The 57,671-nt window shown below is 45.7% G+C and carries 54 protein-coding genes (1 of these 54 running past the window's edge); 37 read left to right on the forward strand and 17 right to left on the reverse strand.

The features are described 5' to 3' along the window. The first annotated feature begins 249 nt into the window (after window positions 1–249). The 5 genes from EX191_RS15330 to EX191_RS15350 all read left to right on the forward strand — a co-directional run bounded on the left by EX191_RS15330 (window position 250) and on the right by EX191_RS15350 (window position 3,565). Window positions 250–801, forward strand: coding sequence for a BON domain-containing protein (locus EX191_RS15330; protein WP_047009372.1), 552 nt, complete (start codon window positions 250–252; stop codon window positions 799–801). Window positions 802–846: 45 nt separating this feature from the next. Next, window positions 847–1,023: a DUF1328 family protein gene (locus EX191_RS15335; protein ID WP_012841233.1), complete on the forward strand. Its 177-nt coding sequence runs from the start codon at window positions 847–849 to the stop codon at window positions 1,021–1,023. An 8-nt stretch (window positions 1,024–1,031) separates the two neighbouring features. After that, window positions 1,032–1,229: a hypothetical protein gene (locus EX191_RS15340; protein WP_048624594.1), complete on the forward strand. Its 198-nt coding sequence runs from the start codon at window positions 1,032–1,034 to the stop codon at window positions 1,227–1,229. 103 nt (window positions 1,230–1,332) lie between these two features. Beyond that, on the forward strand, window positions 1,333–1,764 hold the full coding sequence (locus EX191_RS15345) for a hemerythrin domain-containing protein (RefSeq protein WP_193448006.1): 432 nt from the start codon (window positions 1,333–1,335) through the stop codon (window positions 1,762–1,764). A 142-nt stretch (window positions 1,765–1,906) separates the two neighbouring features. Beyond that, window positions 1,907–3,565 carry a diacylglycerol kinase family protein gene (locus tag EX191_RS15350; RefSeq protein WP_047009375.1) on the forward strand — a complete coding sequence of 553 codons (1,659 nt, stop codon included), beginning with the start codon at window positions 1,907–1,909 and terminating at the stop codon, window positions 3,563–3,565. 205 nt (window positions 3,566–3,770) lie between these two features. Here EX191_RS15350 and EX191_RS15355 read toward each other — a convergent pair whose 3' ends face one another. Beyond that, a complete protein-coding gene (locus tag EX191_RS15355) occupies window positions 3,771–4,169 on the reverse strand; it encodes a hypothetical protein (protein ID WP_005379193.1) in 399 nt (132 codons plus the stop codon). 155 nt (window positions 4,170–4,324) lie between these two features. After that, window positions 4,325–4,762, reverse strand: coding sequence for a DUF2383 domain-containing protein (locus EX191_RS15360; protein ID WP_005394423.1), 438 nt, complete (start codon window positions 4,760–4,762; stop codon window positions 4,325–4,327). A 363-nt stretch (window positions 4,763–5,125) separates the two neighbouring features. Between EX191_RS15360 and EX191_RS15365 the strand changes: the two genes are divergently transcribed. From EX191_RS15365 to EX191_RS15380, 4 genes are all read left to right on the forward strand, one after another. Continuing rightward, window positions 5,126–5,374 (forward strand): hypothetical protein, encoded by a 249-nt coding sequence (locus EX191_RS15365; RefSeq protein WP_193448007.1) that lies wholly within the window; start codon window positions 5,126–5,128, stop codon window positions 5,372–5,374. Between the two features lie 46 nt (window positions 5,375–5,420). After that, window positions 5,421–5,933, forward strand: coding sequence for a hypothetical protein (locus tag EX191_RS15370; protein WP_193448008.1), 513 nt, complete (start codon window positions 5,421–5,423; stop codon window positions 5,931–5,933). Next, entirely contained in the window at window positions 5,878–6,249 is a 372-nt protein-coding gene (locus tag EX191_RS15375) for a hypothetical protein (RefSeq protein WP_243238742.1), read from the forward strand. Before EX191_RS15370 ends, EX191_RS15375 begins: the two co-directional genes overlap by 56 nt. 67 nt (window positions 6,250–6,316) lie before the next feature. Beyond that, window positions 6,317–7,387 (forward strand): AI-2E family transporter, encoded by a 1,071-nt coding sequence (locus tag EX191_RS15380; RefSeq protein ID WP_005394430.1) that lies wholly within the window; start codon window positions 6,317–6,319, stop codon window positions 7,385–7,387. Window positions 7,388–7,405: 18 nt separating this feature from the next. On the opposite strand, the gene EX191_RS15385 is transcribed toward EX191_RS15380, so the two are convergent. Together EX191_RS15385 and EX191_RS15390 are read right to left on the reverse strand one after the other, a co-directional pair. Then, window positions 7,406–9,853 (reverse strand): EAL domain-containing protein, encoded by a 2,448-nt coding sequence (locus EX191_RS15385; protein WP_193448009.1) that lies wholly within the window; start codon window positions 9,851–9,853, stop codon window positions 7,406–7,408. 191 nt (window positions 9,854–10,044) lie between these two features. Next, window positions 10,045–10,953, reverse strand: coding sequence for a DMT family transporter (locus EX191_RS15390; RefSeq protein WP_006741770.1), 909 nt, complete (start codon window positions 10,951–10,953; stop codon window positions 10,045–10,047). Window positions 10,954–11,121: 168 nt separating this feature from the next. On the opposite strand from EX191_RS15390, the gene rmuC reads away from it, so the two are divergent. The 7 genes from rmuC to tatC all read left to right on the forward strand — a co-directional run bounded on the left by rmuC (window position 11,122) and on the right by tatC (window position 17,311). Continuing rightward, a complete protein-coding gene (gene rmuC, locus EX191_RS15395) occupies window positions 11,122–12,654 on the forward strand; it encodes a DNA recombination protein RmuC (protein WP_005394435.1) in 1,533 nt (510 codons plus the stop codon). A 78-nt stretch (window positions 12,655–12,732) separates the two neighbouring features. Continuing rightward, window positions 12,733–13,512 carry a bifunctional demethylmenaquinone methyltransferase/2-methoxy-6-polyprenyl-1,4-benzoquinol methylase UbiE gene (gene ubiE / locus EX191_RS15400; RefSeq protein ID WP_005394436.1) on the forward strand — a complete coding sequence of 260 codons (780 nt, stop codon included), beginning with the start codon at window positions 12,733–12,735 and terminating at the stop codon, window positions 13,510–13,512. Window positions 13,513–13,523: 11 nt separating this feature from the next. After that, entirely contained in the window at window positions 13,524–14,159 is a 636-nt protein-coding gene (locus EX191_RS15405; protein WP_005394440.1) for a ubiquinone biosynthesis accessory factor UbiJ, read from the forward strand. Beyond that, window positions 14,156–15,790: a ubiquinone biosynthesis regulatory protein kinase UbiB gene (ubiB, locus tag EX191_RS15410; RefSeq protein WP_006741774.1), complete on the forward strand. Its 1,635-nt coding sequence runs from the start codon at window positions 14,156–14,158 to the stop codon at window positions 15,788–15,790. Before EX191_RS15405 ends, ubiB begins: the two co-directional genes overlap by 4 nt. Before the next feature lie 52 nt (window positions 15,791–15,842). After that, complete coding sequence (gene tatA, locus EX191_RS15415) at window positions 15,843–16,088, forward strand: Sec-independent protein translocase subunit TatA (protein ID WP_005382958.1); 246 nt, start codon at window positions 15,843–15,845, stop codon at window positions 16,086–16,088. Between the two features lie 3 nt (window positions 16,089–16,091). Further along, window positions 16,092–16,490, forward strand: coding sequence for a Sec-independent protein translocase protein TatB (gene tatB, locus EX191_RS15420; RefSeq protein WP_005382959.1), 399 nt, complete (start codon window positions 16,092–16,094; stop codon window positions 16,488–16,490). Window positions 16,491–16,558: 68 nt separating this feature from the next. Next, window positions 16,559–17,311, forward strand: a complete 753-nt coding sequence (gene tatC / locus EX191_RS15425) for a twin-arginine translocase subunit TatC (RefSeq protein WP_005394442.1) — start codon at window positions 16,559–16,561, stop codon at window positions 17,309–17,311. Window positions 17,312–17,771: 460 nt separating this feature from the next. Here tatC and EX191_RS15430 read toward each other — a convergent pair whose 3' ends face one another. Continuing rightward, window positions 17,772–18,533: a TatD family hydrolase gene (locus EX191_RS15430; RefSeq protein ID WP_046874158.1), complete on the reverse strand. Its 762-nt coding sequence runs from the start codon at window positions 18,531–18,533 to the stop codon at window positions 17,772–17,774. A 184-nt stretch (window positions 18,534–18,717) separates the two neighbouring features. On the opposite strand from EX191_RS15430, the gene hemB reads away from it, so the two are divergent. The 4 genes from hemB to spfP all read left to right on the forward strand — a co-directional run bounded on the left by hemB (window position 18,718) and on the right by spfP (window position 23,989). Continuing rightward, window positions 18,718–19,779 (forward strand): porphobilinogen synthase, encoded by a 1,062-nt coding sequence (gene hemB, locus EX191_RS15435; protein WP_031777176.1) that lies wholly within the window; start codon window positions 18,718–18,720, stop codon window positions 19,777–19,779. Window positions 19,780–19,906: 127 nt separating this feature from the next. After that, a complete protein-coding gene (locus EX191_RS15440; protein ID WP_193448010.1) occupies window positions 19,907–20,341 on the forward strand; it encodes a GNAT family N-acetyltransferase in 435 nt (144 codons plus the stop codon). A 620-nt stretch (window positions 20,342–20,961) separates the two neighbouring features. After that, entirely contained in the window at window positions 20,962–23,748 is a 2,787-nt protein-coding gene (gene polA, locus EX191_RS15445) for a DNA polymerase I (RefSeq protein WP_193448011.1), read from the forward strand. Between the two features lie 193 nt (window positions 23,749–23,941). Then, window positions 23,942–23,989: a small protein SpfP gene (gene spfP / locus EX191_RS23185; protein WP_438356636.1), complete on the forward strand. Its 48-nt coding sequence runs from the start codon at window positions 23,942–23,944 to the stop codon at window positions 23,987–23,989. Between the two features lie 507 nt (window positions 23,990–24,496). Here spfP and yihA read toward each other — a convergent pair. Then, window positions 24,497–25,156 carry a ribosome biogenesis GTP-binding protein YihA/YsxC gene (yihA, locus tag EX191_RS15450; RefSeq protein WP_005394452.1) on the reverse strand — a complete coding sequence of 220 codons (660 nt, stop codon included), beginning with the start codon at window positions 25,154–25,156 and terminating at the stop codon, window positions 24,497–24,499. Between the two features lie 159 nt (window positions 25,157–25,315). Between yihA and EX191_RS15455 the strand changes: the two genes are divergently transcribed. The 5 genes from EX191_RS15455 to hemN all read left to right on the forward strand — a co-directional run bounded on the left by EX191_RS15455 (window position 25,316) and on the right by hemN (window position 30,025). Next, window positions 25,316–25,933: a c-type cytochrome gene (locus EX191_RS15455; protein ID WP_005379248.1), complete on the forward strand. Its 618-nt coding sequence runs from the start codon at window positions 25,316–25,318 to the stop codon at window positions 25,931–25,933. An 839-nt stretch (window positions 25,934–26,772) separates the two neighbouring features. Then, on the forward strand, window positions 26,773–27,411 hold the full coding sequence (locus tag EX191_RS15460) for a class I SAM-dependent methyltransferase (RefSeq protein ID WP_193448012.1): 639 nt from the start codon (window positions 26,773–26,775) through the stop codon (window positions 27,409–27,411). Continuing rightward, the gene (gene yihI, locus EX191_RS15465) at window positions 27,411–27,953 is read left to right on the forward strand and encodes a Der GTPase-activating protein YihI (protein ID WP_005394455.1); all 543 of its coding nucleotides are present in this window, start codon (window positions 27,411–27,413) and stop codon (window positions 27,951–27,953) included. Before EX191_RS15460 ends, yihI begins: the two co-directional genes overlap by 1 nt. Before the next feature lie 7 nt (window positions 27,954–27,960). Continuing rightward, window positions 27,961–28,449 (forward strand): DUF2489 domain-containing protein, encoded by a 489-nt coding sequence (locus tag EX191_RS15470; RefSeq protein WP_193448013.1) that lies wholly within the window; start codon window positions 27,961–27,963, stop codon window positions 28,447–28,449. Between the two features lie 184 nt (window positions 28,450–28,633). Further along, entirely contained in the window at window positions 28,634–30,025 is a 1,392-nt protein-coding gene (hemN, locus tag EX191_RS15475; protein ID WP_048624602.1) for an oxygen-independent coproporphyrinogen III oxidase, read from the forward strand. 69 nt (window positions 30,026–30,094) lie between these two features. Here hemN and add read toward each other — a convergent pair whose 3' ends face one another. From add to glnA, 6 genes are all read right to left on the reverse strand, one after another. Beyond that, window positions 30,095–31,099 (reverse strand): adenosine deaminase, encoded by a 1,005-nt coding sequence (add, locus tag EX191_RS15480; RefSeq protein ID WP_193448014.1) that lies wholly within the window; start codon window positions 31,097–31,099, stop codon window positions 30,095–30,097. A gap of 147 nt (window positions 31,100–31,246) precedes the next feature. Beyond that, entirely contained in the window at window positions 31,247–33,793 is a 2,547-nt protein-coding gene (gene gepA / locus EX191_RS15485; RefSeq protein ID WP_005395037.1) for a phosphodiesterase GepA, read from the reverse strand. 102 nt (window positions 33,794–33,895) lie between these two features. Beyond that, complete coding sequence (gene glnG / locus EX191_RS15490; protein ID WP_046874154.1) at window positions 33,896–35,299, reverse strand: nitrogen regulation protein NR(I); 1,404 nt, start codon at window positions 35,297–35,299, stop codon at window positions 33,896–33,898. A gap of 57 nt (window positions 35,300–35,356) precedes the next feature. Next, a complete protein-coding gene (gene glnL / locus EX191_RS15495) occupies window positions 35,357–36,403 on the reverse strand; it encodes a nitrogen regulation protein NR(II) (RefSeq protein ID WP_012841226.1) in 1,047 nt (348 codons plus the stop codon). A gap of 132 nt (window positions 36,404–36,535) precedes the next feature. Next, window positions 36,536–37,117, reverse strand: coding sequence for a DUF4124 domain-containing protein (locus EX191_RS15500; protein WP_193448015.1), 582 nt, complete (start codon window positions 37,115–37,117; stop codon window positions 36,536–36,538). Window positions 37,118–37,313: 196 nt separating this feature from the next. After that, on the reverse strand, window positions 37,314–38,723 hold the full coding sequence (gene glnA, locus EX191_RS15505; RefSeq protein ID WP_005395023.1) for a glutamate--ammonia ligase: 1,410 nt from the start codon (window positions 38,721–38,723) through the stop codon (window positions 37,314–37,316). 530 nt (window positions 38,724–39,253) lie between these two features. Here glnA and typA point away from each other — a divergent pair. Then, on the forward strand, window positions 39,254–41,083 hold the full coding sequence (gene typA, locus EX191_RS15510; RefSeq protein ID WP_046874152.1) for a translational GTPase TypA: 1,830 nt from the start codon (window positions 39,254–39,256) through the stop codon (window positions 41,081–41,083). 80 nt (window positions 41,084–41,163) lie between these two features. Continuing rightward, on the forward strand, window positions 41,164–41,706 hold the full coding sequence (locus EX191_RS15515; protein WP_164666592.1) for an AAA family ATPase: 543 nt from the start codon (window positions 41,164–41,166) through the stop codon (window positions 41,704–41,706). 31 nt (window positions 41,707–41,737) lie between these two features. On the opposite strand, the gene EX191_RS15520 is transcribed toward EX191_RS15515, so the two are convergent. Then, entirely contained in the window at window positions 41,738–42,379 is a 642-nt protein-coding gene (locus tag EX191_RS15520) for a DUF2959 domain-containing protein (RefSeq protein WP_006741783.1), read from the reverse strand. A gap of 34 nt (window positions 42,380–42,413) precedes the next feature. On the opposite strand from EX191_RS15520, the gene EX191_RS15525 reads away from it, so the two are divergent. From EX191_RS15525 to EX191_RS15535, 3 genes are all read left to right on the forward strand, one after another. Further along, a complete protein-coding gene (locus tag EX191_RS15525; protein ID WP_005379281.1) occupies window positions 42,414–43,358 on the forward strand; it encodes a virulence factor BrkB family protein in 945 nt (314 codons plus the stop codon). Continuing rightward, window positions 43,330–43,764 (forward strand): D-aminoacyl-tRNA deacylase, encoded by a 435-nt coding sequence (dtd, locus tag EX191_RS15530; protein ID WP_012841223.1) that lies wholly within the window; start codon window positions 43,330–43,332, stop codon window positions 43,762–43,764. The genes EX191_RS15525 and dtd overlap by 29 nt, the downstream gene beginning before the upstream one ends. A gap of 106 nt (window positions 43,765–43,870) precedes the next feature. Then, entirely contained in the window at window positions 43,871–44,788 is a 918-nt protein-coding gene (locus tag EX191_RS15535) for a bifunctional GNAT family N-acetyltransferase/hotdog fold thioesterase (RefSeq protein WP_005395003.1), read from the forward strand. Between the two features lie 13 nt (window positions 44,789–44,801). Here the strand turns inward: EX191_RS15535 and EX191_RS15540 are convergent, their stop codons facing one another. The 4 genes from EX191_RS15540 to hslR all read right to left on the reverse strand — a co-directional run bounded on the left by EX191_RS15540 (window position 44,802) and on the right by hslR (window position 50,348). Further along, the gene (locus EX191_RS15540) at window positions 44,802–46,895 is read right to left on the reverse strand and encodes an AsmA family protein (RefSeq protein WP_164666591.1); all 2,094 of its coding nucleotides are present in this window, start codon (window positions 46,893–46,895) and stop codon (window positions 44,802–44,804) included. Window positions 46,896–47,088: 193 nt separating this feature from the next. Then, window positions 47,089–48,717: a phosphoenolpyruvate carboxykinase (ATP) gene (gene pckA, locus EX191_RS15545; protein ID WP_005395000.1), complete on the reverse strand. Its 1,629-nt coding sequence runs from the start codon at window positions 48,715–48,717 to the stop codon at window positions 47,089–47,091. A 337-nt stretch (window positions 48,718–49,054) separates the two neighbouring features. Further along, window positions 49,055–49,930: an Hsp33 family molecular chaperone HslO gene (hslO, locus tag EX191_RS15550; protein WP_046874147.1), complete on the reverse strand. Its 876-nt coding sequence runs from the start codon at window positions 49,928–49,930 to the stop codon at window positions 49,055–49,057. 31 nt (window positions 49,931–49,961) lie between these two features. Further along, window positions 49,962–50,348: a ribosome-associated heat shock protein Hsp15 gene (hslR, locus tag EX191_RS15555; protein ID WP_031780440.1), complete on the reverse strand. Its 387-nt coding sequence runs from the start codon at window positions 50,346–50,348 to the stop codon at window positions 49,962–49,964. Between the two features lie 253 nt (window positions 50,349–50,601). Between hslR and gspC the strand changes: the two genes are divergently transcribed. The 7 genes in view from gspC to gspI are tightly spaced (at most 59 nt apart) and all read left to right on the forward strand, a layout consistent with a single transcriptional unit that may run on beyond the window. Next, on the forward strand, window positions 50,602–51,525 hold the full coding sequence (gspC, locus tag EX191_RS15560; protein WP_006741787.1) for a type II secretion system protein GspC: 924 nt from the start codon (window positions 50,602–50,604) through the stop codon (window positions 51,523–51,525). Between the two features lie 36 nt (window positions 51,526–51,561). Beyond that, entirely contained in the window at window positions 51,562–53,580 is a 2,019-nt protein-coding gene (gene gspD / locus EX191_RS15565) for a type II secretion system secretin GspD (protein WP_005394995.1), read from the forward strand. Beyond that, entirely contained in the window at window positions 53,580–55,082 is a 1,503-nt protein-coding gene (gene gspE / locus EX191_RS15570) for a type II secretion system ATPase GspE (protein WP_005394994.1), read from the forward strand. Before gspD ends, gspE begins: the two co-directional genes overlap by 1 nt. Continuing rightward, window positions 55,082–56,299 carry a type II secretion system inner membrane protein GspF gene (gene gspF, locus EX191_RS15575; protein WP_005394987.1) on the forward strand — a complete coding sequence of 406 codons (1,218 nt, stop codon included), beginning with the start codon at window positions 55,082–55,084 and terminating at the stop codon, window positions 56,297–56,299. The genes gspE and gspF overlap by 1 nt, the downstream gene beginning before the upstream one ends. Window positions 56,300–56,358: 59 nt before the next feature. Then, window positions 56,359–56,802 (forward strand): type II secretion system major pseudopilin GspG, encoded by a 444-nt coding sequence (gene gspG / locus EX191_RS15580; protein WP_005394985.1) that lies wholly within the window; start codon window positions 56,359–56,361, stop codon window positions 56,800–56,802. A gap of 30 nt (window positions 56,803–56,832) precedes the next feature. Further along, entirely contained in the window at window positions 56,833–57,435 is a 603-nt protein-coding gene (locus tag EX191_RS15585) for a GspH/FimT family pseudopilin (protein ID WP_193448016.1), read from the forward strand. Beyond that, window positions 57,416–57,671, forward strand: the 5' portion of a protein-coding gene (gene gspI / locus EX191_RS15590; RefSeq protein ID WP_031780439.1) for a type II secretion system minor pseudopilin GspI. It continues 140 nt past the right edge of the window; 256 of the gene's 396 nt are visible here — the first part of the coding sequence; its start codon is at window positions 57,416–57,418; its stop codon lies beyond the right edge, outside the window. Before EX191_RS15585 ends, gspI begins: the two co-directional genes overlap by 20 nt.

Below are 57,671 nucleotides of genomic sequence, written 5' to 3' on the forward strand. Positions count from 1 at the left end.
GCAGTGTCGCGTTCTGTGTCCTCATGTCAACGGTGCTACTCATTTCCGGTACATAATCACGTAGTCATTAGTGTTTTTTTGTTTTTTTATTTTTTTTTTTTTAATGATACGGACACCCCCGAGATCTACACAAGGCTATTCGTCGGCAGCGTCAGATGTGTATAAGAGACAGCTTTAAAAATAACAAGTTACAAACTTGGCACATGGTTTGCTCCTATGGGAATACAACGTCAATAAAGGAGAATTACCATGAATAACATCGCAGCTAAAATTGTACTTACGTCAGTTCTTGCTACTTCATCTACAGCAGTCTTAGCGAGTGATAAATGGGAAAAAGAATCCATGGACGCTTGGCTAGATGGTAAAGCCGAAACGACGCTGCTGCTAAACAGTAACCTTAACTCTTTTGATATCAACACCGATGTTGAAAATCAGGTAGTTACCCTTTCTGGTTCGGTAAACAATGACCTTGAAAAATCGCTTGCCGAAGAGCTTGTAACAGGTCTTGATGGTGTGAAAGAAGTAAATAACGAATTGTCAGTGGTGAATGAAGGTAAGAAAGAAACCGATTCAGAGGCATTAGCCACACTGACCGACTCTAAAATCACGACTATAGTTAAAACGCGCCTACTGATGGATACCAATGTAAGTGGTACGGACATTGATGTAACGACGGAACGTAAAACGGTAACGTTGGCAGGTAAGGTTAATTCAGATGCGGAGCATGATCTTGCACTTTCAATTGCAAATAATACCAATGATGTAAATAAGGTGATTGATAAGCTAGAAGTGGTTCAATAATAACGAGCCGAGTGACCTAACCCAATTTTATTAGGAGGTAACACTATGGTTCGTTGGATGTTTATTTTTCTGGCTTTGGCACTGGTTTCTGCACTACTAGGTTTTACTGGTATTGCAGGGGCGGCGGCCTCTATCGCGCAAGTGATATTTTACCTATTCCTATTGTCATTAATTGTATCAATAGTGATTGTTCTGCTAGGAAGAAAAAACGTAAATAGATAGGAGATTTCATGCGACTTACGTCATTAATTTACCGTATCGCCGCAGTATTTGGTTTGGTGTTCGCACTGGCTGCTTGTAGTGAAGAAGGGCCAATGGAACAGGCAGGCAAGAAGATAGATGAAGCCGCCGAAGAAACTCAAAATGCGATTGAAGATGAGTGTGAAAATATTAAAGAGAACTTGAACGCAGAAGACCAAGATTGTTAGTCGAGTCAGGTCAGCTTTTTGTTCACAGCAATGTAAGAGAAGGGCGGTCAATCACCGCCCTTCCTTTTATCCCAAGTGTTTACAATCAGATGAGGAGTCAAAGATGAAAAACATATTTGATGTACTAAAAGAGAGTCATGAAAAGCAGCGCCTTTTACTCGATGCTCTGATGGAAACGTCTGGAGATTCCCCTGCACGCGAAGAGTTTTATCACAATCTTAAGGATGAACTCGAACAGCACGCCGCCGCAGAAGAGCGCTTTTTCTACGCGCCTTTAATCGAGAGCGATAAAACCATCGATCTTACTCGTCATGGCATCGCAGAGCACCACGAGATTGATAAAGTGATTGCACAGCTTGATGCAACCGACATGAGCTCGCCAGGATGGCTCAACCTCATGAAAACTTTGCGTCACAAAGTATTGCACCACCTCGAAGAAGAAGAGCATCGTTTTTTCCAATTGGCCGGTAAGGTGATGACCGATCAGCAGAAAATGAAACTAGCGGATAGCTACGTCGAAGAAATGGCTAGTTAGGTGGAGTATTGGTCCTTTTCGTGCCATTTCGGCACGGGAAGGGGCCCAATCAAAGCGTTTACCAAGCTAATTAGCCTAAACTAAAACCAGCTTATTCTCACTTTCACTAAAAAAGCGCACTCGCTGAAGGCAAGGAGAGCGAATGTTTATCATCAAATATTATATTCTTGGCGCTCTGATCAGTTTATTGGCCGCTATTTATATTCCCCAAATCATGGTTAGCCTGTTGTTCTTGTGGGTATCTCTTTCTTTAGCATTAGTCAGCGTAGCCTACGTTTTCGACATTCCCTCCATTTTTAGAAAAAACCAAGACGGCAAGATTGTCAGATGGATCCGCTGGGCATTCATCCCCTTCTTGCTGGGTGCTAGAGCGTATAATGCATGGGAAAGACGGCGCGATACCGTGCCTCCTATCCAAAAAGTCAGCGATAATTTATACCTCTCCCGTCGGCTATTTCAGAGTGACTTAGATTTTCTCGAATCCAATGACATCTCTTGTATTGTCGATGTCACCGCAGAATTTGCTGGGCTTGAAAGTGCGATGACCGACAAGCAGTTTCATTACCTTTCGATTCCGGTACTTGACCACAAAGCCCCAACGTTGGAACGCTTGCGTCATGCGATTAACTGGATTGATACGCAAATCTCGTGCTCACGAGCTGTGGTTGTGCATTGTGCGTTAGGGCGCGGTCGTTCGGTGTTTGTTGTTGCGGCGTATCTACTGAGCAAAGATCCGTCGCTGACGGTTGAATCTGTGATGAAAAAAATCAATGACGTGCGCAGTACCGCGAGATTGAATAAATTGCAGATCAAAACGTTACGAGCGATAAGTGAAAAAGGCGTACTGGGTCTGGATCAATCCACTTGGATGGTGGTTAACCCTGTTGCAGGTGGCGGCAAATGGGAGGAAAACGAACAGCACTTGATTCGTGAGCTAACCAAAAAATATCGTTTGAGTATTCATCAAACGACGACAGACCTCAGCGCCGAGCAGCTAACACAACAGGCAAAAGAAAGTGGGGCTAAGCAAATTATCGTAGCGGGTGGCGATGGCACAGTGACGGAAGTGGCGAGCCAGCTGGTAGGTACTGATATCAAACTCGGTATTGTTCCGCTCGGAACCGCCAATGCGTTATGTCATGTGCTCTATGGAGTTGGCGCAAAATTCTCACCAGTCGAAAAAGCGTGTGAAGCATTGCTAGCAGGTCACTGTCAACGTATTGATACGGCGGAGTGTAATCAGAGGCTTATATTGTTAGTCCTAGGTATTGGCCTAGAGCAGAAAATGATCGAGCATGCGCAGCGAGAAGAGAAAAACACCTTTGGACAATTGGCCTACTTAACGGGCTTTTTTAACGCGGTGGTGGCGGAAGAGATGCAGACGTTGACTGTTGCGATGGATGCGCCATTTGAAGATGAAAACCGCGAAAATGGATCACAAACGCTAGAAGTTCATAGCTTTGTCGTTGCGAACATCGCTCCTTTTAGTACGTTGCTCGCGCAAGGTGGTGGTGCTCCGCAGCCTGACGATGGCAAGCTGCATATCACGTATTTAGATAACACCGAATCTTTAGGTGGACGCCTCATCGCATTGTCTGATCTGACATTAACCAGCGTAGGTGCGCAGGAGGAATCGACTCATTTTCAATACGCGACGGCTCAGAATGTCACTATTTCTGCGAACAAACCGATTGAGTATGTGATTGATGGTGAGCTTTATTCTGATGAGCAATTAGCGATCAAGCTTCGTCCAAAATCGTTGAACGTATTTGTCCCAAGCGGGAGAAGTAAATCGGCTTAGCTTTAAAACAGATAAGCGGTGGATAACGCGCTATTTGCCTAGTGCCCTATAGCGTGCCTTTGTTTACCGGTTTAGTCGTAGTTTTGAGGGAACCAATAAGGTCGCTGCGTAGGTGCAGCGGCTTTTTTTATATCGGTATTTTTTGTATCTGAGAGAGCGTCTATTTATCGTTCTCGAAGTGAAAGGAAGAAGGGGGTGAGTATGACTACTCACCCTGGGGTAAGTGCTTTTCAATTTCATCGTTTTCGACTTGTAAAGCAGCTAACCAGTAAGAAACAAGCGCCGTTAAGTTAGTGTCGTCAATGGCTCTGAGTAACGCTTTTAAATCATCTAACAACAACTTGTTCATGAAATGCATTTCTTTGTAATTACCTAATTCGGCAACGCCGTATTCGGTGGCATTTTCTGCAATGAATTGTTCACCATCTTGGTCGAAGAACAACTTCGCCATCTTTTTGATCATCACTTTTTCTATTTTAACGAATCGATACGCCGCTCTTGCGAGTGTCATATGCGATTGCGGATTAACGAGAGGCAAACACGTTTGGCGATGGTGTGTCATTTTTACGAGTAGCTCCCTTACTCGATTATTATCCAATGTCATACTGACCTCTTTATTTATGACTACCGTGTTGATTACTCGGTTTAGTGTTTTCTAGTTTTGGTTGTATTGAGGTGCCGGTGGTCTTATCAGAAATGGCCAAAACGAGTTGGCCATTTTCTCTGCCAGCGATTGATTGCAAAGGCGACCACTAAGGATCAGCTGATAAGGCTGATGCTGCTGAGCTTTTCTTTACAGCTTTTGATATCACTGCGAACTTTCAGTAGAACCGAATTATCCGCTTGCTCTGGGTGGCTAGTAATTAGGTTTTCGATCTCTTTGAGCACCTTGCTTTCAACACCTTCGAGCTGTTCCAAATACATGGACTCTTTGTCAGAAGACACCTCCTTCATCACATCGCTGTACACCTCACGCGCTTTAATGGTGTAGGAAACCGGAGTGTCGTCGGCAGAGTCTTCCTGGTTATTTGCCAATGTGTAGGGAGTAAGCTCAAGCACCGCTCGCTCACGTACTCTAAGCAGTTCTACCAACACATTATTCAAAGAAGTGTTGTCAATGTTCTCAATGGCCTTGTTGTAAATGTCATTTCCGCTCTCGATAAGCTCAATGATTGAGGCGATATTTTCATTTTTCATATCTCACTCCTGATTTGGTTGGTGATGGGAGTGTTTGTACGTATGGGGAACAAACACAGATGTTTCATCTTTAGTTGCAGGTTGTATGCCAATGAATGTTATTTTTCTATTAATCAATTGGTTATGAGTTTATTGCGCAAGAATTGGAGGGTTGCAGACGTGGTGCTAAGAAAAAATTACAAGAATGTTGGGGAAGTCTGGAAAGAATTACACGTACAGATAAGGGTTTGTCGTGAAACAAAATAAAAATCAAATAAAAACAAATGGTTATAATTTTGGCACGGATATGGCTTTGTTGTGAGTAAGTGAGTTCAAAAGTTGTTTCACTTGATTTACTACTCAACTCATCAACGGAGGCTAGTTATGGCTACAACAAAAGAAAGCACAGTAAAACCTCAAGAGCAGTTAGAAGAAGCATATCACTTGGCGGAGCAAGCCACGACGGAAGCCGTCGGCGCAATGAAAGACCAAGCTAAAGAGAAATTTGATGTGGGCGCGGAATACGTTCAGCAGGCGACCAAGTCGGCAGAGAACGTTATCAAGGAGCGTCCATTGCTGAGCATTGGTTGTGCCTTCCTTGCGGGTTGGGCGGTTTCGAAGCTGATCAAATAATCACGGTCCAACGGATTAAGCCACATAACAGAAGGCGAGGGTTCCAATGAATAACTCCGGACAAGTCACCAACCAGCAACCAGGCTCGGCCGCAGCAGACAGCGGTCGAGCCCCAAGTGGGGCCGAAGAGCAGGATATCCAACAAACCATCAATGGTTTGAGCAGTATTCTTTCACAACTGGACCAATTGACTCAATCGCTGAAAGCGTGGTCGGGTTCAACGTTGGATTTGTTCCTCTTGGAGGTGAAAGTTAATGCGTCCGCAGCGCGACAGATTTTGCTGTGCACCATTGTTTTTACCTTATTGTCGGTATTGTTCGTGTTCAGTTTGTGCCTTGCCTCTGGTGTGGTGGCTTATCAGCTGACCGCTAACGTGTATGTTGCAATGGGCGTATTTATTGCGTCCTTAGGTTTAGCATTACTGTCTTTAGCTTGGTGGCAGAAGCGTTTAGTTGGTTTCCTTGGATTCAAAAATACGACAGAACAGTTGCAGGAGGGGTGGGATGCGCTCGCTACAAAAGCTCAATCGAGCCATGCGAATCAAGCGGATGGAAGGTAAAGCGTCTTTAGAGCAATGCTGCTTATCGATGGAAATGTTCACGTTTACCACTAAGAAGTTTGTGAAAGAAAATCCTTGGACGACGCTAGGTATTAGTGCTGTCGTTGCTGTTACCGCTGCCAAAGCGGGTCGATTGTCTCGACTGACTTCCTCTATCTCTTCCATGGGGCTATTGGCGAGTAGTGTCTCCGAACTAACGGATTCGCTTGCCAAGCCAGTTAGGGCCGCGTCTTCTAACCAGTCGGGCGTAGAACAAGGTCAAAATGTAGAACCACAAGCAAGCAATACTGCTTCGACAGAAGAGACCGCGACATAAGCAGAAGTCGAGCAACCCCAATAACGGCTTTCGCCGATAATCATTCCTACCGACCTTGAGCCTTTTTATGACAGCGAAATTGAACATCCCTGCCAACACCGCGATTGGTGCAACCCTTCTTGTCTTATTGCTCGTTCCTGGGCTGTATTTTGCTAAGCCAATCTTGTTACCTATTGTGCTTAGTACCTTTATTTCGCTGTTATGCAGTCCTTTCATTAATTATCTTGAAGACAAAGGTTTACCGCGCGCGATTACCGTCGTGGTGACTCTGTCATTCTTGGTTGGTGCTTCAATTATTGGCCTTGCTGCCATGTCGGAGCCAGCTAAGCAGTGGTGGTCTGAACTACCCAGTATCGTGAAAAATGTGTCGCAAGAAGTGAGTGAAGTGACTCAAGCCTCGGCGGATCACCTTAATACGCCGCTGAATATTGCCAGCGATATGGGTATGGATGAGGTCGGGAATAACACCGTATTTTCTTTGGTGAAGACACTCGCGACCACGACGCCGACCATTTTGACACAAGCGATGATCGTGCTGTTTATGGTGTATTTTATGCTCAATCACGGACGTAGCTTATTTCGAAAGTCAGTGTCGTACTTGCATGGGTTTGCCAAGCAGCGCCAAGCGATTGAACTGGTCAAAGCACTACAGAAAGACCTATCTCGATACATTGGCACTATCACGTTGGTGAATGCGGGACTTGGGTTGAGTGTTGGAGCGGTGTTTTTTGTTTTAGGCCTTGAGGACCCGTTCTTGTGGGGTGCGTTTGCTGGCGTGATGAATTTTGCGCCGTATCTCGGCCCAGTCATCTCCATGGTGAGTTTCGGTTTTGTGGCTTATCTGCAGTTGGAGTCGGTCAGTTTTATGCTCACTGTGGTGTCTATCTATTTGTTGATCAACTTGATTGAAAGTCAGTTTGTCACGCCAACGTTATTAGGGAAAAGATTCAATTTAAATCCGTTAGTGATCTTCGTTTGGCTCGTGTTCTGGGGTTGGCTTTGGGGCGGTATGGGGCTCTTAATCGGTGTACCGCTATTGGTCTGCATTAATATTTTGGTTGAGCGTCTGGAGCTGTGTCAATCAACTCAAAGTCAACCAAGCCAAACCATCCCCGAGGATGTGGCTCCACGAGAATGACTTGGGCTACAAGCTGGCTCAACGAAAAAGTTTTTCCGCACTTACTGGCTGGCTAAAAAGATACCCTTGACCGTAAACACAGCCTTTTTCGAACAAGTAATCGGCTTGCTCCTGAGTTTCTATTCCTTCTGCTACGACTTTCAATGACAGTGTTTTGCCCATGGCGATAATCGCATTCACAATCGCATTGCTATCGCTGTTGCTGGGTACATCACTGACAAACGAGCGGTCAATTTTCAGCTTATTGATGGGTAAACCTTTCAAATAAGACAAAGACGAATAGCCTGTGCCGAAATCATCCAGAGAAATCTCGATGCCTAACCCTCTTAGTTGATTTAACGACGCAATGGCTTGTTGAGGGTCGATCAGTAAAAAGCTCTCGGTGATCTCCAAATCCAGCCGTTGAGCAGGGAAACCAGTTTGATTGAGGATATCGCTCAATCTCTGAATGAAATTCGATTGCTGAAGCTGTAATGCCGACACATTAACCGCAATTCTGCCAAACTCAACGCCTTGTTCCAGCCAAGCATTTCCTTGCTGACAAGCGTGTAGCAAGACCCACTCGCCAATGCTTTGGATAAGCCCCGTTTTTTCTGCAATTGGAATAAAGTCGGCTGGTGGTACAAGGCCAAATTCGGGGTGCTGCCAGCGTAATAAGGTTTCAACGCCAACAATCGCATGTTGCTCCAAGTTATATTGTGGCTGGAACTCTAATCGAAGTTGCTGTTTTTCTATCGCTTGATGCAAAGCAGATTGAATGCGCACATGAGATACCGATTTATCGGTTAAATCTGGCGAGTAAAACGCGTAGCCGTTGCGCCCATTTTTCTTCGCTAAGTACATCGCCGTATCAGCGTTTTTGAGTAAGGTTTCGCTGTCTTGGCCGTCTCTTGGATATAAGGCTATGCCAATACTGGTCGAGACGCGCAGTGAATCGTGATTTGCCAAGTCGAACGGTTGTTGGAAAACGCTGAGAATATCGCCGACGGTTTCCAGTAAAGCCACATCACTGTGGACGTCCGGCAAAATGATCACGAACTCATCGCCGCCAATACGAGCCACATGCGCATTTAAGTGAAGAATATCTTGCAGACGGATAGCCAACTTAGACAGCAACTGATCACCACAAAAGTGACCCATGCTATCGTTGATGTGTTTAAAATGGTCGATATCCAGAAATAGGGTGGCAAACGTCTGTTGGTTCTTGTGCCCGGTTTCAATGTGTTGCTCAAGCAAGCTAAGTAAATGGGTGCGATTAGGTAGATTCGTTAACGGATCATAAAAGGCCATGCGCTGCAGTTTTTCTTCGTGTGCTTTACGCACGGAAATATCTTCAAATACACAGATGTAGTTAATGAGATGATTTTTATCGTCCATTACGGCACTAATGGTCGCTAACTGTGGGTAAATGCTGCCATCTTTCTTTCGGTTGATGAACTCGCCTTTCCATTGACCTTTGGTTTCGAGCTGATGCCACAACTGTTTATAGAAGCCTTGGTCATGATGACCTGAGCGCAGAATTCTGGGGTTCTTTCCAATCACCTCTTCAGAGCGATAGCCGGTGATTTGGGTAAAGGCTGTGTTTACATCAATGATGTTGGCATTGCGATCAGTAATGACCATGCCTTCTTGTGAGTTATTAAAAATTTTGGACGCCAATGAGAGTTGCGTTTCGACCATTTTCCGGCGTGTGATGTTGCGCGTCATGCCCAGAATGCCAATTAAGTTACCGTCATTATCACGGACAGGAGACTTAATGGTTTCTAGCCAAGTTGGGTTATTGTTTTCATCAATTTGGCGGCATTCTTCGACGATATTCAGCGTGCCTGTCGCCACGACCAAGTTATCGGCCTCAATGAACTTCTCGGCTCGTTCGTGGCTAAACAGTGCGAAATCGTCTTTGCCGATGATCTCACTGTTGGTCTTTTGCCACGCATTTTCTACGCTTCGGTTGGTCATCGAATAAAGACCATCCATGCCTTTTATCCAAATATGGTCTTCAAGACAGTCGATAAACTCTTGCAGCGTCGGTAATGGTGTGGTCGCTGCAGTTTGATGGCGTGTTCGTTCTTGCTGGTAGTGTGAGCTGACATCAAAGCTCATTCGCCCCACTAATGCACTCAGCCAAGCAGACACTACCGTGATTTGATCGTCAGGGTGAGTTAGCGCTAATACGGCAAACAGATCGCCATTTGGTAGCCAAATTGGACCTATGCTCAAGGTTTGCTGTCCAAAGGATGTGTGGCTTATCGTCAAGTCTGTCGGTTTAAATTGATCGGCAACTTGCACTACCACTTCGACGATAGCGCAATGATTTTGAACCGAGGTGGACACCTCAGTTGATAGCCACTGCTGGGTATCGCTCAGAGTATAAAGTTGTCCCTGAGCTTGAGTAGCATCACAGCATTGTTGCAGAGCCTGTTGCCAGTCTGCCATCAAAGGCGAAGGAATAGCGAAGCGAAACATAATTAATAACGTGTCCTGAAGCGCCCAAAGATAGTGGTATTAGAATCTAGCTTAAGCTATTGGGCCGTGTTGGTATCGTATCCAACGCTTAGGTAATTCCCAGCAGCGTAAGGCGCTTTCTATCATTAAACTGTTAGCTATATCTCTTTTTTATCCAACTCATTGCATCGTTTATTGAGGTTTTTTGTTCATCATTGAGAAGTGCTCATGGCTTTGGTTTTTTTACCCCACGATACTTGTTGGACCACTAATCCACTGATGATCAGTATTAAACCAATCAAGGTTGATGGATGAATTTCTTCACCAATGATGGTTGCCAATAGCATCAGTGAGATGAATGGCGAAGCAAAGATCAGATTACTGATGCGGGCTGTGTTTTGCGTCGATTTGAGGGCGCTTAGCCATAGGACGAAAGTAATCCCCATTTCAAATAGCCCGACATACGTCACCGCTGCCCAGCCTTTAATTGAGATTGCCTGCCAGCTCGCACCTTCATAAATACTTAAACCAATGGCAAATGGAATAGCGACCAAAAAACCAAGTAATACACCAACCACAGGGTCGGCCTTATTTTTGGTGTTTAAAATCCAGTAACCAGCCCACAACAGTGTCGATAGCAGCGCCAGTCCCACGCCCAACGGGCTCTCGAATTGCATGCCGAGAACATTGCCCTGCGTGGCAATCACAATCACGCCTACATAGCTAAAACCGCAAGCGAGCCAATCTTTAGCTCGGATCTTCTGCCCTAAGAAAACAGCAGCCATTAGCGTCAAGGTAATGGCCCAGCTGTAGTTGATCGCTTGGGCTTGGGATGCAGGCAGCAAGTCATACGCTTTAAAGAGAATGACGTAATACGCCAAGGGGTTAATCAACCCAAGCAGTAGGTAATACCAAGGGTTTGAGAGGAAGGTGGCACTTAACTGGCCCAACTTGCCTTGCACACCACAGATTATCGTCAGCGCAATCGCAGAGACGATACTGGCAATGCACAGCATTTGGATTGGCGTAAATTCTGCCAACGTGAGTTTAAATGCGGTTGCAACGGTAGACCAAAGTAATACTGCTGAGAGCCCAAATCCTAGGGCGCGACGCTCGTTCATGATGCCTCTGCGTGATGATGTGCCGCTCGGTTCAGTTAATTTGAGCGGAAGAAAGAATATTATAGGAAGGCCTAGTGTATGCGAGGATTTTTCATCCAACAAACTGGACATTTATCCAGTGTCTAAATACCATTGTTATAGATACAAAACACAGGCTAACTCGCTATTATGCAATGGATTCTTGAGTACCAATCTCTCATTCTCTCTTCTCTTTGCGCTGCCACGCTTAGTGGTGTCGCCGTCGGTTGGTGGGTGAAACAACGTTTTATCACCCAAACTCAGCTTCTCGAACAACAACTTGTTTCAGAAAAGCAGCTTCACCAACAGCAGCTTGAACAGGTTAAACAAAGCCTTGCTGATGCCCAGCAAGAGTTGGATGAATTAGATGATGAGCGCGATAAAGCTGCGTTTGAAGTACGCCAAACACACGGAAAGCTGATGGCCGCAATGGAAAAACTGCGTTACTTCGAGGCTGTAAAGCAAGAGCGCCAGCAATACTTTGATGAGCTTGGTCAGATGCGTGAGCACAAATCACGTTTAGAAACGCAACTACGTGAGCAGCAAGCACGTCATGAGCAAATCAACCAAGCCAATGCCGAAAAACTGCAAATTCTAGAGCAAGCGGAAGCGCGCCTGAAACAGCAATTTGAGCACTTGGCCAACCAACTGTTTGAAGAAAAAACCGCGAAGGTCGACTTGCAAAACCGTCAGAGTTTGGAAGGTTTGTTGTCACCGCTCCGAGAGCAGCTAGAAGGATTCAAAAAGCACGTTAATGACAGCTTTAGCCAAGAAGCTAAAGAGCGCCATACCTTAGTGCATGAGCTCAAAAACCTGCAACGTTTGAATGAGCAAATGACGCGCGAAGCGGTTAATTTGACCCAAGCGTTGAAAGGGGACAACAAGCAGCAAGGTAACTGGGGCGAAGTGGTGCTCGCTAGGGTGCTTGCCGAGTCTGGCTTACGTGAAGGGCACGAATATCAGACTCAGGTGAATTTGCAAAATGAAGCAGGCAAGCGCTACCAACCTGATGTGATTGTTCATCTCCCACAAAACAAACAAGTGGTTGTGGATTCCAAAATGGCGCTGGTCGCCTATGAGCGCTATTTCAACGCCGAAACTGATGCCGAGCGAGATCAGGCTTTGAGTGCGCACTTAGCCGCACTGCGTGCTCACATTAAGGGTTTAAGCATGAAGGACTACCACAAACTCAAAGGTATTCAGAGTTTGGACTATGTGCTGATGTTTATTCCGGTTGAGCCTGCTTTCCAAGTCGCGATTCAAGCCGATCCAAGTTTGATCAAAGACGCGATGGAGCAAAACATCATTTTGGTGAGCCCAACAACGTTGCTGGTGGCACTGCGCACCATTGATAATCTATGGCGCAATGAACGCCAGAATGAAAACGCCAAAATGATTGCGCAGCGCGCGACAAAACTCTACGACAAATTACGATTGTTTGTGGACGACATGGAAGGGCTCGGCGGTGCGCTGGATAAGGCGAATCAAAGCTATCAAGGCGCAATGAACAAGCTTGCCACAGGGCGCGGGAATGTGATTCGTCAAGCCGAAAGCTTTAAGCACCTTGGGGTTGAAATCAAACGACCAATTTCTTCTGACCTCGCACAGTTAGCGCAGAGTGATTCATTTTCAGAAAATGACCCGTTAGTAGAAAGACATCCGGCTGAGGATAAAGTAAACTAATCGCCCGCAGTGCAGTGGGCGATTTTATTTGTCAGCAAACGCCCCGCAGAGAGAAAGCGCTGCCTAAGAGGAATTAGAATGACGGACACAAGTTTGCAATCCAATACAGCGTTAGAGAATGAAACCACCCACTTTGGTTTCTCTACAGTGGCAAAAGACGAAAAAGTGACCAAGGTTGCCGAAGTATTCCACTCCGTGGCAACAAAATACGACATCATGAATGACCTGATGTCTGGTGGTATTCACCGCCTTTGGAAGCGCTTCACTATCGATTGTAGTGGCGCTCGCCCTGGCCAACGTATTCTTGACCTAGGTGGTGGTACGGGTGATTTAACGGCGAAATTCTCGCGCATTGTTGGCGATGAAGGCCATGTCATCCTTGCTGATATCAATAATTCAATGCTTAACGTTGGTCGCGATAAACTGCGTGACAACGGTATTGTGGGTAACGTGCATTACGTTCAAGCCAACGCAGAAGAGCTGCCGTTCCCAGATGATTATTTTGATGCCATCACCATCAGTTTTTGTTTGCGTAATGTGACTGACAAAGACAAAGCGCTTCGTTCAATGTTCCGCGTATTGAAGCCAGGGGGCCGTCTATTGGTGCTAGAATTTTCGAAACCAGTGCTAGAGCCGTTATCGAAAGTATACGACGCATATTCATTCCACTTGTTGCCGAGAATCGGTGAGCTAGTTGCGAATGACTCAGAGAGTTACCGCTACCTAGCGGAGTCAATCCGTATGCATCCAGACCAAGAAACGCTGGAAGGCATGATGCAAGACGCAGGTTTTGAAAACACCAAATACTACAACTTAACTGGTGGTATTGTGGCTTTGCATCGCGGTTATAAATTCTAAGGGTTAACGGCATGCCATTTGAACCACTTATCACCGCTGTGATTGAAACGTCACTGAATACTCTGATCAAAGACGACCCTGCATTGGGTCGTCGTTTAGCGCGTCTAAAAGGTCAAGTTATTCAAGTTCACCTGAAAGAGATCAATAAAACACTGACGTTCGTTTTTAGTCAGCAAATTGATGTGCTCGGTCATTACGAAGGGCAGCCTAACTGCTACTTATCGCTCAACTTGAGCGTGTTGCCAGAGCTGCGTGACCAGGCCAACATCACTCGCCTTATTAAACAAGATAAACTTGAGCTTGAAGGCGATATTCAATTGGCGCAGAAATTCTCTCAGTTGATGGTGGATTGCAAGCCAGATGTTGAAGAGTGGTTGTCTCGCGTGACTGGCGATGTCGCCGCACATACCTTTGTGCAAGGTTCAAAAAACATAGGCAACTTCCTCGCATCTCAAGCAGAGAAACACCAGCGTCATCTTGCGCAAGTAGTGACTGAAGAGTGGAAGTTGGCACCTGCTCCTCTAGAAGTGGCGTATTTTTGCGACCAGGTTGATGAGGTTCGCAGCCAAGCTTCTCGCGTTGAAGCACGCTTGACTGCTTTGCTGAATAAGCTGGATGCAGATAAGCCTGCATTGGAGAAACCATGACGCCAGCAGAACTAAAGCGCTTATACCACATCGCCAAAGTACAACTGGAATACGGCTTAGATGAGCTGCTTCCCGATCACCAACTGACCAAAGCTCCGTTATTACTGCGCAAAAGCTTGTTCTGGATTAAGAACAAGCATCCAGAAAAACCACTTGGTGAGCGCCTGCGTTTAGCGTTGCAAGAGCTGGGGCCAGTTTGGATTAAGTTCGGTCAGATGATGTCAACGCGCCGTGACTTATTTCCTCCGCACATTGCTGATCCCCTGGCTTTGCTTCAAGACCAAGTGGCGCCATTTGATGGTGAGCTAGCAAAAAAGCAGATGGAGCAAGCATTAGGTGGCCCGTTAGAAAACTGGTTTACCGAGTTTGATATCAAACCACTGGCGTCAGCATCGATTGCTCAGGTGCATACTGCGCGTTTAAAAGACTCTAACCAAGAAGTGGTATTAAAGGTTATCCGCCCAGATATTCGCCCGGTCATTGATTCAGATCTAAAACTGATGCACCGAATGGCGCGTATAGTCGCCGGAGCGATGCCTGAAGCACGTCGTTTGAAACCAGTTGAAGTTGTACGTGAGTACGAGAAAACATTGCTTGATGAACTCGACTTACGACGTGAAGCGGCGAATGCCATTCAGTTGCGCCGCAACTTTGAAGGCAGCGAAGAATTGTATGTTCCTGAAGTTTTTCCTGACTTCAGTAATGAAACTGTCATGGTTTCTGAGCGAATATATGGCATTCAAGTCTCTGATATTGATGGCTTGAAAGCAAATGGCACCAATATGAAATTGCTCGCGGAGCGCGGCGTGAGTGTGTTCTTCACTCAGGTGTTCCGAGACAGCTTCTTCCATGCCGATATGCATCCGGGGAACGTGTTCGTCAAACCCGAACATCCAGAGAACCCAATGTGGATCGGGCTAGATTGCGGAATCGTTGGTACACTTAATAGTGAAGACAAGCGTTATCTGGCGGAAAACTTTCTGGCGTTTTTCAATCGAGACTACCGCCGAGTGGCGGAGTTACATGTGGACTCAGGATGGGTGCCTGCCGATACCAATGTCGATGAGTTTGAGTTCGCGATTCGTATTGTGTGTGAGCCTATTTTTGCTAAGCCACTGTGCGAAATCTCCTTTGGTCATGTGTTGTTGAATTTGTTCAACACGGCACGTCGATTCAACATGGAGGTTCAGCCACAGCTTGTATTGCTGCAAAAAACGCTGCTGTACGTGGAAGGTCTTGGTAGGCAGCTGTACCCTCAGCTTGATTTGTGGGAGACCGCAAAACCATTCCTTGAAGAATGGATGATGAATCAAGTTGGGCCGCAAGCTTTGGTGAATGCGATTAAAGATCGCGCACCATTTTGGGCAGAGAAGTTACCGGAACTGCCAGAGCTGCTTTACGATAGCCTGAAACAAGGTAAAGCGATGAACCAACGCATGGATCAGCTTTACCAAGGGTATCGTCAGAGCAAGCGCCAGCAGGCGACAGGAAAGTTTTTATTTGGCGTTGGCGCCACTTTAGTCGTATGCTCGGCAATATTGGTGAACAATGCTTTTGAGCAGCTTTCGTTGGCCAGCGGTATCGCAGGTGTCACATTTTGGCTGCTTAGTTGGCGAGCTTATCGTCAATAGACGTTAAACTCTTGAAATATTTTTGTTTATTTAAAGACCCGAGGTAAAGAGAATGGGTGGTATCAGTGTTTGGCAACTTCTAATCATTGCTGTAATTGTTGTATTGCTATTCGGAACTAAGAAACTACGCGGTATCGGTGGCGATCTGGGTGGTGCCGTTAAGGGCTTCAAAAAAGCGATGAGCGAAGATGAACCTGCGAAAAATGACAAAGACGCAGACTTCGAACCAAAAAGTCTAGAAGAGCAGCAGAAAAAAGAAGCTGCTCCTGAAACGAAAAAAGACAAAGAGCAGGCGTAAAACGTGTTTGATATCGGTTTTTGGGAACTGGTATTAATATCTGTTGTTGGTCTGGTCGTTCTTGGGCCGGAGCGTTTGCCTCATGCTATTCGCAGCGTGTCTCGCTTTATCGGTGCCGCTAAGAGTATGGCAAATAGCGTCAAAGACGAATTGTCACACGAGCTGAAAGTCCAAGAGCTGCAAGAAAACTTGCGCAAAGCAGAGCAAATGGGGATGGATGATTTGTCCCCTGAGTTGAAATCTTCAGTCGAAGAATTGAAGAAGGCAGCGCAATCTGTAAATCGTCCTTACGCAAAGAACACCGATTCAGAGGCTGAGCCTGTAAAAACAGAGCCAGCAGCAGAAAAGGTAGAGAAAGCGGAAGAGAGCAAGGTTACAGCGGCAGATAAGAAAGCCGAATAGTCTCATTAGGAGGAGCTACTAGTGATTGGTAGCTCCTTTTTGATCTGGTTTTTAATAAGAGGTTTGCCATGTCTACCGTCGAGCAGACACAACCTTTAATTAGTCATTTGTTGGAGCTTCGCAACCGACTACTGCGCTCAATTTTGGCAGTGTTGGTGGTGTTTGTCGGACTAATTTATTTCTCTAACCACATTTACGAGTTTGTTTCCGCACCTTTAGTAGAGCGTCTACCTGAAGGCGCGACCATGATTGCTACGGATGTGGCTTCACCCTTTTTCACGCCACTGAAGTTGACGTTAATCGCTTCGGTATTTATTGCGGTGCCGTTTATTTTGTATCAAGTTTGGGCCTTTGTTGCTCCTGGCTTATACAAACATGAGCGTCGTTTGATCATGCCGTTGCTGTTCTCTAGTTCGCTATTGTTCTACTGTGGAGTGGCATTTGCCTACTTTGTGGTATTCCCATTGGTGTTTGGCTTCTTTACAGCTATCTCTCTTGGTGGGGTAGAGTTTGCAACTGATATCTCGAGTTATCTCGACTTTGTGCTGGCGCTATTTATGGCGTTTGGTATCGCATTCGAGGTGCCTGTTGCGATTATTTTGTTGTGTTGGACTGGGGCCACCACACCAGAAGATCTAAGACAGAAACGGCCTTATATCATTGTGGCGGCGTTTGTCGTAGGTATGGTGTTAACGCCACCAGACATGATCTCGCAAACCTTACTCGCTATTCCGATGTGTTTACTGTTTGAAGTCGGTTTATTCTTTGCGCGTTTTTATACGCGTCGAGGCGAAGAGGCAGAAGCTGAAACCGAAGAATAAGTTTACTGTAGATGTAAAAAGCGGCTCAATTGAGCCGCTTTTTTTGCGGTTGGTTTGTTTCTTGGGCTAACTACTTAACTTTCATGACGTAACCACACTTTGTGCATACGTATACTTCCTTGATGCCCAGCAGCTTTTGAAAAAAACTGCGCGGTACGCGTTGTAAGTAAGCACCATGTGTACACACTTCAACTTCCATATTCATGCTGTTTTACATTTGTGCTAATTAATGGGCATAAAGCAGTATAGAAAAAGAATATGTCTAATTGTCGACAGTTTTGCAAAACAGACGAAGTAAAGTGGCGATATGAGAGGTAAGTAGAGTTGCTAGTTAATTATTATGTTTATCAATAACTTTGTGTGGGTTGTTCTATTATTTCAATAGGTTGAATCATTCATTCAATAGTTTAGGTAATAAAAAAGCGACGTTGATTTCGTCGCTTTTTTCAATTTTCGTGAATTAAATATTAAACAGCTTTTTGGCATTTTCAGTCGTTATTGCATCGATAGTTGCGACATCGACATCACGCAAGTCGGCAACACGTTGTGCAACGAGAGAAGTGTAGGCTGGTTCATTACGCTTACCACGGTGCGGTACAGGCGCTAAGTATGGACAATCGGTTTCTAAAATGACCCACTGCATATCCAAATGTGGAATGACTTTATCCATCCCGCCATTCTTAAAGGTCGATACGCCACCCAAGCCTAAGTGGAAGCCTAGCTCATTGATTGCTTGCGCTTCTTCTAAGCTGCCTCCAAAACAGTGGAATACACCACGCAGACGACCATCTTGCTCTTGTCTTAGCAAAGTGAGTGTTTCTTCAATCGAATCACGAGTGTGGATAACGACTGGTAAATCCATCTCTTTTGCCCAGTTAAGTTGAGCTACGAACGCCATCTCTTGCTCGGCGCGATAGGTTTTGTCCCAATACAGGTCGATACCAATTTCGCCCACCGCAATAAACTTGTGTTTCTCAAACCAGCCGCGGATGATTTCCAACGTTTGCTCAACGTTGTTATCCACATAGCAAGGGTGGAGTCCCATCATTGAGTGGCACACGTCAGGATATGCTGCTTCGGTTTGTAGCATGGGCTCAATAGAGTCCAGATCGATGTTTGGCAACAGGATCTTATTAATGCCTTGCGCTAAGGCGCGTTGTACTACTTCATCGCGGTCGTTATCAAATTCGCTGGCATAGATGTGCGCGTGGGTATCGATCATCGTTACTCTCTGTGCTTCATGGTTGGTTTCGTATTCGAAGTATACTTGAGTGTGAGTGCTGGGTCATTTTCAGTTTTTTTCATTACCTTTTTCCAGATTGTCACTCGCAACATGCATCAAGAGTGATATGATTTTGTTCACCAGATGATTTGATCATCATAACCGTCCAGACAAGGAGAAAATGGTGTCTGTATCAATTCAAGGTCCATTCCCTGCACGCCGTATGCGTCGTTTACGTAAGCACGATTTTAGTCGTCGTTTGATGGCTGAGAACCAACTTTCTGTTAATGATCTGATTTACCCAATGTTCATTCTTATGGGTAAAGATCGTCGTGAGAGCGTGGAGTCCATGCCGGGTGTAGAGCGTTTGTCGATTGATTTAATGCTAGAAGAAGCGCAATACCTTGCAAATCTAGGCGTTCCAGCAATCGCGCTTTTCCCTGTCGTAAACCAAGACGCTAAAAGCTTATGTGCTACTGAAGCCTACAACCCAGAAGGTTTGGTTCAGCGAGCAGTACGAGCGCTTAAAGAACACATTCCTCAAATTGGTGTAATCACAGACGTGGCACTTGACCCATTCACGACGCACGGCCAAGACGGCATCATCGATGAAGATGGTTACGTAATGAATGATGAAACCACAGAAGTATTGGTTAAGCAGGCTTTGTCTCACGCTGAAGCGGGTGCTGACGTCGTCGCGCCTTCAGACATGATGGATGGCCGAATTGGTAAGATCCGCGAAGCATTAGAAAACGCGGGCTACATTCATACACAAATCATGGCTTACTCGGCTAAATACGCATCGAACTACTACGGACCATTCCGTGATGCGGTTGGCTCCTCTTCAAATCTAAAAGGCGGCAACAAGAAAAACTACCAAATGGACCCAGCAAACATTGATGAAGCGATTCACGAAGTGGCGCTAGACATCAATGAAGGTGCGGACATGGTGATGGTTAAACCTGGTATGCCATACTTAGATGTAGTTCGCCGAGTAAAAACTGAACTTCAAGTACCGACATTTGCTTATCAAGTATCTGGCGAGTACGCGATGCATAAAGCGGCGATCATGAATGGCTGGCTCAAAGAGCGCGAAATTGTGATGGAATCACTACTGTGCTTCAAACGTGCAGGTGCTGACGGCATCTTAACGTACTTTGCGAAAGATGTGGCTGAGTGGTTGGCAGAAGAGAATGCACAAACTGCTCAACACCTAAATCGTACTCCGGAAGCGACTGAAGAGTAATTATCGCTCAGTGAGAAACACCAGACCAACAAGAGTTGTTCGTCTGTATATACCCAAGTAACCTCAGGCGGATTACAACAGTAACAATCCAAGGTGCTTGGGTATTTTTATTTTGGAGAAGAGAACAATGACAATGCTGATTCGTGAAGGCACATTGGAAGAAGCACTTCAAGTTGTGGCACGTGTTACCGAATTTTCGAAAGGAGAAACGGTAGACTCCATGACTCAACGTTTAGAAGAGAAAAACAGTTTAATCCTCGTTGCAGAAAAAAGTGGCACGATTGTCGGCTTCAAAATAGGTTACGAATTAGAGGATGGTGTTTTCTATAGCTGGTTGGGTGGTGTTGTTCCTGAGGCTCGAAATGAAGGCGTGGCACAATTGCTTTTGGAAGCACAAGAAGATTGGGCGGCTGAGCAAGGCTATAACACGTTAAAAGTGAAATCTCGAAATCAGTTTCCTGCTATGCTTCGATTGTTATTGAGGAATGGCTATATCATTGAAAAATTTGAAGAAAAAATTAATCTTCGTGAGTCTCGAGTTCATTTCATTAAAGCGATGTGAAAATAAATGAGATTTTTTCTCATTTAACTGTTGACTACGAAATGAGAATCATTATTATTAATCCTGTCTTAGGGAATGAGGAAGAGTTCACAAGGACGTTGAATGACTTATTAACAGAAGTTGATTAACTGAAAGTTGAGAAGTGATGAAACATTTTTCCGAGAACTTGCACGAATTCTTTTTGACACGACATTGCTCACATTGCTTCCAGTGTAATTTATAGCTTCTTGGTTAAGCTGCTCTATTTACAGAATTTGCTTTACCACTTCTGCTAGGCGACCCCATTCGGGTCGCTTTTTTCTTTTCTACGATTTCTATTTGACGTCACTATTCGTATTTTTTCCACACACGATGATCATTTAAGGATCGTTGATCTTCTCGCCGTTTTATAAAATAAATATTTAAAAACAATAAGTTACCATGTGTGTTTTTTGTGTTTTCTATCATTGGATAACCAGTGGATAATTTCTATAAACAGAGTTATCCACAGGGTGAGGTTATCTTCGTGAATAAAATCGAAAAATTTACGCGACCTAGATCGAGCGAACAAGATAGATTCGGATCAGCAGTCATGGCATCCTAGGCAGATCTCTCAAGTACTGAATTGGATACAGACAATTATGGCAAGTATTCCTGAAAATCCGTTGATCCTTATCGACGGCTCTTCTTACCTATATCGCGCTTTTCACGCCTACCCGGGCACCATGAGTAATGGTGAAATTCCAACGAATGCCGTTTACGGTGTCGTGAACATGTTACGCAGCATGATGCGTCAGTTTGCGTCTGAGCGCATCGCGGTGGTTTTCGATGCGAAAGGAAAAACCTTCCGTGATGATATGTATGCAGAATACAAAGCTAATCGTCCGCCAATGCCGGATGATCTGCGTTGCCAAATTGAACCATTGCACAATGTTATTCGCGCGATGGGTTTACCACTGATCTGCGTTCCTGGTGTCGAAGCAGATGACGTCATTGGTACGTTGGCGCATCAAGCATCACAAAAGGGCATGCCTGTATTGATCAGTACTGGTGATAAAGACATGGCGCAGTTGGTGGATGATAATATTACCTTGATCAATACCATGACGAACGTCGTGATGGATCGTGAAGGTGTGGTTGAAAAGTTTGGCATTCCACCTGAGTTAATCATCGACTACCTAGCGCTGATGGGCGATAAAGTAGATAACATCCCTGGTGTACCAGGCGTGGGTGACAAAACAGCGACCGCACTACTGCAAGGTATTGGCGGTCTGACGAAGTTGTATGAAAATCTCGATGACATTGCAGCGCTAGGTTTCCGTGGTTCTAAAACCATGGCGAAGAAGCTCATCGATAACAAAGAAAATGCCATGCTGTCGTACGAGCTCGCAACCATTAAATTGGATGTTGAACTTGAAGAAACGCCAGAATCACTGCTGAAAGCGGAACCAAATAAAGACGAACTAGTGAAGTTGTATGGTCAACTGACGTTTAAATCTTGGTTGAACGAGCTACTTGAAGGTGGTTTTGGGTCGGTAGAAGCTGTTGAGCTTGCTGGCTCTGCTCAAGCCTCTGCTTCTCATGCTGAGATCGAAACTTCCGCAGTGACAATCGACCGCAGCCAATATGAAACGATTCTGGATGAAGAAACCTTCAATGCGTGGCTAGACAAACTTCAAACGGCCGAGTTGTTTGCGTTTGATACGGAAACCGACAACCTAGATTACATGCTAGCGAACTTAGTTGGTTTGTCATTCGCTGTCGATGAAGGTATTGCCGCTTATGTGCCTGTTGCACATGACTACCTAGATGCACCTGAACAGCTTGATCGTGATTGGGTTCTAGAACAGCTTAAGCCAATTCTTGAAGATGCAGCGAAAGCAAAAGTTGGTCAAAACTTAAAGTATGATGCGTCTGTATTGGCTCGTTATGACATTGAGCTAAAAGGTATCAAGCACGACACGATGTTGGAATCGTACATTTACAACAGTGTCGGCGGTAAACACGATATGGACAGCTTGGCGCTTCGCTTCCTACAACATAGTTGCATTTCTTTTGAGCAAATTGCAGGTAAAGGCAAAAATCAGCTTACGTTTAACCAAATCGAGTTGGAACAAGCATCGCCATACGCGGCAGAAGATGCGGATGTGACCCTTCGTCTGCACAATCGCTTGTTTGCGAATATCGAGCAGGATGAAAGCCTGAAGACAGTGTACGAAGAGATTGAAATGCCGTTGGTGCCAGTTCTTTCGCGCATTGAACGCACCGGGGTCTTTATTGACGAAATGAAGCTGAGTGCGCAGTCGGTCGAGATTACCGCTCGCCTTGATGAGCTTGAAAAGAAAGCGTATGAAATTGCAGAGCAAGAGTTCAACATGAACTCGCCAAAGCAATTACAAGCCATCCTATTTGAAAAAATGGGTTTACCGGTGGTGAAGAAAACGCCATCAGGTACACCATCGACGAATGAAGAAGTTCTGCAAGAACTCGCGCTAGATTACCCACTGCCAAAATTGATTTTGGAATATCGCGGTTTGGCGAAGCTTAAATCGACGTACACGGACAAGCTGCCGAAGATGATCAACCCAACAACAGGGCGTGTGCATACTTCTTACCATCAAGCGGTAACCGCAACAGGTCGTCTATCTTCTACCGATCCGAACTTACAGAACATTCCAATTCGTAACGAAGCTGGCCGTCGTATTCGCCAAGCGTTTGTCGCACCAGCTGGCCATAAAATCTTAGCGGTCGACTACTCGCAAATCGAACTGCGCATCATGGCGCACCTTTCTGGCGACCAAGCGTTATTAGATGCCTTCCGTGATGGTAAAGACATTCACGCGGCAACTGCGGCAGAAATTATGGGTCTGGATATTGAACAAGTATCGAGCGAGCAGCGTCGTCGTGCTAAAGCCGTTAACTTCGGGCTTATCTATGGTATGAGTGCATTTGGTTTGGCGAAGCAGCTTGGTATCCCTCGCGGCGAAGCACAAGCCTACATGGATAAATACTTTGAGCGTTACCCTGGCGTTATGCAGTACATGGAAGACACGCGCAGCACGGCTGCAGATAAGGGCTATGTTGAAACGATTTTTGGTCGACGTTTGCATTTACCAGAAATCAAATCGCGCAACGGTATGCGTCGTAAAGCAGCTGAACGTGCGGCAATCAACGCACCGATGCAAGGTACAGCTGCGGACATCATTAAGAAAGCGATGCTGTTGGTTGATCAGTGGATTCAGGAAGAAGGCAATGGCCGTGTGAAGTTGTTAATGCAAGTACACGATGAATTGGTCTTTGAAGTTGAAGAGTCATCATTGTCCGAAATTGAAAGTAAAGTACAGAAATTGATGGAATCTGCAGCAGAGCTAAAAGTACCGTTGGTTGCAGAAGCAGGGCACGGTGACAACTGGGATCAAGCTCATTAGTCACTTTTAGACCAAAATAACCAATTAATTATGAGCCAGCGCACAAACGCTGGCTTTTTTTTGCGATTAAAAAAGCTAGCGCAAAGTTAACTTTGATGTTGCTTAATAAAAATTTCATGAAAAAAAACTACAAAAATTCTTTGCAATTCTGACCAATTGTTGTACATTAATACTCGTAGGGTACAGAGGTAAGATGTTCTATCTTTCAGACCTTTTGTTTCACGTTATTGGATTAGGCTGATTCAGCCGCCCCAGTCAGCTTTTGACTGGGGCGTTTTTTATTGGGCGAAAGAAAATTTTTCTTTTTGTTCAATGTGTTGGGTTGGTAACGACTTGTCTTTATATTTCTCCCACCTTTAACCTATTGTCTACACTCCAATTTTCTTCAAAAACTCGCAAACTATTCAGTCTGTAAATTTATGCCAATCACACTATGATTTTTTCTTGAAGGAAACTAAGTTGAAGGGGAAATGGGTAGGTTTCTGTCTAACTTGTTGAATTGTATTTTCTTTATTGGTTATGGTTGTGAGTTGATTAAGCGAAAGCTAAAGTTAGGCGGCTTTTTAAGCTATTGAAATCATCCGATAGTTCAGCAATGCTCCGTCACATAACAATAATTACCAATTTTTCTCTCCCGTTATCCCTGCCAGGAAGGTGGGGATTTTTATTGCCTGTTATTTAGCTCAGGTAAACAAAAGCCCCACCAAATGGTAGGGCCGTATCGAAAAGATTTAACAAATATTGTTAATTATTCTTCGTCGCTTGCTGGGGTATCCAGTTCGCCTTCTTCTATCAGGTGTGCGAGCGCCGGTGCAAACCAGGTATCCAGTTTTGCGCGCAGCTGATCAACGCCTAATCCTTTAAGGGAAGAGAACACATCAACGGAAACGTCGCCACCGAAAGTTTCCACCTGTTTGCGAACTTTCAGCAGGGTTTGTTTGCGTGCGCCACTTTTTAGTTTATCTGCTTTGGTTAGCAAAACTTGCACAGGAATGTGGCTATCGATGGCCCAGAAAATCATTTGCTGGTCGAGATCTTTCATTGGATGACGAATGTCCATCAGAACCACTAAGCCTTTTAGGCACTCGCGTTTCTGTAGGTATTCACCCAAAGATTTCTGCCATTTGTTTTTCATCTCTACCGGTACTTGAGCAAAACCGTACCCAGGTAGATCGACAATGTGACAACCTTCTTCTACTTTGAAAAGGTTGATTAATTGCGTACGACCAGGTGTCTTTGATGTCTTGGCTAAGCTTTTTTGATTAGTTAGACGGTTAAGTGCACTCGATTTACCAGCGTTTGAGCGTCCTGCAAACGCAATTTCGACACCTTCGTCTTCCGGTAGGTGACGAATATCGGGTGCGCTGGTGATGAAATGCGTATTTTGGTAATGAATTTTTACGCTCACTGTTAACTCCATCTCGACTTTGTGTAGTCGATTGATTACTTTTTTGTGAAAATGTGTAAAATAACCGTGCTCGGCATAAGGTCGCCTATTGTACCATGAGTGTACGCGGTATGTTCACATTCCGTGGTACTGGAAGCTTGATAATTATAATGGAATGTCATGAAGAAATTAGCGCTAATTTTGAGTCTTTTAGCCAGTTGCTCAGTATGGGCCCAAGGTAATATTGAGGCTGGTAAAGCAAAATCACAAACCTGTGTCGCCTGTCACGGAGCAGATGGCAACAGTGCAATAACAACGTACCCGAAACTCGCAGGCCAACACGCTAAGTATCTTGAGAAGCAGTTAAAAGAACTTAAGCTAGGCATGACAAGTGGTGGTAAACAAGGTCGTTACGATCCTGTAATGAGTGGTATGGCAATGCCACTGAGCGATGAAGATATCGCAGACCTATCTGCTTACTACGCTTCGCTACCAGTTTCAGAAAACTCAACACCTGAAGATGTGGTAGCAAAAGGAAAAACGCTTTATACCGCTGGTGATGCCGAGCGTGGCCTAACCGCATGTATTGCATGTCATGGTCCTCGTGGCAATGGTACTGAGCTTTCAGGTTTCCCGAAAATTTCTGGTCAGCATGCTGACTACATCAAAGCTCAGCTAGAAAAATTCCGTGATGGCGACCGTGGTAATGATATGAATGCCATGATGCGCGACATCGCGAAGAAAATGACAGACGAAGATATCGAAGTGCTGTCTAAATACGTTGGCGGTCTGCACTAATATACCTAAATCGCTCAAGATCCTGCATCTTGAGTTTATTGGGTAGATGTCCCTACATCGTTCGAGCAACTTATACAAAAATGCCCTAGTGAATTCGCTAGGGCATTTTTGTTCGTGACAAATATCACAGTCGACTTTGAGTTCGAAAGCGATAGTTAGCTCGGTAGTTTGTGAGAGATTTGCCATACTTGATGTTGGCTTTTTCTTGTTGGTGTTTTTAAGTTTTTGATTAAATGATAATTTTGATGTTTTAGGAAAATAGGCGGATTATTTTTTCAACCCATTACTTGTGAGCATCGCGGGATGGCGTAAAGTAGAAGTTGTTCACAGGGGGTGAATGTAAGGATTTAAGACCACGGTTTAGGTCTCCAAGGATGTAGCTCGGATGCTTGGTGATTTAGAAAGGGATTTAGATAGGTAGGGAGCCTATCAGATAAGGATGGTCATCTCGTCTGACGGTTAAGACAGTGAAACGGATCAGGCACAGGAAGTTGCTCAGTAGACAGGAAGTAAACGGATAGCCAAAACTCATCAGGAAGATGAAAAACAACTCTTTTTGGCAGGGAAAGCTCGAAAAACAAAGGGATCATTGGTGCACCAAATGTGTGCAACACAGTTTCGCCAATTGATGGCACTTAGAAAGCGACAGTCTGACTGTCGCTTTTTTTATATTCTTTTCCCTTGGTAAGTCGCAATCTGAATTACGATTACTGCACTTATTTACTTCGATGGGTTGTAAACAAAGTTTTTTAACAAAAATTGCTGAAAAAATACTCAGTAACACTCCAATCTGAGTTCACTTTCTGGTATGTTTCGCATCCCTGTTTGAGGAAGTCAGCATGCATACCTGTCCTTTATGCCAAAATCAGCGTACTCACCACTATTTTGAAGATAAGCGACGTGAATATCTTCAATGTGAGCAGTGCTGTTTGGTGTTTGTGAATCCAGACCAACGTTTGGATGCGGAAACCGAAAAAGCTCACTATGATTTGCATGAGAACAACCCTGAAGATTTAGGTTACCGACGCTTTTTGTCGCGTATTGCTGACCCGATAACAGAGCGAATTTCTCCACAATCAAATGGTATCGACTTTGGTTGTGGTCCTGGCCCAACGCTCTCCTTGATGCTGGAAGAGGCGGGGCACAACATGGCGTTGTACGATCTCTACTACCACCCTGATACGTCGGTTTTAGAAAAAACGTATGACTTCATGACAGCAACAGAGGTGATAGAGCACCTCTACCACCCAGATTTGGTGTGGAAGCAATGGTTGAATTTAGTTAAGCCAGGGGGCTGGATAGGCCTGATGACTAAAATGGTTATCGACGTGGAGGCTTTCAAATCATGGCATTATAAGAACGATCTCACTCATGTAGTGTTCTTTAGTCGTGACACGTTCCAGTTCCTAGCAGAGCGGGATAAGCTCGAACTCGAATTTATTGGTAATGATGTAATTTTACTGAGGAAACCCCAGTAATGAGCCGTAGTAAAAAATCTAGAAAGCCAGGTGCCGCTGGCGCACCTGAGTTTGTTGTAACTCGTAACCGTACAGAATCTGATGTGGAAGGCCGCCTACGCAAGCGTGCTAAAAAGCGCAAAGGCTTGAAAACGGGTAACCGTAACTCAGAAGTTAACGAGCAGAAAAAGCAAGCTGCTGCACAAAACCGCGACCCGCGTTTAGGCAGTAAAAAGAAAATTCCTCTGGTTGTTGAGCCTGCGAAGAAAATGACGAAGCAAGAGCGTCGTTTGTCGGCAGAGCAAGAACTAGAGATGCTAGAAAATGATGCGCAATTGAACGTGTTGCTAGACCGTATTGAAGCGGGTGAAAACCTAGGTACAGGTCTACAGAAATACGTCGATGAGAAGCTCGATCGCATTGAGAAGTTAATGGACCAACTAGGTTTGTTGGAACCTGAAGAAGAGGAAGACTTCACTGCTCCTGCTGAGAAAAGCACGCGCAATGATGATGACTTGCTGGCAGATTTCGACGACATTAACTTCGATGACTACAAAGGATAATTAAGCTATGAATGTAACCTTATTAGCTATTGCTGGTGTTGTGATTATCATCGCACTTGCTTCTTATGCAGGTTACCTTCTGCTTCAATTGAAAAAGCAAAAGGAATTGCAGCTAAAGCATCAAAAATTGGCGATAGATAAACGTAACGCCAACATTTTTGAGAATGTGCATACCTTGTGTCAGGCGGGTATTCAAGGCCAATGCGATTTATCTGAAATCAGTATTCGTGTGTATAACATCATGGATTATGTACAAGGTGAAGACCGTGTCGATTTTGATAAAACGTACCCTTCAATTTCTGAGCTTTACCATATCGTGAAAGATATGGCGCGTGGTGAAGAACGCCAACAACTTGCCAAGAAAGAGCGTATGCAACAGAACTTGACGCGTCATAAAGCGGAAAGCCGCCTTACTGACGCGATCATTGAAGAGCTCAAAGTGTTGCAGAAAAACGTCCAGCCACTGAATAATCAAATCAATATTCAGATGATTTAATAGTTATCCCCAATGGTTTCCTTATGACTGCTGGGGGTATCGTGATCACGCTAGCACTTCTTTAGTTTTATAATTAAAAAGCCAGCCGGCGTTGCCACGCTTGTCATCGTCGTATGGCAAAATAGCGGCTCTGAATATCGGGTGACGGTTTTCGTTGCCCTAGCATTTAACGGAAAGTACCACCATGTCGAATCAACACACTGAATCGAAGCAGCAAATCGTCTGGGATCAAGCGGTATTGGATAAGTACAACTATTCCGGTCCTCGCTACACGTCGTACCCAACGGCGCTGGAGTTCCATGAAGCGTTCACCATTTCTGATTATGATATGGCATGCACTCAGTACCCAGACCGCCCATTATCGCTGTACGTGCATATTCCGTTCTGTCACAAGCTTTGTTACTACTGTGGTTGTAATAAAGTCATCACGCGCCACTCGCACAAAGCGGACGAATACCTCGATGTGCTTGAGCATGAGATTCGTCAACGTGCAGCCTTATTGGTGGGTAGAACGGTAACGCAATTGCACTTTGGTGGTGGTACGCCAACGTTCCTTTCTGAAAAGCAAATTACACGCGTAATGAGCCTGTTGCGCCAAGAGTTTACCTTTAGCAGTGATGCTGAAATCAGTATCGAAGTTGACCCGCGTGAAATTCAGATCACCATGCTGGATCACCTGCGTAGTGAAGGCTTTAACCGCTTGAGCATCGGTGTTCAGGACTTCAATAAAGAAGTGCAAAAACTGGTGAACCGTGAGCAAGATGAAGAGTTCATCTTTGCGATGGTTGCGCGCGCAAAAGAGTTGGGTTTCCGTTCGACAAACCTAGATTTGATCTACGGCTTGCCAAAGCAAACCAAAGACTCTTTTGCCAAGACGTTAGAACAAGTACTGGAAATGCAGCCGGGCCGTCTGTCCGTGTTTAACTACGCGCACATGCCACAGCTATTTGCAGCGCAGCGTAAGATTAAAGACGAAGATCTGCCTAAAGCAGAAGAGAAGATGGCGATTCTGCAAGATACCATCGCGACACTGACTGGTGCTGGCTACCAGTTCATCGGTATGGACCATTTTGCATTGCCTGATGACGAACTTGCCGTTGCTCAGCGCGAAGGTATTTTGCATCGCAACTTCCAAGGCTACACCACACAAGGTGAATGTGATTTGGTTGGCTTTGGTGTCTCTGCAATCTCGATGATCGGCGATGCATACGCGCAAAACCAGAAAGAGCTGAAGAAATACTACGCTCAAGTCAACGAACTTCGTCACGCACTGTGGAAAGGGGTCTCGCTGGACTCTGATGATTTGCTACGTCGCGAAGTGATCAAGCAGCTGATTTGTAATTTTAAACTAGACAAGAAAGCGATCGAGTCTGAGTTTAAAGTGAAGTTTGATCAGTACTTTAAAGAAGATTTGCAGCTACTTCAGACCTTCATCAACGATGAGCTGGTGGAAGTGGATGACAATGAAATTCGTGTGACGCTGCGAGGTCGTTTGCTGATCCGTAATATTTGTATGAGCTTCGATAAGTACCTGCGAGCGAAGGCGCGTCAGCAACAATTCTCTCGTGTTATCTAATCATAGACGCCGATTCAAGATATAAAAAATGCCAGCAGATGCTGGCATTTTTTTATGTTTTCGCTGGATTTAAGCGCGATCTTTTACTTTTGCTTTCAGTTCCGCTTTTTCTGCTTCTGAAAGGAACGCAATCTCAAGGCCATTGATTTGTGCTTGGCGAATCTGGTCTTGGCTCAGACCAGCTGCTGGTGCCGCTACTTCGTATTCGTATGGCAGTTCGATGCCTTCTACCGCTGGATCGTCAGTGTTCAGACACGCAAGAACGCCATGCTCTAGGAACTGTTTGAGAGGGTGGTTTTCTAACGTTTCTACCGTGCTTGTTTGGTAGTTTGATGTTAGGCAAGACTCAATACCAATGCGGTTTTCTGCTAGGTAATCCATCAGTTTTGGATCGTGGATCGCTTTTACGCCGTGACCGATACGAGTTGCGCCCAGCTCATTGATTGCTTGCCACATGCTCTCTGCACCTGCTGCTTCACCAGCATGAACCGTTACCCCAAGGCCAGCGTCGCGTACTTGTTTGAAGTGAGACACAAAGCGATCGCCCGGTTGGCCCAGTTCGTCACCCGCCAAGTTGACGGCAACGATGTGATCTTTTTGGCTCAGAATGCCGTCCAGTTCTTGTTGGCATGCGTCGGTGCCAAATGTGCGACTCATGATGCCGATCAGGTTGGCTTTCACGCCAAAATCGCGCATACCCGCTTGCACACCGTCCACGACTGCTTCAACAACACCCGCTACTGGTAACTTGTGTTTCATTGCCATGTAGTATGGTGAGAAACGCAGTTCAGCGTAATCGATTTGAGCGTTTAGTGCGTCTTCTACGTTTTCGTACGCCACACGACGACATGCATCTAGGTCGCCCAGTACCGCAACACCCCAGTCGAGCTTAGAAAGGAAAGCAACAAGAGAGGGTTCCGCTTCGACAATTTGAACGTGAGGAGTGAGAGACTCAATATCGTACGCTGGCAGAGCAATACCAAATTTTTGGCCAAGCTCAAGAATCGTTTTAGTACGAATGTTACCGTCAAGGTGGCGGTGCAAATCAGTAAGAGGAAGGTTCTTCGTTATCATTATGTCGATCCGGATAGTTATGAACTGGAACAGGGCCCAAACATCATCTGTGACAATACATGGGTAAGATTTGCAGTTAAGTATAAATAACAGTTAGGTAGATTGTCAGTAGAGGATGACTAGGAAATCAACGATTCTCGCTCTTTTCTACTTCATGTTAACCAAATGTGTTGGCCACTCTTCTAGTGGCATTGGACGACTGTAATAGAAGCCTTGCACTTGGTTGCAGCCTAAAGAGCGCAGTAATTGTGCTTGATTGCTATCCTCTACGCCTTCTGCGACGACATTGGTTTTGAGGCCTGCGGTGATATTGATGACCGCAGCAACGACCGAACTGTCTAAGTTTTCTTGCGTGAGTTGATTGATGAAGGTGCGATCAATCTTCAAACAAGTAAATGGCAGTGAGTGAAGATAACCCAGTGATGAGTAACCGGTACCGAAATCATCGATCGCGATCCCAATCCCCATATCACGCAGTTTGGTCATGTTTTCCAGTGTGGTTGGTGCGCTATCAATAATGCGCGACTCGGTGATCTCCAGTGTTAGGTTACTGGCGGGTAATTTTGTGATATCCAATACGTTGGTCACTGTATCGACAAAATCAGGGCAGGACAGTTGATTAACGGAGATGTTCACATGCAGTTGGAAGTCTGATGGCCACTGATTACTTTGAATGGCTTGGTATGTATCGCGGCAAGCTTGTAACAGAATTTGTTGGCCAATGGCTTTGATCATGCCGCTTTCTTCTGCGATTGGAATAAAATCTAATGGTGACACCATTCCTGAGTCACTGTGCCAGCGCGCCAGCGCTTCTGCGCCACACACATTACCACTAGCGAGATCCACAATAGGTTGATAATGAGGGACAAATTCTTGGTTTTCGATGCCAGTTTGAATCTTAGTCAGCATTTGGGTGCGGAACTTTGAAGCGCTTGCTAGTTCAGGGCTGTAATGACAGACACCGGTCAGTGAGTCTTGCTTGGCGTAGCTTAATGCGATGCTGGCGTTGCGAAGCCACAGCGGCATGGTTTCATTTGGTTGGGTTTGCACAATGCCAAGTGAAATTTTCATCACTACATTCTCACCTTCCACCATAAATGGGGTGGAAAAGAGTTGCTGTAATCGACGCTCGGTTTGTTTAACTTTGGCTTCAGTATCGGCGTTTGAGAGAAACACTGCGAACTCATCACCACCAATCCGAGCCAGTAACGCGTTATCACTAAACTCTTGTTTTAGCCTTTCTGCGATGCTGACCAACAGTTGATCACCGTTATGATGCCCCACACTGTCGTTGATATCTCTAAATTTGTTGATACCAAGTAAAAATAAACTGCCGTGGCACAGGTGAGATTGGTTCTCACAGATTTCGACCAAGCCCTGACGACTGTATAAGCGTGTCAGAGAGTCATAAACCAACTGCTCACGCAACGCTTTAAATGAGGCTCTGAGGTTACTCGTCATCTCATTAAAGGCATGCACAAGTACCGTTGTCTCATACACATAACCAGGTTTTGGCATACTGCTGTCCCAATCGCCATTCGCAAGGTGTTGGGCGGCGTCGGCCGTCGCGTTAATCGGTCTGGTGACTCGGTTGAAAATGATCCAACTGATGGCGATACCAAATAAGCTGACGATAAACCCGACCAGCCAACTCTTTTGTTGGCTTTTCGGCAATGTACCCAGCAACTCGGATTCAGATATAGAGGTGCCAATAAACCATGTTAAACCGTTTTGATCTCGGTATGGGGTTAGTCGGCTGAAAATACGTTGGCCGTCATGCTCAAATGAAAAGGTGTAAGGTTGCTTAGTATTGTTGAGATCAAACGACCGAACGCGGCTCGCACTGATTTTGATGATCGGATCTGCGTTTTCAGCCGCAAACAAACGCTGCCCTTTATCAGAAAACTTTGTACCCCATGAGATGACGCTTCCCGGGCCTGAGTGAGCGATTAAACGATGCTCTGGGTCCATGATGTAGACCGAAGCTTTGGTGTTGTATTTTAACTCACGTAGAAATTCGTTAAATGTGTTGATGCGAATGTCTGTCACCAACACGCCAGCAAATTGGTCGTGTTTATACACTGGTGTCATGGCTGACAGCGTAATATCCTGGCGTTCATCGGCATTCGTATAAATCTCAGACCACATCGAGGTTTGAGTCTCTGCGACGGGCGTATACCATGGGCGAGTGCGAGGATCGTATGGAGAGATAACCGTTCGAATGCTATTACTCACATGGTTGGTGCCATAAATAATCAGATCACCATCGGTATATCGATCTTGAACCATTAAGGTGTAATCGTCGGAAAGCTCGCGGCGGAACCCGGCAAAGTCACCGCTTTCTGAACCAAATGCGATGACATCCAACTGCGGTATCGATTGGTAAAGGTTTTTGAATGCACTCAGCAGGTAGCTTTGAATATCTGAGGTGTCGTGAGGGTGATAAAGGTTGTGATAGCTGACGTTATGCGCGAGAGCCATAACCGCAGTAAACGGTTTGCGCAGATAGCTATTAAGGTGGTCGTGGACACTTTCGGTTAACACGGAAAGTTGTTTGTCGCTGATATCTGTGACCACTTCTTCGTAGCTTTGTTTTTGGACGTAGACAATGACACCGATCGCCAGTAAGAAGATCATGACAAATGGAATGAGAACAGCGGTACGCAGTGTAATTTGAGTCGTAGCAGTAGACATTGCCTAATCACATAGATGGTGGTGCGCCACAATTGTACTGATATTTTTGTTAATATCGAGTGACAAACGACTCTCGTTGTTAACGCACCACGTAAGTGATTGTCAGTACAATTCTTTTAATTTTCTGGTAAGCGTGTTTCGCCCCCAGCCTAATACTTTAGCGGCATCTTGCTTGTGACCTTTAGTGTGCTCCAAAGCGGCCTCTAATAAAATGCGCTCAAATTCTGGTAAAGCATAAGAAAGCAGTTCTTTATCTCCTGCCGCGAGTGATTGACGTGCCCAATCCGCCAATTGTTCTTGCCAGCTGCCATGTTCAGAGTCCAAAATGGATTTTTTCTCTTCGAGCAGTTCGCTTGGTAAGTCGTTTGGCAATACCTCGCTACCACTGGCCATGACGGTTAACCAACGGCAAATATTCTCTAATTGACGCACGTTGCCCGGCCAATCAAGGCGGTTAAGAATTTCAACGGTCGACGGATGCAGAGTTTTGGTTTCGACCCCCAGCTCATCAGCCGCTCGGATAAGAAAATGCTGCGTAAGTTTTTCGATGTCCTGCTTACGTTCACGCAATGCCGGAATCTGCACTCGAATCACGTTCAAGCGATGGAATAAGTCTTCACGGAAATCGCCTTCATGCACCAGCTTTTCTAAATTCTGGTGTGTTGCCGCGACAATCCTTACGTCGACGCTGATTGGGGAGTGACCGCCCACTCGATAAAACTGTCCGTCGGCCAGAACACGCAGCAAACGGGTTTGAATATCTAACGGCATGTCACCGATTTCGTCTAAAAATAGGGTGCCGCCATTGGCTTGTTCGAATCGACCCTGACGAACATTGTTCGCCCCGGTAAATGCCCCTTTTTCATGACCAAACAACTCTGACTCAATCAGATCTTTGGGAATCGCTGCCATATTGAGTGCAATAAAAGGTTTGTTGGCGCGAGGACTATGGCGGTGCAACGCATGAGCAACGAGCTCTTTACCCGTGCCCGATTCACCGTTAATCAATACTGAAATTGAGGAGCGAGAAAGACGACCAATGGCTCGAAATACTTCTTGCATGGCTGGCGCTTCACCGATGATTTCTGGCGTTTCCGCAGGAATGTCTTCTGGAGAGAGTTGCTCACGTTTATTTTCGTGACTGTGTGCAATCGCTCGCTCAACTAACGTTAAGGTTTCATCGATATCAAAAGGTTTTGGTAAGTATTCAAAGGCGCCTTTTTGGTACGCATTCACTGCCGCATCCAAATCCGAGTGGGCGGTCATGATAATCACGGGAAGGTCTGGGTAATCGCGCTGTACTTGTTTTAGCAGCTCTAATCCATCAATGCCCGGCATGCGAATGTCCGATACCAGCACATCTGGTACTTCGCGTTCGAGCGCCATCAAAACGCTTTCCCCATCGGCATAGGTTTCGCATTTTATGTTGGCAGAGGAGAGCGTTTTCTCCATCACCCAGCGAATGGAACTGTCGTCATCAACGACCCAAACATATCCTTTACTCATGTAGTAATCCTTGCAGCAAACCGAAAAAATGATGCGACTTGAAGTCCATTAGCGCAATCAGATCGGCAAATAAATAGTAAATGTTGTGTGACCAGGCCAGCTTTCTACGTCTATTTTTCCATTGTGCTGGTCGATCAAATTTTGTGAAATAGACAGCCCTAAGCCAGTTCCTCCCTCGCGGCCACTGACCATGGGATAGAACAGCGTGTCTTGTAATTCCGGTGGAATGCCTGGGCCGTTGTCTGTGATTTCGACACGCGCAGCGAGTTTACAGCGTTTGCCGTGAATATTAGCTTGATGCACCGTTCTGGTGCGAATGGTGATTTTACCGTGTTCTTGATGGCTAAGAATTTGCGCCGCATTACTGACGATATTAAGCATCGCCTGTTCGATTTGGTCCGCATCCATCAAAATTTCTGGCAAGCTCGGGTCGTAATCGCGTTCAATCACGATTGAACGTTGCGATTCTAATTCAACCAACTGGCGAACCTTTTCCAGAATTTGATGCAAGTTTTCTTGTGTCTTCTTACCTGGCTTTTGTGGCCCGAGTAATCGATCAACGAGCGCTCTTAAACGGTCGGCTTGCTCAATAATGATGTGCGTATACTCGGTGAGAGAGGGATCTGGCAGCATTTTTTCTAGCAATTGCGCTGCACCACGTAATCCACCTAGCGGGTTTTTGATCTCATGTGCAAGCCCTCGGACTAACAGTTTCGCCGCTTGTTGTTGGGCGTGCTGGTTTAGTTCTTGAGAGAGTCGGCGCTGTTGATCAATTTTGCGCATCTCAACCAGAAGCATCAACTGTTTTTGCCAAGTGATTGGGCTAACTGTCACCTCTAGCATTAAGGGGCGGCCATCAACAACGAAAGTGACGTCACTGTCGGTGATGCTTTGGCCACTTTGCAATGGTTGAGTGAGCAGCGCGAGATCCAGCGACGCATGTTGAATCAATTGAGAAAGCGATTGTTCAACAATACGTTTCGCGCTTTGAGAAAACAGCAACTCGGCAGCCGGATTGGCATAACGGATAGCCAATCCATCATCAAGAATCAGTGTTGCTGTCACCATGTTGTTGAGAATGGCACTAGGAAGACTGGTATCCACATTACGTCCTTGTTTTGCTTTAAGATTGTGCGTTGCACAATAATGGTGCAATTGAACGTTAAGTATGGCGAATAAATCTCAGAAGAAAAAGTGAAAAGCACCGCAGTGATGCTATTTTTTTCACCAGATATTCTATTTTGCCCCTTTTACGGTCGGCTTAACACTTGCTCTATGTAAATGCACCGTTATAGGGCTAGTAGATGCAATAAGCTTGCCGCTTCTTTTCGCGTGCACGGCCAGTGTGTGGGTGCCTCGGTCAATATTGTTTAACTGCCACGTCATATGGCTTTGTGGCGCACCATAAGGTTTTCCGTCGAGCAGCAGTTGCAGCTGTTCACCGATACCAAGCTTGCGATTGGTTTCCAGTTGAATATTGATGATTCCTCGGTTGCTGCGGATGGTTTCGTTATGTTGAGGAATCAGCATCGAGAGCTTTAATGGGAGAGGTTTATCGGTTTTCTTTTCCGGCTTGTCTTGTGGCTCTTTCGATGGCTTGGCCTGAGGGGCGAGTGATTCCGTGCTTTCTACCTTAGGAGCCGGTGCGCTGGCTTCAAGGTTTGGCAGCGCGATGGCTTTTGCACCTTGGTTTGGCGTATCACTAAAATGAACCACGCCATTTTTATCTACCCATGTATAAGCAACCTGCGCTGATGCGATGGAGACGATTAATAATCCGCTGAGAGCACATAGCGATGGAATAAGCTGAACTTTCATTGCTCACCTTCTTTTGATCGATGATTTCACGTTTCAATGGCTTAGCTCTTTGACCTACAAGGTAAAAAGTCCAAGCGTATTTTTATTATCCCCTCATGTTAAACGTCGAATCTTGACTGACGAATACAAAAAAGGCCCGCCTGCGAGGCGAGCCTAATATTTTGTTGCTGTGTTTACATTTTACACAGTGTCGACCTTATACAGAGTAGTAAAGTTCGAACTCAACTGGGTGAGTTGTCATGTTCACGCGCTCTACGTCCTGAGATTTCAGCTCGATGTAAGAGTCGATGAAGTCGTCAGAGAATACACCACCCGCTGTTAGGAATTCACGGTCAGCATCTAGCTCTGCTAGTGCGTCTTTCAGTGAGTATGCAACCGTTGGGATTTCTGCTGCTTCTTCTGCTGGTAGATCGTAAAGGTCTTTATCCATTGCTTCGCCTGGGTGGATCTTGTTCTTAATACCGTCAAGACCAGCCATTAGCATTGATGCAAAGCATAGGTATGGGTTAGCCGCTGGGTCACCAAAGCGAACTTCGATACGACGTGCTTTCGGGCTTGGTACCACTGGGATACGGATTGAAGCAGAGCGGTTACGTGCAGAGTAAGCAAGCATAACTGGCGCTTCGAAGCCTGGTACAAGACGTTTGTACGAGTTTGTTGATGGGTTAGCAAATGCGTTGATTGCACGAGCGTGTTTGATGATACCGCCAATGTAGTAAAGCGCCATTTCAGATAGACCGCCGTACTTGTCACCAGCAAATAGGTTTACACCATCTTTCGCTAGAGATTGGTGAACGTGCATACCGCTACCGTTGTCACCAACAAGTGGTTTAGGCATGAACGTCGCTGTTTTACCAAACGCGTGAGCAACGTTGTGTACAACGTACTTGTAGATTTGGATTTCGTCAGCTTTGGTTGTTAGCGTGTTGAAACGAGTTGCGATTTCGTTTTGACCCGCTGTTGCCACTTCGTGGTGGTGTGCTTCAACAACAAGACCCATCTCTTCCATTACTAGACACATAGCAGAACGGATATCTTGAGATGAATCCACTGGAGCTACAGGGAAGTAACCACCTTTAACACCTGGACGGTGACCTTTGTTACCTTCTTCGTAATCAGAACCTGTGTTCCATGCTGCTTCTACGTCATCGATCTTGAAGAAAGAGCCTGACATGTCAGTCGCGAACTTCACGTCGTCAAATAGGAAGAATTCTGGCTCAGGACCGATAAGTACAGTATCTGCAACGCCAGTAGAGCGCATGAAGTCTTCAGCGCGTTTTGCGATAGAACGTGGGTCACGGTCGTAGCCTTGCATTGTTGCCGGCTCTAAGATGTCACAACGGATGTTTAGTGTTGCGTCTTCCGTGAATGGGTCAAGCACAGCAGAAGATGCGTCAGGCATCATTACCATGTCTGATTCGTTGATACCTTTCCAGCCAGCAACTGATGAACCATCGAACATTTTACCTTCTTCGAAGAAGTCTGCGTCGATTTGGTGAGCAGGGATCGAAATGTGCTGCTCTTTACCTTTTGTATCAGTGAAGCGTAGGTCAACAAACTTAACTTCGTTTTCTTGGATCAGCGATAGAACGTTTTCTACTGACATCTTGGATAACCTCCAGTGTTAATAAGCGGTAAAAGCTCGATTTATGAATTATTCATGAAACCTGGCATTGATTAATCAATTTGACTTTTCATTAATCGATGCTGTTTTAACTAAAGCCAAAACCGTGCCAAAAAAAATATTCCATTAATTTCAAGCAATTGTGTTTTTTGGCGCTAGCTTGGTGCAGATGATTGCACCAAAATGATCTTTACTTGCACTATTGTGGTGCGGAAAATAATTATTGCACCATAATGTGACAGGCGCATTGCTTATTCAGCCCAGTTTTTGAGCAAGAGTCAATTTGAATTATGCATCGATTGGAATAAAGTTGCGTTTAATCAATTCGTTCTGAGGAAGAAAATGGGCATTAAGCGTAAAAATCGCAGAAATGCTCGGGAGTAGATCACATATTTCTAGGCTTTTTGCTAAAATCTGGTACATTATGGCCGTTTTTTTAATCAGCAAATGTCGCCAGAGAGCACCCGTTCTCAGCGTGGGGGCATTTCATCTATCTAAGTGAATCAATATCCATGGCTACTCCACAGATTGATAAATTAAGAAATATCGCGATCATCGCGCACGTTGACCACGGTAAAACCACGTTGGTTGACAAGCTGCTACAACAATCAGGCACGCTTGAGTCTCGCGGTGAAGCTGAAGAGCGAGTCATGGACTCGAACGACATCGAGAAAGAGCGCGGTATTACCATTCTTGCTAAAAACACAGCAATCGACTGGAACGATTACCGTATCAACATCGTAGATACTCCGGGACACGCGGACTTCGGTGGCGAAGTTGAACGTATCATGTCGATGGTAGACTCTGTACTACTTATCGTTGACGCGGTTGATGGTCCAATGCCTCAAACGCGTTTCGTAACACAAAAAGCGTTTGCTCATGGTCTAAAACCAATCGTTGTTATCAACAAGATTGACCGCCCTGGCGCACGTCCTGATTGGGTTATGGACCAAGTGTTCGACCTATTCGACAACCTAGGTGCTTCTGACGAACAGTTAGACTTTAAAGTGGTTTACGCTTCTGCTCTTAACGGTTGGGCTTCTCTAGAAGAAGGCGAAACTGGCGAGAACATGGAACCGCTATTCGAAACTATCGTTGGCGAAGTAGCTGCACCAGAAGTTGACCTAGATGGTCCACTACAGATGCAAATCTCTCAGTTGGATTACAGCTCTTACGTTGGCGTTATCGGCGTTGGCCGTGTAACTCGTGGTAGCGTTAAGCCAAACCAGCAAGTAACGGTTGTTGGTGCCGACGGCAAAACTCGCAACGGTAAAGTGGGCACAGTAATGGGCTACCTAGGCCTAGAGCGTCACGAAGTTGAGCAAGCTAACGCGGGTGATATCATTGCAATCACTGGTCTTGGCGAGCTTAAAATCTCTGACACTATCTGTGCACAAAACGCAGTAGAAGCACTACCAGCACTGTCTGTTGATGAACCAACAGTAACCATGACGTTCCAAGTAAACACGTCTCCATTCGCTGGTAAAGAAGGTAAGTTCGTCACTTCACGTAACATCCTTGAGCGTCTAGAGAAGGAACTGGTACACAACGTTGCACTGCGCGTTGAACAAACAGACGATCCAGACAAATTCCGCGTATCAGGCCGTGGTGAGCTTCACCTGTCTATCCTGATCGAAAACATGCGTCGTGAAGGCTTCGAGCTTGCCGTATCTCGTCCAGAAGTAATCATCAAAGAAGAAGATGGTCAGTTAATGGAACCGTTTGAAACGGTAACCATCGACGTAATGGAAGAGCACCAAGGCGGTATCATGGAGAATATCGGCCTACGTAAAGGTGAGCTGAAAGATATGGCTCCAGACGGTAAAGGTCGTGTACGTATGGACTTCATCATGCCATCTCGTGGTCTGATCGGCTTCCAAACGGAATTCATGACACTGACTTCTGGTTCTGGTCTTCTATACCATACGTTTGACCACTACGGCCCACACAAAGGCGGTAACATCGGTCAGCGTATCAACGGTGTTCTGATTGCTAACGCTGCGGGTAAAGCGCTAACTAACGCACTGTTCAACCTTCAAGAACGTGGTCGTCTATTTATCGGTCACGGTGTGGAAGTTTACGAAGGCATGGTTATCGGTATTCACAGCCGCGACAACGACCTAACAGTAAACGCACTGAAAGGTAAGCAGCTAACCAACGTTCGTGCATCTGGTACAGATGACGCACAGGTTCTAACTCCGCCAATCATCATGACGCTAGAGCAAGCGCTTGAGTTCATCGATGACGACGAGTTAGTAGAAGTAACACCTGAAAGCATCCGTATCCGTAAGAAATTCCTAACGGAAAGCGATCGTAAACGTGCTTCTCGTGGCGCGAAATAATTTTCGTTAAGCGATTCAATTAAGAAGAAGCCCTGAGTTATGCTCAGGGTTTTTTGTATCTAGAGAATGAACATATCAGCATGAAGCCAATTGTGATTACTGGTGGCCCAGGTGCGGGGAAAACCACCCTACTGAATGCATTAGAGCGGCAAGGGTATGCGACGTTTGCAGAGAGCTCTCGTACGCTAATTGAACAGCAAAACCAGTTAGACGACGGTATCTTGCCGTGGACGAACCTGCCTGAGTTTGCTCAATTGTGTCTCAACTTGATGAGCAAGCAAAAGAGTGATGCGCGTTGTCATGACGTTGCGTTTGTTGATCGCGCCATCCCAGACATCATTGCTTACTTACAAGTGGGCGGTTGTAAGGTTGACCAAGCTTTCTTAACTGAAAGTGCTGGGTACCATAGTCAGGTGTTTACTTGTCGACCTGAAGCATCCATTTACGTGCAAGATGAAGTGCGTCCGCACAGCTTTGAAGAAGCATTGGAGATTCATCAATCCTTAGTGGATATCTATGCTGAATTAGGTTACGAAGTGGTAGAAGTGCCATGGGGCAGTGTGCTAGAACGAGTAGGTTTTGTTCGAAGAGTCATCGGTTTAGTTGATGAGGTCGCAGACTAAAACCTCCTCGCTAGGAGGAGGCTTGAATCATTTACTTTTGATTGAGCTTTTGTAGGAACTTATCAGACTCTGCAATCGCTTCGTTCATCTGTTTGATTGCAAACTGAATGTCTTTCTCTAGACTAGAAAACTCACCTTGTAGAGAGCCAATCGCACTCGCGTTAAGGTTGTGTTTCAAGTACAACGTGTTGTCGCGCAGTGTATTTAGTACAGGCGTCATCTTTTTCTCTGCACGCTTCATTGCGCTAAGCATGGTTTTGTACGAAGCTTTGGTTTCACGTAGCTTTTGTTCGCTTGAACGGCGCAATTTCGCGCTCGAGTACAGCTCTAGTTCGTCTTGCCATTCATTAAACAGTGCGCCGGAAACGTCTTCAATCGCAGCAATGCGGTCACGAACGTCTTGCGCCGCTTTTTCGCTGTCTTCGTACTTGTCATTGATTTTGTTGTAGACACTTTCTAGCTCACCCCCATCAAAATTAGTGATCGCAGATAAGGCCTCGAGTGCACTGGTGAATTCTTCTTGTGCATCTTGTTGAGATTCTTTGGCATCTTCAACGCGGTCGACCATAATATCTCGTTTATGGTACCCAACTTGCTCCATCGCTGAGTAATAAGCAGATTGACACCCTGTTAAAGTGAAAATTGATAGTACAATTGCTAATAAATAAGGCATTCTTATGTCCTCGACGCTAATTATGGGATGAACTATGAACCAGTTATCAGAGAGTTACAAGGCAAGATTAATCAATCTACTGCCAAGTTGCGTCGCGTTTTTTAAGTATCTTCTTAAGCGATTAACGCATGATCGCGTCAATGTGAACGCGGGCTATCTTGCCTACATTACCTTGTTATCCATCGTGCCAATGCTGACGGTATTGTTATCAATATTGTCGAAATTTCCCGTTTTTGCGAACGTCGGTGAGGTGTTGCAAGGCTACATTATTGAGAATTTTGTTCCGGCATCTGGGGAAGCTGTACATACGGCATTGCAGGAATTTGTGGCGAATACGGGCAAAATGAGCGCGGTTGGCGGTGGGTTTTTATTCATTGCTGCAGTCATGCTGATTTCGAACATTGATAAGAACTTAAACTACATTTGGCGAGTTAAAGACAAGCGCCGTTTAGTCTTTTCATTCTCTATGTATTGGATGGTACTCACGTTAGGGCCGATCATGGTCGGTGCGAGTATCGCGGCGACATCGTACGTGACCTCACTGCAAATTTTAGAGAACGAGACATTATCTGGTGCGTTCAATCTGTTTTTACGTTGGTTACCGCTGTTGTTGTCTTTTTTCGCTTTCCTTGGCTTGTATATTCTGGTGCCGAATAAAAAAGTGCACCTGGCTCATGGTGCGATGGGGGCAGCTGTCGCCGCGATACTGTTCGAATTAAGTAAAAAGGGCTTTGCACTCTACATCACGCAGTTTCCGTCTTATCAGCTCATTTACGGCGCGTTAGCCGCGATTCCTATCTTGTTTGTTTGGGTGTATTTATGCTGGATGATCGTGTTATTGGGTGCGGAAGTCACAGCAGCGCTTGGTGAGCGAGAGCACTGGAGTGAAGATTTAGACATGATACACTCGACCGCTGAATCTCAGTTAACAGATGAAGGAAGCGAGAGTAGTGATAGCGCTAATTCAACGAGTCAGTGAAGCTGCCGTCCGTGTGGATGGTGAAGTCGTAGGGGAAATTGATCGTGGTCTGCTGGTCTTATTAGGAGTAGAGAAAGACGACGATGAGGCCAAAGCAAAACGCTTGATGGAGCGTGTTACGACCTACCGCGTGTTCGAAGATGATGAAGGTAAGATGAACCTGAACGTCAAACAGGTAGAAGGCAAAGTGCTGGTGGTTTCTCAATTTACGTTACCTGCGGATACAAAAAAAGGCACTCGTGCTGGCTTTTCTCGCGGTGCGCATCCTGCTGATGCTGAGCGCTTGTATGATTACTTTTCTGATTTGTGTGAACAAGTTTTACCCACACAGCGTGGCCGCTTCGCTGCCGATATGAAAGTGTCCTTAGTGAATGACGGTCCGGTGACGTTTTGGTTGCAGGTCTAGTCTGGTAACACAAGCGCCATGGTCTAAGCTTTAACTCCAAGCTCATGGAATTGGCTTGGAGTGATTTTCCCGACATTTATTAGTGTTGTGCTTTCAAAGGATTGATATGTTCAAACTCATTACTCCCAAAACCGATAATCAGATAAATAAGTATTATCAGTTTCGCTGGCAACTGCTTCGTGAGCCATGGCGTATGCCAATTGGCTCTGAACGCGATGAATACGATGAAATGAGCCATCACCGTATGATTGTTGATGGCCGAGGTCGTCCTATGGCGATCGGTCGTTTATACATTACGCCGGATAATGATGGCCAAATCCGCTATATGGCGGTTAAAAATAATCGCCGCAGTAAAGGTATGGGCTCGCTGGTTCTGGTCGCGCTAGAGTCGTTAGCACGCCAAGAAGGGGCGAAGCGCTTGGTGTGTAATGCCCGTGAAGATGCCATCGCATTTTACGAGAAAAATGGCTTTGAGCGTCGCGGTGAACTGACCGACGAGCGCGGTCCTGTGCGTCACCAGCAAATGGTGAAACCATTGGATCCGATGGCGAATGTGTTGCGTCGCCCAGAATGGTGCACTGAACTTCAGCAGCGCTGGGAGCAACAGATCCCAATTAGCGACAAAATGGGGATAAAAATTAACCAGTACACGGGTTACCAGTTTGAATGCTGCGCGCAACTTAATCCAAACCTTAATCCGCATAACACCATGTTTGCGGGGTCGGCTTTTACTTTAGCTACCTTGACGGGGTGGGGTATGACGTGGCTGCTGCTTAAAGAGCGCGGTTTGCATGGTGATATTGTGTTGGCCGACAGCTCGATTCGTTATCGTCAACCAGTCGAACAAAACCCCGTGGCAAGTACTTCGTTAGATGGGATCAGTGGTGACCTAGATCGATTGGAGTCAGGGCGTAAAGCACGCATCGTCATTCACGTGGTGATTTATAGTGGCGACACGCCAGCCGTAGATTTTGTTGGTACCTATATGCTGATACCGAACTATTCGCAATTACTCAGCTGTTAATTGAGAGGGCGCCTTACTGATCTGTAGGGCGCTTATCTGTTTCGTTTTCTCGCTCTGTCGGTGGGAGGATTTGTTCCTCTGTGGTGGGATCAGTGACAGATGCTTCGTCTTCTTCGACAATTTCTTCGGAAAATTCTTCCTCTTGAATCTCCACATTGATGTTATCAATCGCAGTTGGCAGCTCCATGGCTGATTCACTTGTTTGTGGAGTGCTTTCAACATCAGCCGGTGCTTTTGGTGCTGGTGCTTTTAAACATTCATTATGATGGATTTCGCCACTGAGTAGATCGCCTTCAACGCTCCCGCACGACTCTTTCAATTGATAAACAATGCCATTTAGCGGGTTGTTGGCCATATCAAACTCGCCCCAAACCCTACCACTCATAGCTTTCCCAGAAATGGTGACTGGTTCTATGGCGACTTTCCCTCGTTGCGCGCTTAAACGCAGCGGACTTAAGGCAATGGCTTTGAGCGAATGATTCGCTTGGGATTTAAAACGGGTATCTCGTAGGTTGGCTTCCACTTCACCAGATAAGCTGTAGGCCAGCATGTTGCGATCACCTGATAATCCTTGTAAATCGAGGCTGAGATCGGAAAAACCATCAATGGCCAGTGTGTTGGGTAAATAATCGTGGAAGAGTGATAAGGGAATGCCATCGGCATTGAGGTTGAGTACCCAAGGCTGGCTCGGAGTACTTAGGTTTATCTGTCCGATGCCTTCTACGTAGCCTTGCTCGAGTGGTGCAAAAAGGCGTGTCAGTTTCCAAAAGCCATTCTCACTTTGCATGGCAAGTGCAGCATGAGACGTGAGCACTTGGTTATAACTGGCGTTTACAACGCTAGCGTCCAGATCGCCATGCCAAAGGCCCCAACGTTGATTGACCTGTTTAAGATCAAGCTGCTGCCCTTCGATGTTTAAACCGGAGAACTGCCAATAAGGTTCGTGAGATAGCTGAATGATCTGGCTGCGCTCGATGTCGAGTCGTTGGATTGTGACATGATCTAACTTACTGATGGCTGCGTGCCACCAGTTTTGGTTATCTTCAGGTTGTATTGCCCACTTGAGGCCTTGAATGGAGGCTTCTTCGAGTTGCCATTGCGTTGGAGTGAACACCCCAGAGACCTGCACACGACCTTGCTGCCAATCTAAGCTGAGATCGTTGAGCTGGATTTTTCCAGGCTTGATAACAGCACTTAAACGTGGCTCTATTGCGGTTTGCTGTTGGAATCGGACGCTATCCGCCTGCAATGAAACTTGAGCCGTTGTCTCCCAGAGAGACAGTGGCAGTGTGGCGTTTTCTACGGAGAGCTCTAAGTTTTGCCAGTGCCAATCGCCCCATTCAATATCGGCGTTCAGTAAGTCTAAGCTATTAATGTGATTAATCTTGAATGGTATTGCTTGCCAAGGCTTAGCAAGCAGTGATTGGAGCTGGATATGATTGAGTTGCAACTTATTGATGGTCACATTCACTAAAGACCAGCCTTGTGGATACTGCTCGCCTTGCCCTGAAATTTGACTGTTACGCCAGTTAAATGAAGTGCCATAGAGCGTACTGTCTTGCGGTTTGTAGTCCATGTCGACCAAGACCTGATTAAAGGCTTCGCCATTCCAATAGATCTGGTCGGCTGCAAGTTGAACCTCGCCATATGGTATTAACTGGCCATTCCACTGTGGTGATTGAATTTGAAGGTCAATGCCATTACCAGAAAACTGCTCGTCGGCGTAATCAATATTTTTGAGCGCGATTTGATGGAACAAAACGTTATCTAAAGGCGGGAGCTTTGGCGCGCCATACTGCAAATTAAGTCCATCAATCAATAAGCTATCAACGATCCATTTACCATCGCGATAAACATCGGGATTCATCCATAAATCGACTTGCTCGATGTAAGAGCCGTCGTCTACGTTTGTGTTCACACCCTGTAAAGTTAAGTGGTAGGGAAAATCGTAACGCACGCTTTCTGCTTGAAAGGGCAGGGAGAGGCTGTTTGATAGCAGACGCCAAGTTGCATCGGCGTAAGATGTTGTTAACAGCGCAATCATAGTGGCCGGAATGGCAACTAAGATAACCAGTAACAGAATTAGAACTCGACGCGCTGTTTTCATCCCTGCTAGAACCTACGTTTGCTATTAAATAAAACTAGATAGGCTTTAGCTTGTATCAATATTCTGCGGTATTCAATAAAAAGCCCCTCAAAAGAGGGGCTTGAAGCGGTTTTTTTGTAACTTGGTCTACGTAAAAGTGATAAGTGGCTGACCACTTACCACTGTGGTTTACGCGACGTCGTTGTTACTCGATTTAATCAATCTGAGGGCCAGCGGCAACCAGAGATTTACCTTCCGCATTGTCCGTGTATTTATCAAAGTTATTGATAAAGCGTTCAGCCAAGTCTTTCGCTTTGCTTTCCCACTGAAGTGGATCAACGTATGTGTCACGAGGGTCTAGAATGCTTGGATCCACACCTGGTAGTGAAGTCGGTACTTCAAGATTGAAGATAGGAATGTGCTTAGTTGGTGCATCTTCAATCGAACCATCAAGAATCGCATCAATAATTCCGCGCGTATCTTGAATCGAGATACGTTTGCCAGTGCCGTTCCAACCTGTGTTCACTAGGTAAGCCTCAGCGCCTGCTGCTTCCATACGTTTAACCAGTACTTCTGCGTATTTAGTTGGGTGAAGCGTTAGGAACGCTGCGCCAAAACATGCAGAGAAGGTTGGTGTTGGCTCAGTAATACCACGCTCTGTTCCTGCCAATTTTGCAGTAAAGCCAGATAGGAAGTGGTACTTAGTTTGCTCAGGTGTCAATTTAGACACTGGAGGTAGCACACCAAATGCGTCCGCTGATAGGAAGATCACTTTATTCGCGTGACCGCCTTTTGATACTGGCTTAACGATGTTGTCGATATGGTAGATAGGGTAAGAAACACGAGTGTTTTCTGTTTTCGAACCATCATCAAAGTCGATAGAACCATCGCTACGTACCGTTACGTTTTCTAGCAGTGCATCACGGCGAATTGCGTTGTAGATGTCTGGCTCCGCTTCTTTCGATAGCTTGATGGTTTTCGCGTAACAACCACCTTCGAAGTTGAAGACGCCGTCATCATCCCAACCGTGCTCATCATCACCAATTAACGCACGTTTAGGATCAGTCGATAGTGTGGTTTTACCCGTACCAGAGAGACCAAAGAATACCGCTACGTCGCCGTCTTTGCCCATGTTAGCGCTACAGTGCATTGATGCGATGTCTTTTAGAGGAAGGAAGTAGTTCATCATTGCGAACATGCCTTTCTTCATCTCACCGCCGTACCAAGTACCACCGATAAGTTGCATGCGCTCGGTTAGGTTAAATACGGTGAAGTTTTCTGAGTTCAGACCTTGCTCTTCCCATTTTGGGTTAGTGCATTTTGCGCCATTCATTACCACGAAGTCTGGTTCAAATGTTGCCAATTCTTCTTCCGTTGGGCGGATAAACATGTTTTTAACGAAGTGCGCTTGCCATGCGACTTCCGTGATAACACGAATGCTCAAACGCGTATCTGGGTTTGCACCACAGTAACCGTCAACAACAAACAAGCGCTTGTTAGAAAGCTGGTTTGTGACCAGTTCTTTCAGCTCGTCCCACACTTCTGGAGTGATTGGCTTGTTGTCATTTTTTACTTGATCAGACGTCCACCACATATGCTCTTCTGTCGTAGCGTCTTTGACGATGTATTTATCTTTTGGTGAGCGACCAGTAAAGATGCCAGTGTCAACGGCAACCGCACCTAGTTCAGTAACCACGCCACGCTCATAACCTGTTAGGTCTTCACGCGTTTCTTCCTCAAACAACATTTCGTAGCTAGGGTTGCGAATAACCTCTTTAACGTTATGCAGTCCGTGCTTGGTTAGATCAAGTGTTGCAGCCTTAGTATGTTCCATAACGGTCATAGGTGCTCCTTATAAGGATTTTTGTAGGGATTTTGTAAGAATGTTTTAATTTTAATCTGCTCACCATGCTAGCAACGGGGCGGGGAGAAAACAGGGAGATAGCTCAAAATTTATCCATGATTTCAATAAGGTTTTAGGTAACCCGTCACATATTGGTGGGAATAGTTTATCGTGCACGCAATCCTTTGCGCTAGGGCAAAATCATTATTAATTGTTTAAAATTAAGCAGTTGTTTTATTACGCTTGAAGCGAGGTATTACGAGGGGTTGATCACAAAAATGCCAGCATTAAGCTGGCATTTTGTAGGGTAAATTACGTGCTTGATAAGCTATGTAAATTAATGCAGGGTTTTCTTGTCCGCAGAAGCTTGTGCATATAGCTCGGTGACTTCTGCTTCGTCGAACGTATAGGTCGTGCCACAGTAATCACAATGTAAAGAAACGGATCCTACTTCAGCCAAAATGTCATAAATTTCAGCTTTCTCAACGGTGATGATAGCGGCACCACTACGATCACGAGAACAGCCACAATGGAATTCGACAGGTTGCGGTTCGTAAAGGCGCACTTTGTCTTGGTTATATAGGCGGTAGAGTAGTTCGTTAGCTTCTAGACCAAATAGCTCTTCATCTTTTACCGTGTCAGTCAGTTGCTCTAGATGCTCGAAATCATCTGGTGAACCAGTGCCATCAGGGATTACTTGAATCAACATACCTGCTGCGTGGGCTTTACCTTCATGCTCGCCCGTGCGGATCCATAGGCGCGTTTTTAGCTGCTCTGAGTTTGCGAAGTAGCCTTCTAGTACGTCGGCTAGAGTATCACCTTCTAATCCAACAACACCTTGGTAACGCTCACCGTTTTTCGGTTCGATAGTGATAACGAGGTAACCTTTACCCATGAGATCGTGGAGGCTTGCATCATCGGCAATATCGCCTTCCCAGCGAGCCACGCCACGAACGCGTTGCTTGTGGTCACCGTTGATAACGGCAAGAGATACAGGGCCGTCGCCTTGTAGCTGAATGGTGATTGAGCCTTCGAACTTAAGAGTGGCAGTTAAAAGAGTGGTTGAAACGAGTAGCTCACCCAGCAGTTTCTCTATTGCTGCCGGATATTCCTTGCTGGAGATAACACGTTGGTACGCTTCATCCAATTGTACCAACTCGCCACGTACTGAAAGATCTTCGAATAGGTAGCGGTTTAAAACATTATTTGCCATGGAGTGCTTTCCTCGTTGGTAATTCCGGCTTTTATTGGTGTTTGAACTTAATGATGTCTCTGCGCTGCTTTTTATCTGGGCGGCGTTCTGGACTTGGGTTGTGGGCATTAAGCTTACGTTGAGTCGCGTGTTCCTCACGTTTCGCTATACTTTCATTAGTTTCGCGATACAAGGTCTGTGCGATGGGAGCGCCTCGGCGTTGATCAGAAATTTTTTCGATGATCACCGTTTTTTCTTCGTTGCCTTGACGAAGTCTTACTTCGGCGCCCACTTCAACGATTTTACTCGGTTTGCTTCGTTGGCCATTATAGTGGACTTTACCACCATCGACCATGTTACGAGCGATAGAGCGGGTTTTATAAAATCTTGCGGCCCATAGCCATTTATCTAGCCTAACGGCTTCATTTAGGGAACTCATAGAACACTACGCTATCTAATCACTGCCCGAATATGGCAATGAGTGATGGATTATTCACCTACAGATGGAGTCAAGGCGTATTTTTTTCAAGGGAGTTGGCAAAAACTGCATAAGAAAAAGGTATGAAAGACAACTTGTGATATAGTTCACTGCTCTTTGTTGAGTAATAATTTTATTGCAAATTTAGCAATTTAAAGTCGATAGCTATTGTTATAGCTTAAATGACGAACGTTAGAATAAAGGAAGCCATTCAGTGAAACGTTTAGAGCTAAGTGCAGGATTATCAAGCAGACCGCTACTGGCTCAGATCAAGTCCAATAATTATACAATTCAAGCCAAACTTAGCTTGTTGCTCACCTGTCTGTTTATTGCGATAACCGGATGGATACTTGGCAAAATTGTATGGTTAGCCATACCTCAATCGTCGGAAGTGCCGCAATGGCGTCCATCGACGAGCAGCGTTGTTGCGAGCAATAAAGGCGACGCGATAGATTTTAATGCCCTTCAGAATGCCAACCTATTCGGTAAATTCACTGAACAAAAGCCTGCAGTTGTAGAACAACCTGTTGTTAAAGACGCTCCTAAGACGCGCCTTAACCTTACACTGGTTGGCGCGGTTGCAAGCAGTGATGCGAATACCAGCCTTGCTGTCATTGCCAACCGTGGCAAGCAAGCAACGTATGGTTTAGGTGAAGAAATTGAAGGTACGCGTGCGACACTAAAAGCCGTATTAGTGGATCGCGTCATCATTGACAACCAAGGTCGAGACGAGACCTTAATGATGCAGGGTATAGAATATAAGAAGCTATCTGAGTCGCCGCAGATAGCCAGAGCCCAATCTCAACGAGCAGAAGCAGCGTCTGACGTTGGAGAAAAATTAGAGCAAATCCGAGAGGAAATTGCGAAAGATCCACAAAGCGTTTTCAAATACATCACCATTTCACCCGTCAAAAGAGACGGGGGCATTGTTGGTTATCGAGTGTCACCTGGTCGTGATGCCGCGCTGTTTAATGATGTGGGTCTAGAACCTGGTGATATTGCGGTGCAACTTAACGGGATCGATTTAAGCGACCCGTCTTCTTCAGTACAACTGATGCAAGTGATGAGCGATCCGCAAGAATTAAATTTAACTGTTGAGCGCGACGGCCAACAGTACGATATCTATATCCAATTGTAAGACTTAGGCAACCGGCGTAAGTTCAGGGAGACATACGTGAAACATTGGTTCAGCAAAAGTGCTTGGCTACTAGCAGGAAGTTTACTCTGCGTCCCAGGTGCAATAGCAAACGAATTTAGTGCCAGCTTTAAAGGCACTGATATTCAAGAATTCATCAACATAGTGGGTCGTAATCTCGAAAAGACCATCATTGTTGACCCTTCAGTGCGCGGTAAAATCGATGTCCGCAGCTATGACGTGCTTAACGAAGAGCAATACTACAGCTTTTTCCTTAACGTACTCGAAGTATACGGCTACGCCGTCGTAGAAATGGACAACGGTGTACTTAAGGTTATCAAAGCGAAAGACTCAAAAACGTCAGCAATCCCTGTATTAGGTGATGGCAGCGCGCAAGGCGACAGCGTTATCACTCGAGTTGTTGCGGTGCGTAATGTGTCGGTTCGTGAGTTGTCTCCTCTACTTCGTCAACTGATTGATAATGCTGGTGCTGGTAACGTAGTTCACTACGATCCAGCGAACATCATCTTAATCACAGGTCGTGCGGCGGTCGTAAATCGCTTAGCGGAAATCATTAAGCGTGTTGATCAAGCGGGTGATAAAGAAATTGAGCTGGTGGAACTGCGCAATGCTTCTGCTGCTGAAATGGTGCGTATTGTTGAAGCACTGAATAAAAGCACCAATCAGAAGAGCACGCCTGAGTTCCTTGAGCCTAAAATTGTTGCCGATGAACGTACCAACGCGATTTTGATTTCTGGCGATCCTAAAGTACGTGCGCGTCTGAAGCGATTGATTCGTCAACTTGACGTTGAAATGGCGACCAAAGGTAACAACCGCGTGGTTTACCTGAAGAACGCGAAAGCTGAAGATTTGGTGGATGTACTAAAAGGTGTTTCCGATAACCTACAAGCTGAAAAGCAAGTCGGCCAGAAAGCGTCAGGTGCCCAGCGTGGTGAAGTGGTGATTGCTGCGCACGCAGCGACCAACGCCTTAGTATTAACGGCTCCACCAGATATCATGAATGCGCTACAAGATGTTATTGCTCAGCTTGATATTCGTCGTGCTCAAGTCTTGATTGAGGCGCTGATCGTTGAAATGTCAGAAGGTGACGGCATTAACTTAGGTGTTCAGTGGGGCTCACTGGAAACCGGTGCGGTGATTCAGTACGGTAACTCTGGTGCACCGATTGGTCAGGTAATGGTTGGTCTAGAAGAAGCAAAAGATCAAACTCGAACTGAATACTACACAAATGCGAATGGCGAACGAACGCCATATGATGTTACTGAATCTGGTGACTATTCTACTCTTGCATCGGCACTGAGCGGTGTTAACGGTGCTGCGATGAGCATCGTGATGGGTGACTGGACTGCTTTGGTCAGTGCAGTAGCGACCGACTCCAACTCAAACATTCTATCTTCTCCAAGTATCACGGTAATGGATAATGGTGAAGCATCATTTATTGTTGGTGAAGAAGTGCCTGTTATCACAGGCTCTACGGCTGGCTCAAACAACGATAATCCATTCCAAACGGTTGATCGTAAAGAAGTTGGTATCAAGCTTAAGGTTGTGCCACAAATTAACGAAGGCGACTCTGTTCAGCTAAATATTGAGCAAGAAGTGTCCAATGTATTGGGTGCAAACGGTGCGGTTGACGTTCGATTTGCTAAGCGTCAGCTAAATACCTCAGTTATGATCCAAGATGGTCAGATGCTGGTTCTTGGTGGTTTGGTTGATGAACGTGCACTTGAAAGTGAGTCAAAAGTACCGCTACTGGGTGACATCCCAGTGCTTGGTCATTTGTTCAAATCAACCAGCACGCAAACAGAAAAGCGTAACTTGATGGTGTTCATCAAGCCGACGATTATTCGTGATGGTATGACTGCAGACGGCATTACACAGCGCAAATACAACTTTATTCGCGCAGAACAGCTCTACAAAGCGGATCAAGGATTGAAGTTGATGGCTGACGAGAAGATCCCAGTCATGCCAGCCTTTGGCCAGGAGCGTCAGCACCCAACTGAGATACAAGCGTTTATTGATCAAATGGAAAATAACTAATGGTTGATATGTTAGACACAGCGCCAAGTATGCGTCGTCTGCCATTCAGTTTTGCCAATCGCTTTAAACTGGTGCTGGAGACAGAGCATCCTGAGCGTCCGCCCATTCTTTACTATGTCGAGCCGCTCAACCCAGCGGCTCTGGTCGAAGTCCGTCGTGTGCTGAAGAAAAGCTTCGTGCCACAACCTATCGATAAAGAAGCCTTCGATAAAAAGTTAACCGAAGCTTATCAGCGTGACTCGTCTGAAGCGCGTCAATTGATGGAAGACATCGGTGCCGATAGCGACGACTTTTTCTCATTGGCTGAAGAGCTGCCGCATGATGAAGACTTGCTAGAGTCAGAAGACGATGCACCAATCATTAAGTTGATCAATGCGATGTTGGGTGAAGCGATCAAAGAAGGGGCGTCGGATATTCACATTGAAACTTTCGAGAAAACCCTTTCGATTCGTTTCCGTGTCGATGGCGTATTGCGTGAAGTGCTCACTCCAAGTCGTAAGCTTGCACCACTGTTAGTGTCGCGAGTGAAGGTCATGGCGAAGCTGGATATTGCAGAAAAGCGTGTACCTCAAGATGGTCGTATCTCACTGCGTATTGGTGGTCGTGCGGTTGATGTGCGTGTTTCTACAATGCCGTCGTCACATGGTGAGCGAGTAGTTATGCGTCTGTTGGATAAAAACGCGACGCGTCTCGATTTGCATAGCTTAGGTATGACGCCTTCCGTGCACGACAATTTCCGTCATCTTATTCAGCGTCCTCACGGTATCATCTTGGTCACCGGCCCGACGGGTTCTGGTAAGTCGACGACTTTGTACGCTGGCTTGCAAGAGATCAACAGTAACGAACGCAATATCTTAACGGTTGAAGACCCGATCGAATTTGACATTGATGGCATCGGTCAGACTCAGGTGAACCCGAAGGTCGACATGACTTTTGCGCGTGGCTTGCGTGCTATTCTGCGTCAGGACCCTGACGTGGTGATGGTCGGTGAGATCCGTGACTTAGAAACCGCACAAATTGCAGTGCAAGCGTCCTTAACGGGTCACTTAGTGATGTCGACCCTTCATACCAACACCGCTGTTGGTGCGATCACGCGTCTACGCGATATGGGCATTGAACCATTCCTTATTTCTTCATCGTTATTGGGTGTGTTAGCACAGCGCTTGGTTCGTACGCTTTGCCCAAGTTGTAAAGAACCATATGAAGCCGATGCTGAACAGAAGAAACTGTTTGGTATGGAAGCGCATGAACCACTAGAGCTACACCGTGCTAAAGGCTGCGAAGCGTGTAACCAAAAAGGCTACCGAGGTCGAACAGGTATCCACGAGCTCATTATGGTCGATGAGCAAGTGCAAGAATTGATTCACCGAGAGTCTGGTGAGCAAGAAATTGAGAGAGCCGTTCGCGCCCATACGCCAAGTATTCGCAGTGATGGTCTAAGCAAAGTACGTCGTGGTATTACGTCACTTGAAGAAGTGATGCGAGTGACGAAGGAAACCTAATGGCGGCATTTGAGTACAAAGCGCTAGATGCAAAAGGCAAGCATAAAAAAGGCACGATAGAAGGGGACAACGCCCGACAAGTGCGCCAGCGACTCAAAGAACAAGGGATGATCCCGATTGAAGTGGTCGAGACGAAAGCTAAATCGGCTAAGTCTTCAGGTTCAGTCAGCTTTAAGCGCGGCATCTCAACATCTGAGCTGGCACTAATCACACGTCAATTGTCCACGTTAGTCCAATCAGGTATGCCTCTGGAAGAATGTTTGCGCGCGGTCTCTGAGCAGGCTGAAAAGCCGAGAATTCGTTCTATGCTGGCTGCGGTTCGCTCGAAAGTAACCGAGGGTTATCCGCTCGCCGACAGCTTTGCTGATTACCCACACGTGTTTGATGAGCTCTATCGCTCCATGGTTGCGGCGGGTGAAAAGTCAGGCCATCTTGATACGGTATTAGAGCGTTTGGCAGACTACGTCGAAAACCGTCAGAAGATGCGTTCCAAACTGCTTCAAGCCATGATCTACCCGGTGGTTTTAGTGGTGTTTGCGGTTGTTATTGTTTCTTTCTTATTAGCGACAGTGGTACCCAAAATCATTGAGCCAATCATTCAGATGGGACAAGAGTTACCTCAGTCAACACAGTTCTTACTGGCAGCCAGTGAGTTTGTGCAAGATTGGGGGCTTATCATCTTCGTCGTGCTGGTGGTGTTTTTCTATGGGCTCAAACTGGCGTTGCAAAAACCAGACTTTCGCTTAGCTTGGGATAGAAAAATCTTGAGTCTACCGCTATTGGGCAAAATCTCTCGAGGTTTGAATACCGCACGATTCGCACGAACACTTTCGATTTGTACTTCCAGTGCGATTCCAATTCTAGAAGGCATGCGTGTCGCGGTGGATGTTATGTCTAATCGCTATGTGAAGCAGCAAGTGTTACTTGCTGCAGATAACGTTCGAGAAGGTGCCAGCCTGCGTAAGGCGTTAGATCAAACTCGTCTGTTTCCACCAATGATGCTACACATGATCGCCAGTGGTGAGCAAAGTGGTGAATTGGAGAGCATGTTGACGCGTGCTGCCGATAACCAAGATCAAAACTTTGAATCTACAGTCAATATTGCGTTAGGCGTATTCACTCCGGCATTAATTGCCTTAATGGCTGGATTAGTGTTGTTCATTGTGATGGCGACCTTGATGCCAATGCTAGAAATGAATAACTTGATGAGCGGATAAATTCGAATTAAGACGTGTCTACTTACGGCATGGCTTGAATCTAACTTTCGGAGAAAAAAATGAAATTTAAACGTAGTAAACAACACGGTTTCACACTTTTAGAAGTGATGGTTGTTGTCGTTATCCTTGGTATTTTGGCAAGTTTCGTTGTTCCAAACCTATTGGGTAACAAAGAGAAGGCTGACCAACAAAAAGCGATTACGGACATCGTAGCGCTGGAAAATGCCCTAGATATGTACAAGTTGGATAACAGCGTTTACCCAACGACAGACCAAGGCCTGGAAGCATTAGTTAGCAAGCCTTCTAACCCAGAGCCTCGTAACTACCGTGATGGCGGTTACATCAAACGTCTTCCTAATGACCCTTGGGGTAACCAGTACCAGTACCTAAGCCCGGGCGATAACGGTACGATTGACATCTTCACTCTAGGCGCAGATGGCCAAGAGGGTGGAGAAGGCCCAGCTGCAGATATTGGCAACTGGAACATGCAAGATTTCCAATAAATAGAGCCTAAGCCAGCACTAATGAAGCAAATGCGAAAACACAACGGTTTTACATTGATAGAAATTCTATTGGTGCTGGTTTTGCTATCCCTCACGGCAGTGGCCGTGATCACGACATTACCGACCAGCCAAAAAGATCTTTCCAAACAGTATGCTCAAAGCTTTTTTCAGCGTTTACAGCTGCTTAACGAAGAAGCCGTACTAAGCGGTAAAGACTTTGGCGTTCGTGTGGATGACGCTAAATCAACGTACGCTCTACTGAGTTTGACCGCGGAAGGTTGGCAGCCTCTGGAGTTAAAGCAGATTCCGAGCAAAACCAAGTTGGAAGATGACATTACGCTACTGCTCGAGCTAGGTGACGGTGCTTGGGATAATGATGATCGCCTATTCAAACCGGGCTCTCTTTTTGATGAAGACATGTTTGCTGAAGAAGACGACGACGAAAAGAAAGTTAAGCCACCGCAAGTGTTTATCTTCTCCAGTGCAGAAGTTACGCCATTTACTCTGTCTTTTTTTCCGCAAAATGGTGACGCCTTTAATGACGGGTGGCGAGTCATCGGCAAAGAAAGTGGACAAATCTTGTTACTAGCGCCGGGCGAAGAAGTGAAAGAGGATGAGAATGCGCAATTCTAAGCAAGCTCGCCCACATTGGAGTCATCGCCGGACGAGAGGCATGACACTACTGGAAGTATTGGTCGCACTGGCTATTTTCGCCACCGCTGCCATCAGCGTCATTCGCTCGGTGAGCCAGCATATTAATACGATCAGTTATTTAGAAGAAAAAATGTTTGCAGCCATGGTTGTGGATAATCAGATGGCCAACGTGATGTTGAGTACCAGTGAACTTAAAGTAAAGAACGGCACAGAAG

It is taken from the genome of Vibrio chemaguriensis, assembly GCF_012275705.1.
Lineage (GTDB): Bacteria > Pseudomonadota > Gammaproteobacteria > Enterobacterales > Vibrionaceae > Vibrio > Vibrio diabolicus.

Bases quoted from the DNA above. Each gene is read 5' to 3' on its own strand.
- EX191_RS15330 (WP_047009372.1), top strand. From the start codon at position 250: ATGAATAACATCGCAGCTAAAATTGTACTTACGTCAGTTCTTGCTACT.
- EX191_RS15335 (WP_012841233.1), top strand. From the start codon at position 847: ATGGTTCGTTGGATGTTTATTTTTCTGGCTTTGGCACTGGTTTCTGCA.
- EX191_RS15340 (WP_048624594.1), top strand. From the start codon at position 1,032: ATGCGACTTACGTCATTAATTTACCGTATCGCCGCAGTATTTGGTTTG.
- EX191_RS15345 (WP_193448006.1), top strand. From the start codon at position 1,333: ATGAAAAACATATTTGATGTACTAAAAGAGAGTCATGAAAAGCAGCGC.
- EX191_RS15350 (WP_047009375.1), top strand. From the start codon at position 1,907: ATGTTTATCATCAAATATTATATTCTTGGCGCTCTGATCAGTTTATTG.
- EX191_RS15355 (WP_005379193.1), bottom strand. From the start codon at position 4,169: ATGACATTGGATAATAATCGAGTAAGGGAGCTACTCGTAAAAATGACA.
- EX191_RS15360 (WP_005394423.1), bottom strand. From the start codon at position 4,762: ATGAAAAATGAAAATATCGCCTCAATCATTGAGCTTATCGAGAGCGGA.
- EX191_RS15365 (WP_193448007.1), top strand. From the start codon at position 5,126: ATGGCTACAACAAAAGAAAGCACAGTAAAACCTCAAGAGCAGTTAGAA.
- EX191_RS15370 (WP_193448008.1), top strand. From the start codon at position 5,421: ATGAATAACTCCGGACAAGTCACCAACCAGCAACCAGGCTCGGCCGCA.
- EX191_RS15375 (WP_243238742.1), top strand. From the start codon at position 5,878: ATGCGCTCGCTACAAAAGCTCAATCGAGCCATGCGAATCAAGCGGATG.
- EX191_RS15380 (WP_005394430.1), top strand. From the start codon at position 6,317: ATGACAGCGAAATTGAACATCCCTGCCAACACCGCGATTGGTGCAACC.
- EX191_RS15385 (WP_193448009.1), bottom strand. From the start codon at position 9,853: ATGTTTCGCTTCGCTATTCCTTCGCCTTTGATGGCAGACTGGCAACAG.
- EX191_RS15390 (WP_006741770.1), bottom strand. From the start codon at position 10,953: ATGAACGAGCGTCGCGCCCTAGGATTTGGGCTCTCAGCAGTATTACTT.
- rmuC (WP_005394435.1), top strand. From the start codon at position 11,122: ATGCAATGGATTCTTGAGTACCAATCTCTCATTCTCTCTTCTCTTTGC.
- ubiE (WP_005394436.1), top strand. From the start codon at position 12,733: ATGACGGACACAAGTTTGCAATCCAATACAGCGTTAGAGAATGAAACC.
- EX191_RS15405 (WP_005394440.1), top strand. From the start codon at position 13,524: ATGCCATTTGAACCACTTATCACCGCTGTGATTGAAACGTCACTGAAT.
- ubiB (WP_006741774.1), top strand. From the start codon at position 14,156: ATGACGCCAGCAGAACTAAAGCGCTTATACCACATCGCCAAAGTACAA.
- tatA (WP_005382958.1), top strand. From the start codon at position 15,843: ATGGGTGGTATCAGTGTTTGGCAACTTCTAATCATTGCTGTAATTGTT.
- tatC (WP_005394442.1), top strand. From the start codon at position 16,559: ATGTCTACCGTCGAGCAGACACAACCTTTAATTAGTCATTTGTTGGAG.
- EX191_RS15430 (WP_046874158.1), bottom strand. From the start codon at position 18,533: ATGATCGATACCCACGCGCACATCTATGCCAGCGAATTTGATAACGAC.
- EX191_RS15440 (WP_193448010.1), top strand. From the start codon at position 19,907: ATGACAATGCTGATTCGTGAAGGCACATTGGAAGAAGCACTTCAAGTT.
- polA (WP_193448011.1), top strand. From the start codon at position 20,962: ATGGCAAGTATTCCTGAAAATCCGTTGATCCTTATCGACGGCTCTTCT.
- EX191_RS15455 (WP_005379248.1), top strand. From the start codon at position 25,316: ATGAAGAAATTAGCGCTAATTTTGAGTCTTTTAGCCAGTTGCTCAGTA.
- EX191_RS15460 (WP_193448012.1), top strand. From the start codon at position 26,773: ATGCATACCTGTCCTTTATGCCAAAATCAGCGTACTCACCACTATTTT.
- yihI (WP_005394455.1), top strand. From the start codon at position 27,411: ATGAGCCGTAGTAAAAAATCTAGAAAGCCAGGTGCCGCTGGCGCACCT.
- EX191_RS15470 (WP_193448013.1), top strand. From the start codon at position 27,961: ATGAATGTAACCTTATTAGCTATTGCTGGTGTTGTGATTATCATCGCA.
- hemN (WP_048624602.1), top strand. From the start codon at position 28,634: ATGTCGAATCAACACACTGAATCGAAGCAGCAAATCGTCTGGGATCAA.
- add (WP_193448014.1), bottom strand. From the start codon at position 31,099: ATGATAACGAAGAACCTTCCTCTTACTGATTTGCACCGCCACCTTGAC.
- gepA (WP_005395037.1), bottom strand. From the start codon at position 33,793: ATGTCTACTGCTACGACTCAAATTACACTGCGTACCGCTGTTCTCATT.
- glnG (WP_046874154.1), bottom strand. From the start codon at position 35,299: ATGAGTAAAGGATATGTTTGGGTCGTTGATGACGACAGTTCCATTCGC.
- EX191_RS15500 (WP_193448015.1), bottom strand. From the start codon at position 37,117: ATGAAAGTTCAGCTTATTCCATCGCTATGTGCTCTCAGCGGATTATTA.
- glnA (WP_005395023.1), bottom strand. From the start codon at position 38,723: ATGTCAGTAGAAAACGTTCTATCGCTGATCCAAGAAAACGAAGTTAAG.
- typA (WP_046874152.1), top strand. From the start codon at position 39,254: ATGGCTACTCCACAGATTGATAAATTAAGAAATATCGCGATCATCGCG.
- EX191_RS15515 (WP_164666592.1), top strand. From the start codon at position 41,164: ATGAAGCCAATTGTGATTACTGGTGGCCCAGGTGCGGGGAAAACCACC.
- EX191_RS15520 (WP_006741783.1), bottom strand. From the start codon at position 42,379: ATGCCTTATTTATTAGCAATTGTACTATCAATTTTCACTTTAACAGGG.
- EX191_RS15525 (WP_005379281.1), top strand. From the start codon at position 42,414: ATGAACCAGTTATCAGAGAGTTACAAGGCAAGATTAATCAATCTACTG.
- EX191_RS15535 (WP_005395003.1), top strand. From the start codon at position 43,871: ATGTTCAAACTCATTACTCCCAAAACCGATAATCAGATAAATAAGTAT.
- EX191_RS15540 (WP_164666591.1), bottom strand. From the start codon at position 46,895: ATGAAAACAGCGCGTCGAGTTCTAATTCTGTTACTGGTTATCTTAGTT.
- pckA (WP_005395000.1), bottom strand. From the start codon at position 48,717: ATGACCGTTATGGAACATACTAAGGCTGCAACACTTGATCTAACCAAG.
- hslO (WP_046874147.1), bottom strand. From the start codon at position 49,930: ATGGCAAATAATGTTTTAAACCGCTACCTATTCGAAGATCTTTCAGTA.
- hslR (WP_031780440.1), bottom strand. From the start codon at position 50,348: ATGAGTTCCCTAAATGAAGCCGTTAGGCTAGATAAATGGCTATGGGCC.
- gspE (WP_005394994.1), top strand. From the start codon at position 53,580: ATGGTTGATATGTTAGACACAGCGCCAAGTATGCGTCGTCTGCCATTC.
- gspF (WP_005394987.1), top strand. From the start codon at position 55,082: ATGGCGGCATTTGAGTACAAAGCGCTAGATGCAAAAGGCAAGCATAAA.
- gspG (WP_005394985.1), top strand. From the start codon at position 56,359: ATGAAATTTAAACGTAGTAAACAACACGGTTTCACACTTTTAGAAGTG.
- EX191_RS15585 (WP_193448016.1), top strand. From the start codon at position 56,833: ATGCGAAAACACAACGGTTTTACATTGATAGAAATTCTATTGGTGCTG.